This is a genomic window from Pseudomonas baetica, assembly GCF_019733355.1.
In the GTDB taxonomy this organism is placed as follows: Bacteria; Pseudomonadota; Gammaproteobacteria; order Pseudomonadales; family Pseudomonadaceae; genus Aquipseudomonas; species Aquipseudomonas baetica_A.
The window spans coordinates 1-54,492 of record NZ_JAIHLQ010000042.1; the positions used below are offsets into that span (position 1 = coordinate 1).

Annotated in this window: 47 protein-coding genes and 2 pseudogenes; 28 read left to right on the plus strand and 21 right to left on the minus strand. The window is 56.0% G+C overall.

Features of this window, described 5'->3' with window-relative positions:
• Nucleotides 1–93: 93 nt before the first annotated feature.
• From gspF to gspG, 7 genes are read right to left on the minus strand one after another with little or no spacing between them, the layout of a single operon-like run.
• On the minus strand, nt 94–1,305 hold the full coding sequence (gene gspF / locus K5E40_RS28085) for a type II secretion system inner membrane protein GspF (RefSeq protein ID WP_221733509.1): 1,212 nt from the start codon (nt 1,303–1,305) through the stop codon (nt 94–96).
• Nucleotides 1,305–2,711 carry a type II secretion system ATPase GspE gene (gene gspE, locus K5E40_RS28090; protein ID WP_221733510.1) on the minus strand — a complete coding sequence of 469 codons (1,407 nt, stop codon included), beginning with the start codon at nt 2,709–2,711 and terminating at the stop codon, nt 1,305–1,307. Before gspE ends, gspF begins: the two co-directional genes overlap by 1 nt.
• Entirely contained in the window at nt 2,708–5,059 is a 2,352-nt protein-coding gene (gene gspD, locus K5E40_RS28095; protein ID WP_221733511.1) for a type II secretion system secretin GspD, read from the minus strand. The genes gspE and gspD overlap by 4 nt, the downstream gene beginning before the upstream one ends.
• A complete protein-coding gene (gene gspM / locus K5E40_RS28100) occupies nt 5,056–5,604 on the minus strand; it encodes a type II secretion system protein GspM (RefSeq protein WP_221733512.1) in 549 nt (182 codons plus the stop codon). Before gspM ends, gspD begins: the two co-directional genes overlap by 4 nt.
• Nucleotides 5,597–6,775 carry a type II secretion system protein GspL gene (gspL, locus tag K5E40_RS28105; RefSeq protein WP_221733513.1) on the minus strand — a complete coding sequence of 393 codons (1,179 nt, stop codon included), beginning with the start codon at nt 6,773–6,775 and terminating at the stop codon, nt 5,597–5,599. Before gspL ends, gspM begins: the two co-directional genes overlap by 8 nt.
• Nucleotides 6,772–7,728, minus strand: coding sequence for a type II secretion system minor pseudopilin GspK (gene gspK / locus K5E40_RS28110; RefSeq protein ID WP_221733514.1), 957 nt, complete (start codon nt 7,726–7,728; stop codon nt 6,772–6,774). The genes gspL and gspK overlap by 4 nt, the downstream gene beginning before the upstream one ends.
• An 8-nt stretch (nt 7,729–7,736) precedes the next feature.
• Nucleotides 7,737–8,195 carry a type II secretion system major pseudopilin GspG gene (gene gspG / locus K5E40_RS28115; protein ID WP_187678581.1) on the minus strand — a complete coding sequence of 153 codons (459 nt, stop codon included), beginning with the start codon at nt 8,193–8,195 and terminating at the stop codon, nt 7,737–7,739.
• Nucleotides 8,196–8,343: 148 nt separating this feature from the next.
• Between gspG and gspI the strand changes: the two genes are divergently transcribed.
• Nucleotides 8,344–8,718: a type II secretion system minor pseudopilin GspI gene (gene gspI, locus K5E40_RS28120; protein ID WP_221733515.1), complete on the plus strand. Its 375-nt coding sequence runs from the start codon at nt 8,344–8,346 to the stop codon at nt 8,716–8,718.
• Between the two features lie 262 nt (nt 8,719–8,980).
• Here gspI and K5E40_RS28125 read toward each other — a convergent pair whose 3' ends face one another.
• Complete coding sequence (locus K5E40_RS28125) at nt 8,981–9,340, minus strand: DUF6124 family protein (protein ID WP_221733516.1); 360 nt, start codon at nt 9,338–9,340, stop codon at nt 8,981–8,983.
• 591 nt (nt 9,341–9,931) lie between these two features.
• Between K5E40_RS28125 and K5E40_RS28130 the strand changes: the two genes are divergently transcribed.
• Together K5E40_RS28130 and K5E40_RS28135 are read left to right on the plus strand one after the other, a co-directional pair.
• A complete protein-coding gene (locus K5E40_RS28130) occupies nt 9,932–10,273 on the plus strand; it encodes a hypothetical protein (RefSeq protein ID WP_260456096.1) in 342 nt (113 codons plus the stop codon).
• Between the two features lie 251 nt (nt 10,274–10,524).
• The gene (locus tag K5E40_RS28135) at nt 10,525–10,914 is read left to right on the plus strand and encodes a hypothetical protein (RefSeq protein ID WP_221733517.1); all 390 of its coding nucleotides are present in this window, start codon (nt 10,525–10,527) and stop codon (nt 10,912–10,914) included.
• Nucleotides 10,915–11,074: 160 nt separating this feature from the next.
• On the opposite strand, the pseudogene K5E40_RS28140 reads toward K5E40_RS28135, so the two are convergent.
• From K5E40_RS28140 to K5E40_RS28160, 5 genes and pseudogenes are all read right to left on the minus strand, one after another.
• Nucleotides 11,075–11,314, minus strand: a pseudogene (locus tag K5E40_RS28140) (DUF6124 family protein); the annotation flags it as partial.
• A 55-nt stretch (nt 11,315–11,369) separates the two neighbouring features.
• The gene (locus tag K5E40_RS28145; RefSeq protein WP_221733518.1) at nt 11,370–12,980 is read right to left on the minus strand and encodes an AAA family ATPase; all 1,611 of its coding nucleotides are present in this window, start codon (nt 12,978–12,980) and stop codon (nt 11,370–11,372) included.
• A 27-nt stretch (nt 12,981–13,007) separates the two neighbouring features.
• Nucleotides 13,008–13,529: a 4Fe-4S single cluster domain-containing protein gene (locus K5E40_RS28150; protein WP_221733519.1), complete on the minus strand. Its 522-nt coding sequence runs from the start codon at nt 13,527–13,529 to the stop codon at nt 13,008–13,010.
• Nucleotides 13,530–14,162, minus strand: coding sequence for a DUF2997 domain-containing protein (locus K5E40_RS28155; RefSeq protein ID WP_221733520.1), 633 nt, complete (start codon nt 14,160–14,162; stop codon nt 13,530–13,532).
• Nucleotides 14,163–14,164: 2 nt separating this feature from the next.
• Entirely contained in the window at nt 14,165–15,130 is a 966-nt protein-coding gene (locus K5E40_RS28160) for a hypothetical protein (protein WP_260456097.1), read from the minus strand.
• A 638-nt stretch (nt 15,131–15,768) separates the two neighbouring features.
• On the opposite strand from K5E40_RS28160, the gene K5E40_RS28165 reads away from it, so the two are divergent.
• Nucleotides 15,769–16,872, plus strand: coding sequence for a hypothetical protein (locus K5E40_RS28165; RefSeq protein ID WP_221733522.1), 1,104 nt, complete (start codon nt 15,769–15,771; stop codon nt 16,870–16,872).
• A gap of 3 nt (nt 16,873–16,875) precedes the next feature.
• On the plus strand, nt 16,876–17,445 hold the full coding sequence (locus K5E40_RS28170) for a LemA family protein (protein WP_221733523.1): 570 nt from the start codon (nt 16,876–16,878) through the stop codon (nt 17,443–17,445).
• A 295-nt stretch (nt 17,446–17,740) separates the two neighbouring features.
• On the opposite strand, the gene K5E40_RS28175 is transcribed toward K5E40_RS28170, so the two are convergent.
• Entirely contained in the window at nt 17,741–18,100 is a 360-nt protein-coding gene (locus K5E40_RS28175) for a DUF6124 family protein (protein WP_221733524.1), read from the minus strand.
• A 519-nt stretch (nt 18,101–18,619) separates the two neighbouring features.
• On the opposite strand from K5E40_RS28175, the gene K5E40_RS28180 reads away from it, so the two are divergent.
• From K5E40_RS28180 to K5E40_RS28190, 3 genes are all read left to right on the plus strand, one after another.
• Nucleotides 18,620–22,513, plus strand: a complete 3,894-nt coding sequence (locus K5E40_RS28180) for an AAA family ATPase (RefSeq protein WP_221733525.1) — start codon at nt 18,620–18,622, stop codon at nt 22,511–22,513.
• A gap of 155 nt (nt 22,514–22,668) precedes the next feature.
• Nucleotides 22,669–23,328: a hypothetical protein gene (locus K5E40_RS28185; RefSeq protein ID WP_221733526.1), complete on the plus strand. Its 660-nt coding sequence runs from the start codon at nt 22,669–22,671 to the stop codon at nt 23,326–23,328.
• A 1-nt stretch (nt 23,329) separates the two neighbouring features.
• Nucleotides 23,330–24,376 carry a phosphoadenosine phosphosulfate reductase family protein gene (locus K5E40_RS28190; protein ID WP_221733527.1) on the plus strand — a complete coding sequence of 349 codons (1,047 nt, stop codon included), beginning with the start codon at nt 23,330–23,332 and terminating at the stop codon, nt 24,374–24,376.
• A gap of 105 nt (nt 24,377–24,481) precedes the next feature.
• Here the strand turns inward: K5E40_RS28190 and K5E40_RS28195 are convergent, their stop codons facing one another.
• Nucleotides 24,482–24,913, minus strand: coding sequence for a type II secretion system protein N (locus K5E40_RS28195; protein ID WP_221733528.1), 432 nt, complete (start codon nt 24,911–24,913; stop codon nt 24,482–24,484).
• A 120-nt stretch (nt 24,914–25,033) separates the two neighbouring features.
• Between K5E40_RS28195 and gspH the strand changes: the two genes are divergently transcribed.
• Both gspH and K5E40_RS28205 read left to right on the plus strand, forming a co-directional pair.
• A complete protein-coding gene (gene gspH / locus K5E40_RS28200) occupies nt 25,034–25,480 on the plus strand; it encodes a type II secretion system minor pseudopilin GspH (RefSeq protein WP_221733529.1) in 447 nt (148 codons plus the stop codon).
• Complete coding sequence (locus tag K5E40_RS28205) at nt 25,477–26,085, plus strand: prepilin-type N-terminal cleavage/methylation domain-containing protein (RefSeq protein WP_221733530.1); 609 nt, start codon at nt 25,477–25,479, stop codon at nt 26,083–26,085. Before gspH ends, K5E40_RS28205 begins: the two co-directional genes overlap by 4 nt.
• 1,004 nt (nt 26,086–27,089) lie before the next feature.
• On the opposite strand, the gene K5E40_RS28210 is transcribed toward K5E40_RS28205, so the two are convergent.
• From K5E40_RS28210 to K5E40_RS28220, 3 genes are read right to left on the minus strand one after another with little or no spacing between them, the layout of a single operon-like run.
• Nucleotides 27,090–28,028: a FecR family protein gene (locus K5E40_RS28210; RefSeq protein WP_221733531.1), complete on the minus strand. Its 939-nt coding sequence runs from the start codon at nt 28,026–28,028 to the stop codon at nt 27,090–27,092.
• A gap of 51 nt (nt 28,029–28,079) precedes the next feature.
• Nucleotides 28,080–28,625, minus strand: coding sequence for an RNA polymerase sigma factor (locus K5E40_RS28215; RefSeq protein ID WP_221733532.1), 546 nt, complete (start codon nt 28,623–28,625; stop codon nt 28,080–28,082).
• Nucleotides 28,622–29,344: a secretin and TonB N-terminal domain-containing protein gene (locus K5E40_RS28220; protein ID WP_221733533.1), complete on the minus strand. Its 723-nt coding sequence runs from the start codon at nt 29,342–29,344 to the stop codon at nt 28,622–28,624. The genes K5E40_RS28215 and K5E40_RS28220 overlap by 4 nt, the downstream gene beginning before the upstream one ends.
• Before the next feature lie 150 nt (nt 29,345–29,494).
• Here K5E40_RS28220 and K5E40_RS28225 point away from each other — a divergent pair, with 150 nt between their 5' ends.
• The gene (locus K5E40_RS28225; RefSeq protein WP_221733534.1) at nt 29,495–29,809 is read left to right on the plus strand and encodes a hypothetical protein; all 315 of its coding nucleotides are present in this window, start codon (nt 29,495–29,497) and stop codon (nt 29,807–29,809) included.
• Nucleotides 29,810–29,840: 31 nt separating this feature from the next.
• Here the strand turns inward: K5E40_RS28225 and K5E40_RS28230 are convergent, their stop codons facing one another.
• Nucleotides 29,841–30,281 (minus strand): carboxymuconolactone decarboxylase family protein, encoded by a 441-nt coding sequence (locus tag K5E40_RS28230; RefSeq protein WP_221733535.1) that lies wholly within the window; start codon nt 30,279–30,281, stop codon nt 29,841–29,843.
• A gap of 244 nt (nt 30,282–30,525) precedes the next feature.
• On the opposite strand from K5E40_RS28230, the gene K5E40_RS28235 reads away from it, so the two are divergent.
• The 5 genes and pseudogenes from K5E40_RS28235 to K5E40_RS28255 all read left to right on the plus strand — a co-directional run bounded on the left by K5E40_RS28235 (nt 30,526) and on the right by K5E40_RS28255 (nt 35,274).
• On the plus strand, nt 30,526–31,959 hold the full coding sequence (locus K5E40_RS28235) for a PLP-dependent aminotransferase family protein (RefSeq protein WP_221733536.1): 1,434 nt from the start codon (nt 30,526–30,528) through the stop codon (nt 31,957–31,959).
• Between the two features lie 124 nt (nt 31,960–32,083).
• Complete coding sequence (locus K5E40_RS28240) at nt 32,084–32,377, plus strand: putative quinol monooxygenase (RefSeq protein ID WP_221733537.1); 294 nt, start codon at nt 32,084–32,086, stop codon at nt 32,375–32,377.
• 210 nt (nt 32,378–32,587) lie between these two features.
• On the plus strand, nt 32,588–32,989 hold the full coding sequence (locus K5E40_RS28245; RefSeq protein ID WP_221733538.1) for a cupin domain-containing protein: 402 nt from the start codon (nt 32,588–32,590) through the stop codon (nt 32,987–32,989).
• Between the two features lie 238 nt (nt 32,990–33,227).
• Nucleotides 33,228–33,792, plus strand: a pseudogene (locus K5E40_RS28250) (ATPase).
• Nucleotides 33,793–34,038: 246 nt separating this feature from the next.
• A complete protein-coding gene (locus tag K5E40_RS28255) occupies nt 34,039–35,274 on the plus strand; it encodes a delta-60 repeat domain-containing protein (RefSeq protein WP_221733539.1) in 1,236 nt (411 codons plus the stop codon).
• Nucleotides 35,275–35,343: 69 nt separating this feature from the next.
• Here the strand turns inward: K5E40_RS28255 and K5E40_RS28260 are convergent, their stop codons facing one another.
• Complete coding sequence (locus K5E40_RS28260) at nt 35,344–40,239, minus strand: NAD-glutamate dehydrogenase (RefSeq protein WP_221733540.1); 4,896 nt, start codon at nt 40,237–40,239, stop codon at nt 35,344–35,346.
• A gap of 753 nt (nt 40,240–40,992) precedes the next feature.
• Here K5E40_RS28260 and K5E40_RS28265 point away from each other — a divergent pair.
• From K5E40_RS28265 to K5E40_RS28320, 12 genes are all read left to right on the plus strand, one after another.
• Nucleotides 40,993–41,163, plus strand: a complete 171-nt coding sequence (locus K5E40_RS28265) for a hypothetical protein (RefSeq protein ID WP_221733541.1) — start codon at nt 40,993–40,995, stop codon at nt 41,161–41,163.
• Between the two features lie 149 nt (nt 41,164–41,312).
• Entirely contained in the window at nt 41,313–42,188 is an 876-nt protein-coding gene (locus K5E40_RS28270) for a colicin-like pore-forming protein (RefSeq protein ID WP_221733542.1), read from the plus strand.
• An 88-nt stretch (nt 42,189–42,276) separates the two neighbouring features.
• Nucleotides 42,277–42,852: a hypothetical protein gene (locus tag K5E40_RS28275; RefSeq protein WP_221733543.1), complete on the plus strand. Its 576-nt coding sequence runs from the start codon at nt 42,277–42,279 to the stop codon at nt 42,850–42,852.
• 103 nt (nt 42,853–42,955) lie between these two features.
• Nucleotides 42,956–43,312, plus strand: a complete 357-nt coding sequence (locus K5E40_RS28280) for a hypothetical protein (RefSeq protein WP_221733544.1) — start codon at nt 42,956–42,958, stop codon at nt 43,310–43,312.
• A gap of 544 nt (nt 43,313–43,856) precedes the next feature.
• Complete coding sequence (locus K5E40_RS28285; protein ID WP_260456101.1) at nt 43,857–45,050, plus strand: YcaO-like family protein; 1,194 nt, start codon at nt 43,857–43,859, stop codon at nt 45,048–45,050.
• Nucleotides 45,051–45,077: 27 nt separating this feature from the next.
• Complete coding sequence (locus K5E40_RS28290; protein WP_221733545.1) at nt 45,078–46,787, plus strand: ATP-binding cassette domain-containing protein; 1,710 nt, start codon at nt 45,078–45,080, stop codon at nt 46,785–46,787.
• A gap of 128 nt (nt 46,788–46,915) precedes the next feature.
• Nucleotides 46,916–47,875: a MoxR family ATPase gene (locus K5E40_RS28295; protein ID WP_003218556.1), complete on the plus strand. Its 960-nt coding sequence runs from the start codon at nt 46,916–46,918 to the stop codon at nt 47,873–47,875.
• Nucleotides 47,876–47,880: 5 nt separating this feature from the next.
• The gene (locus K5E40_RS28300; RefSeq protein ID WP_221733546.1) at nt 47,881–48,825 is read left to right on the plus strand and encodes a DUF58 domain-containing protein; all 945 of its coding nucleotides are present in this window, start codon (nt 47,881–47,883) and stop codon (nt 48,823–48,825) included.
• Nucleotides 48,822–49,319 carry a DUF4381 domain-containing protein gene (locus K5E40_RS28305; RefSeq protein ID WP_221733547.1) on the plus strand — a complete coding sequence of 166 codons (498 nt, stop codon included), beginning with the start codon at nt 48,822–48,824 and terminating at the stop codon, nt 49,317–49,319. Before K5E40_RS28300 ends, K5E40_RS28305 begins: the two co-directional genes overlap by 4 nt.
• Nucleotides 49,312–50,391: a VWA domain-containing protein gene (locus tag K5E40_RS28310; RefSeq protein ID WP_221733548.1), complete on the plus strand. Its 1,080-nt coding sequence runs from the start codon at nt 49,312–49,314 to the stop codon at nt 50,389–50,391. Before K5E40_RS28305 ends, K5E40_RS28310 begins: the two co-directional genes overlap by 8 nt.
• Complete coding sequence (locus tag K5E40_RS28315) at nt 50,388–52,124, plus strand: tetratricopeptide repeat protein (protein ID WP_221733549.1); 1,737 nt, start codon at nt 50,388–50,390, stop codon at nt 52,122–52,124. Before K5E40_RS28310 ends, K5E40_RS28315 begins: the two co-directional genes overlap by 4 nt.
• Nucleotides 52,121–53,758 carry a BatD family protein gene (locus tag K5E40_RS28320; RefSeq protein ID WP_221733550.1) on the plus strand — a complete coding sequence of 546 codons (1,638 nt, stop codon included), beginning with the start codon at nt 52,121–52,123 and terminating at the stop codon, nt 53,756–53,758. Before K5E40_RS28315 ends, K5E40_RS28320 begins: the two co-directional genes overlap by 4 nt.
• Before the next feature lie 112 nt (nt 53,759–53,870).
• Here K5E40_RS28320 and K5E40_RS28325 read toward each other — a convergent pair whose 3' ends face one another.
• Nucleotides 53,871–54,173: a hypothetical protein gene (locus tag K5E40_RS28325; RefSeq protein ID WP_064587862.1), complete on the minus strand. Its 303-nt coding sequence runs from the start codon at nt 54,171–54,173 to the stop codon at nt 53,871–53,873.
• Nucleotides 54,174–54,492: the final 319 nt, after the last annotated feature.

Genomic DNA, 54,492 nt, shown 5'->3' on the forward strand with positions numbered 1-54,492 from the left:
TCGCGAGCAAGCCCGCTCCCACAGTTGAAATGCGTTCCCCTGTGGGAGCGGGCTTGCTCGCGAACGGGCCCGATCAGACAACCGCAAAACCCGCTACTGCACCAACTGGTTGATCTCAATGATCGGCAACAACACCGCCATCACAATCACCAGCACCACCCCACCCATCACCACAATCATCAAGGGCTCAAGCAGCGCGGTCATGCCCATCGCCCGGCGCTCGATATCCCGGGACAGGGTCAGCGCCGCCCGCTCTAGCATCGGTGGCAGCGAACCGGTTTTCTCGCCGCTGGCGATCAGGTGAATCAGCACCGGCGGAAACACATTCTCCACCCGCAGCGCCGCCGCCAGGTTGACACCTTCGCGCACCTTGGCCGTGGCATCGCTGACGCTCAGGCTCAAGCGGTCGTTGGACAAGGTCTGCCGCGCTGCCTCCAGTGCTCGCAACAACGGCACCCCGGCGCCACCGAGAATCGCCAGCGTCGAGGCAAAACGCGCGGTGTTCAGCCCAAGGATGAAGCGCCCGATCAGCGGCAACTTCAGCACCCGATGATGCCAACTCAAGCGCGCCGCCGGATTACGCAGATACAAACGCCAACTCCAGAATCCGCCGGCCATGAATGCCGCGCACAACCAGCCCCAACTGCGAATGAAATCACTGGCATTGAGCATCGCCAGCGTCAGCCCCGGCAGATCTTGCCGCGCCTGGGAAAACGCACTGACCACCTGCGGCACCACGTAGCTGAGCAGGAAAATCACAATGCCGATCGACACCAACCCGACCACACCGGGGTAGATAAACGCCGTGAGAATCTTGCCGCGCAGGTTGTTGCGTTCTTCGATGTAATCGGCCAGTCGTTCCATCACCTGCGCCAGATCGCCGGACTCTTCCCCCGCCGCGATCAACGCGCGGTAGATCTCGGGAAAATCCCGTGGTCGCGCCGCCAGGGACTCGGCCAGACGCATGCCGCTGCGCACGTCGGCACGCACGGCGCTGAGGGTGTGGGCGATGTGCTTTTTCTCGGCCTGCTCGACCGTGGCACTCAACGCCGCTTCCAGTGGCAGACTGGCGCCGAGCAGGCTCGCCAGTTGCCGGGTGGCCCAGGCCAGGTCGTTGTCCGAGAGCTTGGCGCTGAACAATCCGCCGCCACCGTGGCTGGCGACGTTGCTTTCCTTTTGCACCGACAACGCGGTCAAGCCGCGCCCACGCAAGGCACTGAACGCGGCGGTTTGACTGTCAGCCTCCAGATGCCCGGATTCGATTTTTCCGCTGGCGTCGGCGGCTTCAAAGCGATAGCGATTCATCAGGCGTCCCGTGTCACACGCAGGATTTCTTCGGGGGCGGTGGCACCGCTGCGAATCCAGCGTTCACCGTCCTCGCGCAGGCTGAACATCCCGGCCTTGGCGGCAGCCGCGCGCAAGGCTTGCTCCCCCGCGCCTTGGTGAATCAAGGTGCGAATGTCATCGTCGATGCAGAACAATTCGTGAATGCCGGTTCGGCCGCTGTAACCCGTGTTGTTGCAGACGGCGCAACCCACCGGGCGCCAAGTCCCGGGGGTCGCCGGATCTTCCTGTTTGCATTGATTACACAACCTGCGCACCAGCCGTTGCGCCAGCACGCCGAGCATCGACGAGGCCAGCAGAAACGGCTCCACACCCATGTCGATCAAGCGATTGACCGCCGACACCGCGTCGTTGGTGTGCAGGGTCGCCAGCACCAGGTGACCGGTCAGCGAAGCCTGTACGGCGATTTGCGCAGTTTCCAGATCGCGGATCTCGCCGATCATGATGATGTCCGGGTCCTGGCGCAGAATTGCCCGCAGTGCGAGGGCAAAGGTCATGTCGATTTTGGCGTTGACCTGAATCTGGCTGATCCCCGGCAGGTCGTATTCCACCGGGTCTTCGACGGTGAGGATGTTGCTGGTGCTCGCGTCCAGCCGCGCCAGCGCCGCGTAAAGGCTGGTGGTCTTGCCACTGCCGGTGGGGCCGGTGACCAGCACGATGCCGTGGGGCTGGCGGATCAGGTGATCGAGCTTGGCCAGCACCTGCGCGTCCATGCCGAGGGTTTCCAGGTGCAAGCGCCCGGCCTGCTTGTCGAGCAGACGCATCACCACCCGTTCGCCATGGCCGGTGGGCACGGTCGAGACGCGAATATCGATCGGCCGGCCCGCCACACGCAAAGCAATCCGCCCATCCTGCGGCAGGCGTTTTTCGGCGATGTCGAGCTGGGCCATGATCTTGATCCGCGACACCAATGCACCGTGCAACGCCTTGCGGGGCGAGACCACGTCACGCAGGGTGCCGTCGACGCGGTAGCGCACCACCGAATGGGTTTCGAACGGCTCGATGTGAATATCGCTGGCCTCATCGCGAGCGGCCTGGGTGAGCAGCGCGTTGATCATGCGGATCACCGGGGCGCCGTCCTGGGTATCCAGCAGATCGGTGATTTCCGGCATGTCCTGCATCAGACGATCAAGGTCGACTTCGTTTTCAGCAGCGCCGACCACCGCCGCGGCGCTGCCCGTGTCGGCGTAGGCGGCGGCGAGCAAACCGTCGAGTTCGTCATCGCGCACCCGCGTGACTTTGGCCTCGCCGAACTGGCGTCGCACCTCGCTGATCGACCAGCCGGGCGTCGCCGGGCACACCGTCAACACCCCGTCGCGCAGCAAGATGCGTTGAGCCTTGGCCCAGGCGTATGGCAAGACGCTCATTGCAAGGGCACTGCTTTAATCGTGGCGCGCGGCCCCGACGTCGGCCTGCTCACCGGCACGCCTTGCGACGCCGTGGGTAATTGCGGCGCCTGCATGTCCGGCATCGCCCAACTGCGCTCCGGTTGCAAACCGCCCTGTGCACGGCGCATGAAGTCATAGCGGTTCAGTGTGATGCTGCGCCCCGCTTCGCTGTCGCGAATGATGTACGGGCGCAGGAACACCATCAGGTTGGTCTTGCTGATCGCCCGGCGCTCGTTGCGAAACAGCGCGCCAATTCCGGGGATGGTCGACAGCCACGGCACCGCGTCATTGCTCTGGCTGTAGCCATCCTGCAGCAAGCCGCCGAGCACCATGATCTGCCCGTCATCGAGCAGGATGCTGGTGTCGATCGCACGTTTGTTGGTGACAATGCCCGCCGCTCTCGCGCTGTTGGACGCGCGCTCGTCAATGCTGCTGACTTCCTGATAGATGTCGAGTTTGACCGTACCGCCCTCGGAAATCTGCGGGCGCACATTGAGTTTCAACCCCACTTCTTCACGCGTCACGGTCTGGAACGGGTTGTTGCTGGTGCCCCCGCCGCCGGTGACGTAGCTGCCGCTGACAAACGGGATGGTCTGGCCGACGAAAATGCTCGCCGCTTCGTTGTCCAGCGTCAGCAGGTTCGGCGTCGACAGCACGTTGGTGCCGCCCTTGCTCTTCAGCGCTCGCGCCAACACTTTCAGATCAAGAATCTTGCCGATGCCGGGAATATCGACCGTGCCGTTGACGTAGCCGAGGTTCAAACCCTGCGGCAGCGCATCAATGCTGGTCTTGCCGCTGAGATTGAAGCCGGAACCACCCAGATTCGCGCCACCAATCACGCCATCGCCGCCCAGGTTGCCGGTCTGCCACTGCACGCCGAACTCACTGGCATCGTCCTCGCCGACTTCGACAATCAGGCTTTCGATCACCACTTGCGCGCGGCGCTGATCGAGCAGATCAATGACTTCGCGCAGGTTGCGGTAGAGCGGCTCCGGCGCGGAAATCAGCAAGGTGTTAGTGGTCGCGTCAGCCTGAATCGTCACGCCACCAGCGCTGAACGCAACGTTTTGCTCGGTGCTTTGGGCGCTGCCACTGGTGGCGCTGCTGCCCTGGGCATAACTGCCGCCAGTGCTGCCGTTGCTGGAAGTGGTCGAAGTAGTGCCGCTGGTTTGCGTACCACTCTGAGCATTCGAACCACCATTATTGCCGCTGCTGCCCATGGCACTGAGCACCGAACGCGCGCTGTCACTGGTGCCGCTGTCGCTTTCGCCGGTAAGCAAACCGCGTAACGCCTGCGCCAGTTTCGCCGCTTGCGCGTTACGCAAATAAACCACATGCAGATTGCTCGGATTGCTTTGCGCGTTATCCAGTTTGTAGATCAGATTCCGCGCCAGTTCCGTGCGCTCCGGACTGCCAGCGCGAATGATGATGGTGTTCGAGCGTGGATCGCCAATCACCGCGATTTTCTGCGTCGGATCATTGCCCGGCGTGTCGAGTAAATCAGCGACCATCGGCGCGATGTCGGCAGCGATGCCGTTCTGGATCTGCACCACGTCGGTGTCGATGGCGCTTGGCGTGTCGATGCTGGCGATCAACTGCGCGACGCGGGTCAGGTTGTCGGCGTAATCGGTGATGACAACGGTGTTGTTGCCGGGATAGGCGTTGATCGGATTGTTCGGCGACACAATCGGCCGCAACACCGGAATCAGGTTCACCGCGTTCTCGTATTGCAGTCGAAACGTGCGGGTGAGCATGCCGTTGCCGGCAGGTTTGTCGGCGCTGTAGATCGGCCCGCCGAGCAGTTTGGCATCGGCCTCAGGCACGACGTGGGCGACCCCGCCGACATCGACCACGGCAAAGCCTTGCATGCGCAGAGCCGACAGCAGCATGTCGTAGGCCTGGTGCGCCGGCACCTGACCTTCCGAAACCAGCGTCAGGCTACCCTTGACCCGTGGATCGACCAGAAACTGCTGACCGGTCGAACGTGACAAGGCGCGCACCACCGCTTGAATATCCGCGTCGACAAAATTCAGCGTCACCGGTTGATTACCCAGCGGATTGCTCGGCACGGCGCTGCCCCGTGAGGCGGCGCTACCACGAGCGCGCTGGGTGATGTTGTGCAATTGCTTGGGCGCGGGCCTGACTTGCGCCTGAGCCCGCTCGCGATCAAGCACCGCATCACCGCTGCGCTGAGTGTTGGCCAACGGCCGGCCGAGTTCGCTGTCGACCAGCAGCGGCGGCTGATTCGGCGGTGTGCTGGTGTTGCTGCACGCGCTCAACGCCATCAGCAGCATCGGCAGTGCCAGTTTGGATCCTGACCCCTTCATGAAGCTTCCTTAGCGCCCAGCGCCTGATCCATGCGAACGGTGCCTGACAAAGTGCCGGCAGTAACTTCGGTCGAAGCGTTTTCCGCGCGTTGCAAACGGGCCTCGACCACTTGCAGAGAAAGTTGCGACGGCTGGCTCAGCAACCAGTCGAGCACCGCGTCGGCCGGCGCGGCGTCGAAGGTCAGTTGCCACGAAGCCGAATCCGCCGCCTGCAATTGATAGTGCCCGGCCAGACCTCTGGCCTGCAGGGTTTGCTCCAGCGACTGGCCGACGCCTTGCCCGTCCGGGCGCACATTGACCTCGCGCAGCAGCACTTCCAGCGCTTCGGTCTGCGCGCGCAACTTCGGCGTTTCGTTTTGCCAATAGCTGATTTTTTTCAGCGGTGGCTGAATCAGTGCCACCCAGAGCAGCAGACCGAACAGCGCGATGGCCATGCCCGCGACCATGCGTTTCTCGCGCAATGCCAACGGCTGCCAACGCGCCTGCAACTGACGATTGAAGCCCTGCCAGCGGGCGCGGTGAATCGCCAACGCAGCCTTATTCATCGTCTGCCTCGCTGCTGTTGTCTTCGGTTTCATTGGTGCTGGCTTCAGCGGCCGGGCGCAACGTCCAGCCCTCGTCGTCGGCCGTCACGCTGATCCCGGCCTGGGCCAGGGCGCTTTGCCAATCCTTGTCATTGCCGCTGCGACGGGCGTCGCTCAACAGGCTCAGTTGCAACGTCCCGTCGACATAGGCCAGACGTTCAACGCTGCCGGCCATGAACGGCATGCCCGTGCCCGCCTGCAACACCAGGCGACTGAAGTTCTGCGCCGGGTCATCGACCGCGCCTTTTTGCCGCGCCGCCAATTGCTGGCGGGCCTGCTGCAGCGGATTGAGGATCACCGGCAATTCGGGGAAGGCCTGCTTCACCCGCACATTCATCTGCGTCTTGAGCTGCTGCCCCTGACTGGCTTCGCGCGCGGCATACAGGTTCAAACCGATCACCCATACCGCCACGGCCAGCGCCGACAAGCCAAGCGCCCGCCCCCAACCACGATGTTCAGTGACTTGCTGTTGCAGCACACCGTGCAAGCCCCAACCCGGTACCGGCCCGGTCCAGCGCAGGGCTTCGCTCATGGGCAGTTCGGCACCGGGTGGCGGCGCTGCGCCGATCCAGTGCAGCGTGACGCCCGGCTCCCACAGCGTGTTGTCGACGCCTTCATCAAACAACGGTTGCACCCGCGCCGATTGCAGACTTTCGCGCAGCAACAGATGGCCGTCCTGCACACACGCGACAAGGCCCGGCAGCACCGGCAAGCTGTACGCCGCCGGGTACAAACCGCGCAGGTTCAGGCCGGACTGCTTGAGGAGATGCGCAAGGTGCAGCAGGCGTTGACGCGGCGCCCACGCGATTTGCACCCGCCCCGCCTCGTCACGCGGACTGTGGGCGATGTGCATCTCACGGCTGTCGCCGAGCATCAGCGCCTGCGCCGCGCATTGCACCGCCGCTGCCGTTTTGTTGGCCGGCAGCGGCGGCAGATCGATACTCGCCACGAGGCTGTCCGCCGGGTGCAGAAAACACAGCAGTGGCGGCAGTTTCGGCAGCTGAATCAACTGCGCCAATGTCAGCCAGTCTTCACGGCTGACCTGGCCCTGACGATCCAGCCATGCGCAATTCACCGTGCAGTCCAAGTCCAGTTCCGCCAATGGCGGCAGCGCAACCCTTATCTGAGTCATACGCCCACCCGCGACCAGATCACTTGCGGCAACCGGTCCTGGCTACGATGCAACAACGCCTCGAGGCTGACCCGGCGCTGCTCGCGTCGCGCTTCACCGCGCAGGCGAAACCAGTCGCTGGTGATGCCGACCTTGACGCTGCTGACTTCCAGATTCGGCATGCGCAAGCGGTTAACGAAGTCGCCCCGGTTGATGAACCAGCGTCCGGCGTCACGCTCATTGATCAACGCCTGCGCGCGCTCCAGCGACAACCCCGGCACATACGCCGCCAGTACCGGTGCAGTGGCGGTATTGCCGTTGAGCCAGGTCGTCGCGGGAATCACCGTCATGTAAGGCGCCAGTTTGCCGATCACCGCGTCATTCACACCGTCAACACTGCGCAAATCATCGATGCTGCGCAGCATCGGCAACGTCGGATTTTGTGGTTTGCGCGAGGCGTTAGGCGATGTCGCCCGACCGCTGTCGACGCCGTTGTTGTTCTCGGCCATCTGCGGATTCAACAGTCGCGGGTACGACTCGATGACCCGCTGACGGATGCGCTGATTCAAACCGGCGCTGATCCCGATCAACTCGCACAAGCGCTGAAACGCCTGCACCTGCGCCTCATCGACACGCTCATTGGCCACCAGATTGCGCAGATTGAACTTGCCCTGCTCGTCTTCCAGTCGCCCCTCGAAACCCTGAGCCACCCAGCGCTGCGCCCACGGCTGATCGAGCCGGGTCAGCGGATCGCGCTGGCGAGCATCCCAGAGAATTTGGCGGCTGATCTCCACGCCGCCCTGCACAATCCAGCGCCCCTGCACGCGCTGCTGATCGGCCTCCAGCGCACGGGTCGACACGCTCTGGCGCGTCAACATGCCCGCCGCAATCACCGCCACCACGGCCGCAATCAGCAACGCGCTGATAATCGCCATTCCTTGTTGCTTCGCCCCGTCAGGCGAACGTCTGTTCATGGCCGGCCTTACAGCTGCCAGGAACCGATATCGGCATTCACGCCGTCGCCGTCCGGCTGACCGTCGGCACCGAGCGAGAAAATGTCGATCTCGCCGTTGGCGCCCGGGTTGAGGTACTGATAAGGACGGCCCCACGGATCATTCGGCAAACGCTCCAGGTACGAACGCCAGTTGCTGTTCTTCGCATCCGCCGGCCGCTCCACCAGCACTTTCAAGCCCTGATTCATGCTCGGGTAAGTGCCGTGGTCGAGGCGATACAACTTCAAAGCCTGCATCAAACCGCCAATGTCCTGCTTCGCCGCCGTCGCCCGCGCCTGATCCGGCCGGTCGAGCACCTTGGGCACCACCATCGCCGCCAGAATCCCCAAAATCACCACCACCACCATGATCTCGATCAGGGTAAAACCCTGCTGCCCACGGGGCTTGCGCGGCGACTGCTCAGGCGGTTTGCACGGTGCGATATCCATCTCGACATTCCTTTGGCTTGATTCGATTCGACGCGCAGTGTTGCAAGAAGATATGTCAGGGATGTTGAAAATCCTCGGGAGTTTTCGTCGTCAAGCCGTCAAGGACGGGGGTTAGCGTCGAGGGCTGTGCTTTGGTTTTGGGCCATTTATGCGTGCGCGTTCCCGAGAAAGCGGATTCACCCTGATAGAAGTGCTGGTGGCGCTAGCGATTATTGCCGTGGCGATGTCAGCGGCTGTGCGCGTGGCGGGGTTGATGACGCAGAGCAACGGGGTGTTGCGGGATCGGTCGATTGCTTTACTGGCCGGGCAAAGTCGTTTGGCGGAGTTGCGGCTTGAAGGCAAGTTGCCGATGGGGATGAAAGCGCAGGAGTGTGATCAGGGGCGGTTGTTGTTGCGGTGTGAGCAAGTGATCGCAACGGTGGAGAATGGGCGGTTGCTCAAGGTTGGGATTCAAGTATTCGACCGCAACCAGGACGCGCCGCCACTGGCAAAACTCGAAACCCTACTCACCCGCCCCCTGTAGGAGCTGCCGCAGGCTGCGATCTTTTGATCTTGTTTTTCAGGATCAAAATCAAAAGATCGCAGCCTGCGGCAGCTCCTACACAGATATCTCAGGCAGCAGAAACAGCGCATGTGTCATCACCATCGCTGCCAGCCCAGCGCCCAAAGGTTTCACAGCCAGACTAAACATCCCTGACCAACCCAAAACCCTGTGGGAGCGGGCTTGCCCGCGAAGGCGCCAGAACGGACACCCAATCAATCAGCAGGTGATCCCGATACGCGCATCACCCCGGCAACTGCAAATTATCCAACGCCCGATTCACTGCCAATTCCCCGAGCATGATCAACTGCGCAATCCCCAACAATGCCCGACGCTGCGACGCCGGCAACAGACTGGCAACGTTCTGCGCGATGGTTTGGGCCGAAGCGAGTGTTTCACTGGCATCGATCAGCAGTTCTTCATTTTTGTTGTCCGCCGTTACGGCATACATCCCACGTTTTTTACGCGGAGGCGGCGTGGAACCGGGTGGACAGAGGTAATGGTCGAGGGCGCGGTCGGCGGCTTCGTGAAGTTTTCTGGAATCGAGGGATTCGTAAGGGGAAACCGAGTCGGTTTCGGGTGGGTTGGGTGTTGGTTTGATCATGGTGAAGCTCCTTGATTGTTGGAGCCGCCACATTTCGCTGCGAAACGAAGGGAGGTGGCAGCTGTACGCAGGTTCGCAGACCGGGAATCAAGGCACCCGGCATACCCGAAGGTATCCCGCGCACAGCCGCCATAAAGCACCATTGCCGAAAATGGCAACGAGATTGGTAGCGCTGTGCGCCTTGATTGATCCGGGCTGCGAAACCCGATCGCTGATTCGTCAGCGACCGAACCACAATAGAACCCGCCCCCAAGGCGCACAAGCCGGCGGATTCTGGCGTAGCTGTAGGCAATGGCGCAAGGATGTGTAGCCTGGGAGAGTGTTTGGAGATGTCTTTTTAAACGCTGGTGTTTATCGAGACCTTACTGCGGCACCTTCCCGTTTAAACAAATCTGCCCCATTACCGGCAATTTTTACCGCGCACAACGCGTGAACCCAGTCGGGGCGTAAAGGCATTGCGAGCGACTCGACAGAAGCCACTCACCAACAGTCAATCAAAGATCTGTAAGAAATATTGAGCGCAACTTTTGCCTCAGGCATTCTGTGCGACGCAAATGTACATGGACGGTAGATTTTTGGCGGAACTGTTAAATGAAACTAAAAATATTAGCCATCAGCCTTTTATGTTGCGTCAGTTTATTTTCTAGCGCAGCAGACGTTCCTATCAAAGAGGGAATGCCATTTTCGAAAGCCCGAAAAGCTTTGATCAAAAATGGCTGGAAGCCGAATCCGTCCTACTCAAGTGAGTTCGGGGTTGAAAACGTCATCCAAAGAAAAGGCTTCAATGAAATCGAGTCTTGCACGGAAGGCGTCCGTTTCTGCAGCTTCAACTACATCAAGAACGGAGATTGTTTAGGTGTAGGAACTGTCGGCGAAGAAGTCAAAGACATGAAAGTTTATTCCTGGAACTTCAAATGTCCTGAAAAGGATTGAAACCAGAAATCGACAACAAAGTGATGACAAAGGGGACTGATTTATTTTATGGAAATAAATCAGTCCCGTTTTTTTGCTAGGCGTGATCGACAAGATCAAGGCCGGTGACATTCCGGGCGCGATGCCTAAAGCAGCAACAAGGTGGACGGCGCTTCCCGAAGGTCCAGGCAAGAAGAATCACTATCCTCCGCAACCTTACGCCGAGTATCCGGACTTTTCATCGACCTACAAATCTGCGGAGGAACTGTCCAATGAAGGCTTCGCCCCTCGTACTTGCCGCACTTTATTGCATGGGCATCAGCACAGCATTTGCCGACGGCTCACAGGCGATAAGCGACAAACACGGGCCAGCAGGCATCGCCGTCGGTGAGCGTTTGGTGGCAGCCAAGTCCAAGCTAGTCAAACAAGGATGGAAGCCGACGCAGATGCACACCACCGACGGCTATGAATACAGTGGCGTGGAACGGGAGCTGGCTGCACGCAAGTTCTTCGAACTGGATACCTGCTCGTTTGATAGCTCGCGCTGCATCTTGTACTACACGAAGAAAGGAACTTGCCTGCGCGTCGATACCATCGGTGAGCAATTCAATGACATGACGGTGACGCGATGGACCCGTGAATGTCCCGAGGCGCCTCAATAACCACACGAAAACGGCGCAGGACAGTACCCGACCCGCTCCCACAGCTTTCAGCGTCGTACACAACATCTGCAATCAGCATAAAACCCTGTGGGAGCGGGCTTGCCCGCGAAGGCGCCAGAACGGACACCCAATCAATCATCAGGTGATCCCGACACCCGCATCACCCCGGCAATTGCAGATTATCCAACGCCCGATTCACCGCCAGTTCCCCCAGCATGATCAACTGCGCAATCCCCAACAACGCCCGACGCTGCGACGCCGGCAACAGACTGGCGACGTTCTGGGCGATGGTTTGCGCCGAAGCGAGTGTTTCACTGGCATCGAGCAGCAGTTCTTCATTTTTGTTGTCCGCCGTCACGGCGTACATCCCACGGCTTTTGCGTAGAGGCGGCGTGGAACCGGCCCATGGGCGTGTCGCCAGGGATTAAGCGGTTAGGCTGCCAAATCACCGAAAATTAAAAATCAATTTGCCTACCGCCGATTTGAGTTTCCTTATCATTCTGACCGGCAACCATAGCCGAAGCGCTAATTGCATTTTGATTCGCCCAATCACGAAGTTTCGTGAACTCGTCTTTACGCATTTTGCTCATGGGTACAAAACGCGAAATAGTCGTTTCAAAATCCACCATCGTCAAGTCGCTTAAATCACCAGAGCCATTCATCCGCCGTGAGAACGCTTCAATCAGCGAGTCCCCAACCCAAGCTTCGATTTCAGCACCAGAAAGCACAATGTCTTTACCAAAATTCGACTCGCCGCCTAGAGCAGACAATCGATCCAAATCGAATTTTTCTGGATCACGCTTCAATTTCTTCAGATGTATTTCAAGAATCTTCTTTCTTTCCAATGTCGACGGGAAGTCAACGAAAAATATTTCGTCGAATCGCCCCTTCCTCAACAACTCCGGCGGTAAGCTGTTGATATTGTTAGCGGTAGCAAACACAAAAACAGGTGCCGTTTTTTCTTGCATCCAAGTCAACAGCGTGCCGAATACGCGTGTAGCAGTGCCACCATCAGATGCCCCTCCGGAAGAGCCAGAAAGTCCTTTTTCAATTTCATCGATCCATAGGATGCAGGGCGAGATAGCTTCGGCAGTACGTAGTGCGGAACGAATATTGGATTCTGAAGAGCCGACCACCCCTTGGAAGATTTTTCCCATATCCAAACGCAATAAGGGCATGTTCCATGACGACGATATGCATTTCGCCGTTAACGACTTGCCACAACCGGGAACTCCCGTTAAGAGCAAACCCTTCGGGGTTCTGACACCAAACTCCTGAGCCAACTGCCCAAAACACTGGCTACGCAAATGGAGCCATTTCTTAAGAGTTGCCAGCCCTCCAACATCTTCAAGACTTACCTTTGAGTCAATGTATTCCAAGATGCCTGTTTTCCGTATAATTTGTTTTTTCTCGGAAAGCAGATCCTTTACGGTGTTTTCATTTATATTCAGACTGGATACCAATGAACGAGACAAGCTATTGTCAATTTCCAACCCCGTGAGACCCAAAGCGGCATCAATGAGTTTATCTTTTGCCTCACTAGAAAGATCAATCTTAACGCTGCCATTACCCTGCCATGAATTAACAAAGTTATTTATCTGAGCCTTAACTTCTTCTCTTGACGGGAGTGGAAAATCAATTAACGTTATTTCCTTTTGCAGATCATTGGCAACTTCAAAGCTGGGTGCCACGACAATGCAGTTACTTCGATAACCACGCGAACGGATATTGATGGCTAAATCTCGAAGTCGACGGCGGTAGACAGGGTTTGAGCTTGAGGCAAGGTAGTTATGAGCATCACAAAAAACAAAAATGTTTTTGCTGCCCTCCTCCTTCGCCTTTTCTTCGCAAAAATCCAAGGCCATTTTCAGATCAAAGGTTTTATCCCCAGCCACGACGCCATTTATCTGCACGCCTAGCGTCGAGTTCCAAACGAACAAACGATGGCTGAGCGCCTTGGCGATTTCAGAAATCTCATTGAGTGCACGCTCTTCCTCAAAAGTTTCAATGACCAAAATCGCATAACGCGCTTTTAGGTAATCTGTTATCTGCTTGGTACGGCTCATGCTTATTATCCCTGCGCTTGAACTGAGTTATACATGCATCGGAAGACCGGTTTTGGTAACGCCAGAACTTGAAACAATAAACTCGACAACTCTTCCAGTACGGAAAAAGTCAATATCGACTCTGTCGCTGGTTTTGATAATTTGCTTGTGCTGATAGGGATGTTTAGCGTTATGCCGATACCGACCGGCCAGCGTCAAGTCTACGGCTTTAACAACTCGAATCATGCCTTCATTCTGGAATATCTCTTTTGGCGTATAGCCTGTATAGAGTATCCAGTTTTTCTCGCCATTGACGGCATGTATTAATTGTTCCAAGGCTGGCGCCTGGTCGAGCGGTTCCCCCCCGGAGAGGGTAACCCCAGCGATGTCCATTGCATTTATCTTCTGAGCCAATTCATAAACAGACATCAGCGTATTCGCTTCGCCATCATGCGTCGTCTGGTTGAAACATCCCTTACAATTCAGCACACAACCCTGCACCCATAATGTCAAGCGTAATCCAGGGCCGTTAACGCGGCTTAACTCCATATGGTGTAAATTGATTTCCATTTAGAAGTTCGCACTGAGAATTTGAAGGGTTTGCTCTTCATGAACTACGGTATATTCCGGCTTCCACTCTGTTACAAGCTCCGCCATAGGGCTAGAAAGTAGAGCCTCAAGCTCTTCAGTAAGTTTTGTGCAAATATCGCCTTTCACGCCATGCACTTCCTCCGTAATTGCATCGCCCGTAAAAGTGACATGAATACCGTATTCATAGCGAGGTCCAAATTCAATCTCGAACCCTTGAAGCGTTTCTTTCACCCTTGCTGGAACCCCTGATGCTTCTATGCGCTTGATGGTTTCATCGATGGCTACGCTGATGTATGCTTTCTGAAAGCTTAAAGCCAAATCATCCATTATCGCTTCATCGTTGACCGAAATACTTTGCCGTTCGATGAGGAGTTTGTATGAGCCCGCCTCAATTTGGCAAACAAATAGATTGAACCCATCAGCGGTTTGGCCACAAATAGCCCTGTATTGCTGCGTGCCCAAATAACCTAACTTGCTCAACACTTTTTTACTGAAATCGCTGGCAAACGTGGAAACCAGACTCGTCGTCGGGCTAAGGCCCATCTTGCCGAAAGCTTTGGCAATCGCTTCTTCATTAACATAAGAAAATTCAAACTTTGTACAATGCGACATTATTAAAGCTCCAGCCTGCGACCGGGAACAACTTCTTCGGCGGCCTGGATAGCAATTAACACATCAGGGGCAACCTCGATGTTACGCACAGGCGCCATGGGTACAAGCGTCGCTTCAGGCGCAACATTTTTTAAAGCCGGGGCTGGAGTTTCGGAGTTGACAACCACTCGACGTCTTTGTACTGCCTGTGATGCACCACTATCGCTCAGAAGACTTGCATCAATCGCTTCTAACAGCCGTCTTATTATCAGGGTTGGATTTGATGTGAGCTTTTCATATAGTTCAATGCGCAACAAAGCATCGGCTCCATCATTGAATTGCAATTTAACAAAATGATTTTGGGATGCATCGCCAGCGATGCCAATGCGCGAGATCTGATTCAGGTCCCGTGACAGCTTTCTCCAAACACTCCCGTCAAACGACGCAACAATTAACTTGGTCGCTGTTGCGGCAAAAGCATTGCAACCATTTTTAACCTCACCGGCATCAAAATTCTGGTAGCTGACCAGAATTTTCTCCCCGGCAGGAAATCCCAGAGCGGTTTCCAAATATTCATTTGTCGAAAAATCGACATCCTCGTGAAATTTTAATGTTTTTGAATAAAAATAAAGACAAACAATGCCACCTATTCCATAGTACAGTGTTGTCATCGCCGTTTCCGGTGCAAGAACTGCAATAATTACCCCCGACAGAATAATGATTGCATAACCGTAATTTATACCCGCCTTTGTATTGAATTTTTTATTTCTATAAGCCTGAAATGTTTTACCGGGAATATATTTTTTTGAAGGTGCAAATAGCAGGACACCCACACCAAAAAAAATCAGAGTGATAAACCCCATTGCAGCCTGGCGAATTTGCCCATTCTGCAACCCTTCAAGAAATGCCCTCGCACCGCCAAAAATAAAAACAGGTAGGCTTGCCAGGATTAAAAGTCCCAATATCTTACCTTTGGCGATCATCATCATTTTCCACACCGGGATAGTTCTTATCATTCACAAACCTTCTAGAGTTGATTCAGTAGCGCGTAGTGACGGGATGACTGTAGAACTGCTGATGGGTCTATGCTACATGACGACCTTTGATTTATCACGCACTAGGGATGGTCTGAAGTAGCCATACGGTTCGAGCTAACTTCAACCACTGCCGATTTTGAAAGTGGCCAGTCGATCCAAAACGCTTTGGCATTGCCAATAGAGAGCGTCACGGGTAGTTGGCTCCCCTGCAGATCGTAACGGCCATGTACCCTACAATCGAGCGGTAGCTCCGGCAAGGCGCCAAGCACTCGTTTGTGAACGCCAGGATCGGACTTCAAAAAAAACCTCCAATTTATGAAATTGAACGGGGAACACTATCGGTGATAACCCTGAAAAATCCTGTCAGTCCTAAAGCGCCGTGAGGGAGCGATTCGACGTTTTTGTCGGCGAACTCAACTTGGTTAAACTGGAGCGCTTTTTTACACACCCTGTATCCAAAACGCTCATTGCATTGACAATGCTATCGTCCACTCCTTTTCAAAATTCCTGACAGATTATGAATACAGCCGAATCTTCAATACGGGTCATTAATCCCGCGCCAGGCATCCCTGAATCAATGGATACCTGACATGGCCAACCCATCGCAGAACGCGAGATTAAATGAGTTGCTGGCTGTGAGCGAAGCCAGTATTGACAGGACTGAGTCCAACACCGACTTATTGAAGGTGATCCATGAGTTCGCCTCGTACGATGGCCCGCTCGAATTCGATCGCACACGCGCATGGTGGTTTTTCGGCACTGGCCTGTTATTGCTTGCGAGTGCTGTGGCCCTTTATTGGATTGGGAACATCTCTAGCGTCGCTCTGTTCTTTTATCGATTGAAAATTGATCCCGACTCGTTCGGCATGGGCACTGGTTTTCTTGGCATCGTGATTGCCGCTTGGAGTCTGACATGGATGAAATCCAAATCTAATCGGTTGCCGTCGCTCAGTAAAAGAATTGCTCGACTGTCATCCTACTTCCACAACGGACTGACTTTGCTGAAAGAAGACTCGGCCACGACCCTCAAGAAGCTGGACACAGAATTTGGTGATTACCGCCGGGGCGACTACAGCCGCGAGTTGGTCGAGTCGATACAGGGTGTATTCCCCGGCACGTTGCGCAACCTCCCTTACCACTATCGCCAGTTGCACTACGTTAACAGGCGAACAGTGCAAACCACGGTGACCGACAAAGATGGAAAAACCAAAACGGAGACTCGAGTGGTTTACGACCACTACGACCGGTACAGCCTGGTCATCGACTTTCCATGGGTCAGCGGGATATCGGTTAGATCTGATGACCAATCGGAGAACGACTATCCGTGGCCCATGGACACGGCTTCTCCGGATTTCAATAAAGCGTTCCGTTTGACCGGTCGCAGCGAGATGCTCTGTGCGAAATTCATCAAGCCTTCGACGGTGCTCCACTTGCTGAAGCTGTTCGACATCCTCGATCGTCCGAACCTGGAGTTCTCCAATAGTGGAGAGCTCTGCCTCAGTTTCGCGAGCAGCGACCTGTTCGCGTACGGTGCTCAGTATTCGCTGGCTTCGCCCAACAATTTTTACGCAGAAATTTCTGCCGGTATCGAACTGCCGCGCCTGATGTCTGCGCTCCAATGGAGCCATGCACTCAGCGAACTGCACGATGACAACTTTGCCTCCTCTCCCCTAACAAGCCGCCAAGAGAAGTAAGCCATGGACATTGCACTCATCCTTTCCGCTGTTATCGCTGTCGCCATCATCGTAGCGGGCTTCAGCCTCTACAACGGCATCATTGGGGGGCACAACCGAGTACAACGTGCCTGGTCAGACGTGCTCGTTTACGAACGCCAGAAGACCAAGGTGCTCGATCAGCTTCAAAAAGTGCTCTCAGACTTCATGGTCTTTGAGTCCAGCCTCCTCGAAAAAATCGCCGGCCTTCGCAGCGCGGTCAATGCCCTTCCTGCTGGAGCAGACGGCAACGCCCTCACGAAAGTTGAAACCGCCTCGAGGGAGCTGATGGGTGGCTTGCGCGTTACCTTTGAGGCTTACCCTGATCTGAAAGCATCCGAAGCGGCGAACAACATGATGCGTGAAATCGCCGAACAACAAGAGAACGTCGGCGCGGCCATCACCATTTACAACCGCAACGTCGAACTGTTCAACAACTCCATCGAAATGTTCCCAGGCTCGCTCGTCAATGGCCTGTTCAACAAGAAAACGCGTGTGACGCCGTTCTCCGATACCGAAGCTTCGCAAAGTTTCTCTTACACCCCGAATATCTAAACCGCTTCATGCATCGAGCCCATCACCCGTGAGGGTGATGGTCGATCATCTCCCTGCTCAAATAGATCCGCCGCCAATTTTTCCAAGCGCGATGCCGAAAGCAGCAAAAAGGTAGACAGCCCCGGCTGGAGCGACTGTCAAATGAAGCCTTCAATCCTCGTACTTACCGCCCCCCACAGGTTTCAGCGCCGAACACGATGCCCGTGACCAACACAAAACCCTGTGGGAGCGGGCTTGCCCGCGAAGGCGCCAGAACGACCGCCAGATCAATCAACAGGCGATCCCGACAGCCGAATCACCCCGGCACTTGCAGATTATCCAACGCCCGATTCACCGCCAACTCCCCGAGCATGATCAACTGCGCAATCCCCAACAACGCCCGGCGCTGCGATGCCGGCAACAGGCTGGCGACGTTCTGGGCGATGGTTTGCGCCGAAGCGAGTGTTTCACTGGCATCGAGCAGCAGTTCTTCATTTTTGTTGTCCGCCGTCACGGCGTACATCCCACGGTTTTTACGGGGAGGCGGCGTGGAACCGGGCGGACAGAGGTAATGGTCGAGCGCGCGGTCGGCGGCTTCGTGGAGTTTTCTGGAATCGAGGGATTCGTAAGGAGAAACCGAGTCGGTTTCGGGCGGGTTGGGTGTTGGTTTGATCATGAGTGAATCTCCAAATCATAGAAAAGGAGCCATCATCTTTCGCTACCAAACGAAGGGGTGGTGGCCATACGAAGGTTGGTAGACCGGTGACTTGGAAAACCGGCGCGCCCGAAGACGCCCTGCGCATGGCCACCATAAATACACAGCCCCAAAAAGGCCTGTATCGGGTGACGCTCTGCGCCAAGTCAAAACCGGGCTACCAAACCCGATCGCTGATTCGTCAGCGACCGAACCACAATAGAACCCGCCCCCAAAGCGCACAAGCCGGCGGATTCTGGCGTAGCTGTAGGCAAAGGCGCAAGGATGTGTAGCCTGAGAGAGTGTCTGGAGATGTCTTTTTAAACGTTGGTGTTTATCGAGACCTCGTTTCGTAACGCCTCCCTAAAACAGATCCGTCCGCTCAGGCCGCTCTAGTGGTACTTCGGTGCAAGAGACGACTGAGAGCGCGTAGACAGGTCGCAAGTGGCGCATGGTTACTGCCAAGCCTATGCTCAGCGTACTTAAAAATGAGAATAGGACATGACGACAGCAAATCGCCCACTCCACCTTCATACACTGGACAGCCTTTGCGCAGACCTAGTGGCAGGTTTATCCGTTAGCGTGGGCGATGATGGAGATACCTTTCAGCTTAAATCCAGCGCGTCACGTGGTGTACTTTGGTGGTACACAAAAAATAAAATGCGATGGGCTGCCAACGTTCAAACCGCAGATGTGGAGGCTATAGTCGATGCCGCTCTTGAAGCCCCCTCTCTCCAGCACACGTCTGCCGATGCCAGCCAATCAGACTCTCTTCACAGATTTTCCCTCGTGTCGATCCGAGCGCACCAGTTCGCCGGCCTCCATCATGCTGGAACCTCCCAAGCCAAGCCAAACGACTTCACCTTTGAGGTCAAAAGTGGTGTGACTCTCTTCGAGGGATACAACGGTTGCGGCAAGACATCCCTTATTAATGCCATCATCTGGGCGTTAACTGGGGAGGTCTTACGACCACAGCGTGCCCCAGAGTCCGGCAGCAAGGATTTTGATTTTGAAGTTAATGAAAACGCTACCCATACAGCTCCACCAGTAGTACCTCTGCCCGACCCGACGCTTGAGCCGCTGACTACCCAGGCGATCCCCGTCGATACATGGGTGGAGTTGGTATTTGAGGATCAAGATAGCCAGCGCTACCAAGTTCGTCGAAGCCTGAAGCGCGCCGTGCGCAACGCCTTGAAGGAGGAAGTTTCCGGTTTGGCCGAAATGGGTCTTGATCCCATCAGCACGCGGGTTGGGACGACGATTCCCGGTATTCTGCCCTATGTGCAGGTCGGCTCTACCTCAGCACTAGGCAAGGCGGTATCAGAACTCACTGGCATGGCACCTTTGGTTCAATTGGCAAACCACGCCCAAAAAGCCAAGAAGAAAATTGATGGCGACCTTTCAAAAAACAAAAGAATCGAGCTAGAGGGATCGGACGAAGCCTACATAGTCACTCACGGCGACCTGATGGATCTGATCCATAGCAACACGTTACCTATTGAAGAAGAAGCCGTACCACTTCCTTCAGACGATACGACCCTTGAGACCAAGCTTGATGACCTTGCGGCTCAGCTCGAAACGCTCAAGTCGTCAGGACTTGAGCACGCGAAACTTGTATTAGGTAACGCATTCGATGCTCAGGATGAAAAGCAAAGAAGCGACTTGGTGAAGAGCATCGCACCGGCACTTAGCGCAGTTGGCAAACTGAGTACCCTTCCTTCAATTGCGCGACTGGGAGGATTGACCAAGCTCACGAATGATGAAGTGGCACCCATTCGGGATTTCATCTCTGCAGTGCGGAAGGAAGCAGAAGAACTTGTTGAAATTGCCGCTGAGCCAAATAAAGCCGCTCGTGTGCGTCTTTACGCGCGGGTTGCGGCCTGGATACGGGAACATCCGGGCCTACACGACGAAAACAACTGTGCGGTCTGTGGCCAAAGTCTGGACGAAGTTGTAGATGACGTCACAGGAGAGAAAATTAAAGACCATATAAGTGGGGCGGCTAAGGAGGGGGACTACGCAGGGCAAACATTCACTACCTGGGCAAATCACGTCGTAGGTGAAATAACGACACGACTCCCATCTGCTATTGCTGCCGAGGCAAGGCGCGACCTTCCAGAAAACCCGACTTCGCTGCTACGACAGGCGGTGGTAGACGAGTTATTTCTAGATCCAGCCTTCATCGGAAGCTTGGCGCCGCTTAAATGGAGCGTTACCGAGGCATGCGACCACGGCTTAGAGTCCTTTCCTGGATTTAACTTTACTGCGTCGCCAGAGCTGGGAGACGGACGCGCTGAGCTTAAAGTGCTCAATAAACTCATCTATCGCGTTGAGCGTGCTTTGGCCTATCCCGAATGGCGCAGGAGTACCACGTCCGCGAGGAACAGCTTCATGGCGAAAGTCATTGGCCAAGAAGCTACCGCCGAGCGTGAGACAGTACCAAGCTCACTCATGGGACTGCTACAAAAGCTGGAAGCCGTGGTCGCTGCGATAGCGCCTGTTGATGATGCCGCCGTGAAGCAAAAGCGGCTGGTTGTGGAACTCAAGAGACGTCGGAGTTTTGAGCAACGCTTGAAGGCCTACGGCGAAGCAAGCCAAGCGCTGAAAGAGTGCATCACAATAGGTGAGTTGGCAGAGCAGCAGGTTCTGCTGTTACAAAAGAGACTACATAGCAGCGCTACAGCCTGGAGGAAAAAGATCTATTCCAGCGCTTTTCCTTCTACCAGCTTGGAGCTAGTGGATACCCGAATGAGCGGCGGCGGTGAGTTGCAACTGCTAGTAGGTTCTAACACGCTCGCCGCACCAGCACAGCACGTATCGAACGCTTCAGCTCTACGCGCAAGCCTCTTGGGCTTCTACCTTGCTTACTGGCAGTACATGCTCAGCGAACGAGGAGGCTTGCAGTTACTTCTGCTGGATGACCCCCAAGAGCTGCTTGACGGAGATAACCGCGATAAGTTCGCTGAAGCTATATATGAAATCTACAAAGCCAACGCGCAATTAATCATCACAACACATGACACTCGCTTCGCCCTGGCAGTAGCTAGGCGCCTACAAGGCAAGCCAGTCCCTTTTAACCATCAATATATACATCCAGCTACAGCCACCCGCGGCACCATTTTTTTGACACCCAGCATCACCACCGTTCAAGCGGCATTTGAACAGTTCAAGGCTCACCCCGACGATGCAAGAACGGCCCAAGATTATCTCTCAGAATGTCGTATATTTCTGGAGGGTCGAATGGGAGATCTTTTCGATGACCGTGCGTATCCTGCTGCCGCGACGGTAAGCTTCGCGCCCACACTCAGCGACCATCTGGGCCGACTGCGCGGCTTGATCAAGAATCCTCCAAATGAGTTGTTCAAGAGCCCGGTCATCAGGGCCTTCGTAGGCGACCACGCTCTAAACGATGGCTCTCCAGTACTGGCGCTGCTAAACAAATCCCATCACAGGGACAAGGAAAGAATTCGCCCACAGGACGTGTCCGAAATCAAAGAGCATCTCGAGCGGCTACGTAAGGGTGTAGAACGTGCGCATGAAGAGTTCCGCACTTTCAACCGCCGCGAGCCATTAGCTATACCTTCCACAAAATTGCCCGTTTTATGCCCCGCCGAAGTTCCGGAATTTCAGGTTTTTATCCGAGCCTCCCTGAAAGCGTTTGTACGAGGTGCCTCGGTCGGCGACTCCCAGGAAGTCGAATTTGAAGAAATTACTTCCGACTGGTTCCAGTCCAAAGCTTTCTTCTATATCAGGTCGAACACATTAGGATTCGCAGGTCCACAGGGCAGCGTGGCAATCGTAGAGATAGAGGCATCCGCCCCAGCGGATCACCAAATTGTCATCGCACGTACAGGAAAAGATGTTTTTGCTCGCCGATTGCTGAAGCCGCAGCATTCAGAACTTGTTGCACTGGCAGCCGAATCCCCTGATCCACGAAGAAGTCCTCCAACGCAGTTACTTCACGAGAATCAAGTGCTGCTGCATTCAATTGTGGGGATGTTCTTCGGCAGCCTTGAGTTCGTGCCTAGTTCCAAAAATGAGGCAGTGCAGATACCGGCAGTTCCGCAGATCCAAAAAGTCCAGTCCGCTTACCGTATTAAAGAAGATAGCGCCGTCCCCCTTGCGCTTCCTGGTCAGATCGCATTGGGTGGTGCAGCTATTGCTTTGGACGAGTTCGATGCGCATCTCGACGAATATGTTGCATTGCACCTCGACGATGGCACCAGTCTATTTAAGCGGGTTGGAGCCAAACTACCTGCACCACTGCAACACCTTCGCCAATTTGAATCTATTGGAGGACTGGGTGTTGCGGATATCCTTGCTATCGAATGTGAGCACAATGGAATTAGGAGAGTTATGCATGCTGTATCCATTATCGGCGTCCTGTATCGATAAAACAGAGGCAATAAGTACATGGTGGCGACTATAAAAAAAGGGACTGGCTTATACCCAGACAATGAATACGCCACATTTCCCGCCAATAAATTCTTCAAAAAATTATTCAACTATAACGATTCATTTATACGAAACCCCTTAAAGGAAGAACGATAGTGGATTTATCAACATTAAAGCGCATGAGAGTCATCATTCCAGGAACAACTTTCGTATTTTTTATGATGCCTATATACATATATTTTTCCCCAAAAATCATTGAAACCGACTCAGCCCTGAAATTCCCAATAGAAAGTTACGGAGCCGTACTGACATTTGTTATTGGAACCTTGTTTAACACCTACAGCCTTAGAAAATTAATACTAAAAAAATCCCTAGATGAAATAGATAACAACATCAAAAACAAACTCCTTCAAGAAGGCCTCACAGCATCGCAGACGCCCACAAAAATAGAGGAAATTAAAAAATCCAAAAAACTCATGAACATTTTTTACTACTTCACGGATACGGAGGAGAGTTTAAAAGAGAAAGCGAAGCTAGTAAGAGAAAACGGACTTGTATTGTCATCCTCAGCTGACATAGCTTTAATCGGGTCATTCTTCTCACTACTTTATCTATTCCTTTCATACTTTTACGACATAAACGCACTCTTTTTATTCTCCGGACTAGCAATAGGAGCAATGGCAATAATTTCATGGGTATCGGTGCATTCAAAAGCTCTTGAGTCACATATAATACTAAGCAACGAACAACTAGACTACATCACACAAAATAAAAAAAATGAATTACAGACCAAAGTTATGGGATTGTTTATTTGATATGAAAAAACTAAATTCAGCTTTAATACTAACCAAGAATTTTTTTCTCTCAAACGATAAACCTTGGATTATCGGATACAGCGGAGGAAAGGATTCCTCTCTAATAATAAAAATTATATTAAAAGCCATTTCGCTTATACCTAAAGAACTAAGAAGACCAGTGCAGGTTTTTTACTGCGACACCGGTGTTGAAATTCCGGTATTAAGAAATTATATAAAAGAAAGCCTTGAAGCCATTCAAACAGAGGGTATTTCTCTGGGAATCGAAATTTCTGTAAAAGCTGTCAGACCACCTCTAAGCAATCATTTTTTTGTGAAGGTGATAGGAAGAGGATATCCCCCACCATCTAATAAATTCAGGTGGTGTACTGACCGCTTGCGAATAGATCCGATTCAAGTAGCCATCAAAGAAAGCGTGGGTAATTCGAACTGCATAGTAGTCTTGGGAACACGCTACGAAGAAAGCGAAGAAAGAACCAGGACCCTTGAGCGTCACGCAACAGACACTGAATATTTTTTCAATCAGACAGGGCACAAAAACACAATATTATTTTGCCCTATTGCCGACTTTAGCACAGACGATGTTTGGGAGGCTCTTTATGAGCTTAATGAAATAAAGTCAATTAACATCCACCAACTATCTACTATCTACAAGCTCATCTCAGGCGAATGCCCTATAATTAGAATGCCAGATTCAAACCCTTGCAGTAAAGGTCGCTTCGGTTGTTGGACATGCACGGTAATACGAAAAGACAAAGCAACAAAAAACATGATAGACAATGGATTTTATGCACTTAGACCCTTATATGATTTTAGGCAATGGTTGTTAGATGTGAGAGACCTGCCTAGCTTCAGATGCAACATACGAAGAAATGGAGGAAAAGGTTTAGGACCATTCAGACTAAGCGCTAGGAAAATTATTCTTGAAAAACTTTTAGAAGCGCAAGAAAAAAGCAACTACGATCTAATTTCCACTGAGGAATTGAGCTGTATTTACAAATTATGGGCCGACGATTTGGCTTGCGAGAAATACCGAGAAGACTTTTAGTCCTTGGAAGCCAAATTTTTCGGAATACAAGAATTGTCATTTTTACCGCCTTATTAAAAATAATCACTCACTCAATTCTCATCCGAGATAAAAGATTCTCCAACCTCAAGGTCGGATGAGACTAGGCAGAATGGGAGTCTCGGGGAGTTTGTCCAATGCTAATCGCACCCTCTCCCCACCCTGCTCAATCACCACCCCATCCCCCTCCACCGCCAACAACTTCACCCCAGGCCCCACCTTCTCCCCCTGCAAAAAACTACGCGGCGGCCCATCGTTCAGGCTCAGTATCGCCACCGCCCCCCGACTACTCGCCATCACCCCACTCACCTTGATATCCACCGGCGCCGTTTGATTGGAAAACCACTGCAACGCCGGGCTATCACTGCGTGACGCGAGCAATTGCGGGGCTGCCGGCGGGGTGTGGGATTCGGCGGAGGTCAGTAGCAGCGACGACCACGTCGCCACGCCGACCAGCGCGGCGAGCAGCGCCACGGCCTGAACCATTTGCGGTGGGGAAAAGCGTGCGGTGAACGTCATGGGCTGAATCTCCTTTTAGTCCCTGCCCACAGACTACGCGGCAATTCTCACGGTTTTATTTCACACGCCTTACATGTTGGCCGTGCAGGATGATCCTCAACGCAAAGGAGCGCGCAATCGATGAACAGGCAACAGGGCTTTACCCTGATCGAGTTGATGGTGGTGCTGGTGATCATCGGTATCGCCAGTGCGGCGATCAGCCTGAGTATCAAGCCCGATCCGTTGCAATTGCTGCGCAAGGATGCCGAGCGTGTGGCGCAGTTGCTGCAAGTGGCGCAGGCCGAAGCGCGGGCGGATGGCCGGCCGATTGTGTGGGTGAGTGATGCCAAGGGGTTTCGGTTTAGTCGGCGCAGTGACAGCGGCAAGGGTTTCGAGCATTTCAGCCAGGACCCGCAATTGCGCCCACGGCCATGGCAGAGCCCGAAGGTGGAGGTTCGCGTGGAGCCGAAACAGAAAGTCGTGCTCAACGCCGAATGGATCAACCCGCCGCTGCAATTGACCTTGTCTGATGGTTTCAATCGCCTGAGCGTGCTGCGCGATGGCGCCGGCCGGATCAGCGTGCAATGAAAGACCAACAAGGTTTTACCCTGATCGAGGTGATGGTCGCGATTCTGCTGATGGCGGTGGTGAGTTTGATTGCCTGGCGTGGGCTCGACAGCGTGACTCGGGCTGACAGCCATTTGCAGGCCAGCAGTGAGCAGAGTGACAGTTTGTTGCGGGCGTTGAATCAGTTGCAGCGGGATGTCGATATGCGTGCGGGGATTGAGTTGACTGAACCGAAGAAAGTTGGTGTGGATGATGAGCCGCCTAGCGCCCCGCCTGCGATTACTGTGCGCAGCAGTGATAGCAAGGGCTTTCGCCTGGACATCATTCGCACGGCGGCGGATCAGCCGGGGGCGTTGCAGCGGGTGCGGTGGTGGGTCAAGGGGGATACGTTGTATCGGGCGGTAGCGGCGGCGCGGAGTCGGTATCCGTTGCCGGCGCCTACTGATGGGGTTGCTGTGTTGAAGGATGTTAGTGATGCACAGATTCGGGTTTGGGAAACGGATAAGGGCTGGCGGCAGTTGAGTGGTAATCGGCGCGAGGATCCGCAAGGGCTGGAGATTCGGTTGACTCGGCAGACGCCGCAGGGGGTGGAGAAATATCGGCAGGTGATTGGGCCGTTGGACTGACACGTGCCTGCTATGCAGATATCCCCCTTACCGTCGGAGATCTCTGTAGGAGTTGCCGAAGGCTGCGATCTTTTGATCTGCTCTTGAAAATCAAAAGATCGTCCGAACGCGGCCCGAGCCTTCGGCAGCTCCTACAGTTGGATTGGGTGCAGGCAGTTAGAGAATGGGCGGTTTTCAGGCTGCCATCGCTGGCAAGCCAGCTCCCACAATTGGATTGGGTGCAGGCAGTTAGGGATTGGTTGGCTGGCAGGCCGTCTTCGCGAGCAAGCCCGCTCCCACAGGGGGATTGGGTGGGGTCGTTGGTGATTGGTTGGCTGGCAGGTTGTTATCGCCGGCAGGCTGGCTCCTACCGTTGGATTGGGTGCAGGCAGTTAGGGATTGGTTGGCTGGCAGGCCGCCTTCGCGAGCAAGCCCGCTCCCACAGGGGTATTGGGTGGGGTCAGTTGGTGATTGGTTGGCTGGCAGGGTGTTATCGCCAGCAGGCTGGCTCCTACCGTTGGATTGGGTGCAGGCAGTTAGGGATTGATTGGCTGGCAGGCCGTCTTCGCGAGCAAGCCCGCTTCCACAGTGGGATTGGGTGAGGTCAGTTACAAATTGGTCGGCTGTCAGGCCGCCATCGCTGACAGGCTTGCTCCCACAAGGAATTGAGTACACCCCGCACGCGGCGCATGCCGCCCCACTCAACACAATGAGCGTTAGCTCGAGTACCGCTTTTGATCTTAAAGCGCCCGTCGGCAGGCTGAGTGGAGGGATTGATCCGAGGTTGGGAGCGCAGCGACCGTTCGACGAAGTCGAACACATCGAGAGGAGGTGCAGCGAAGCAAACCGGAGGCGATGCGCCCGGATCAAACCCGGAGCGAAGGAACCCGAGCCACAGCGAGGGCCGAACGTCAGGGCAAAGCCTTTTTGGTTACTTTTGAGGCGTTTGTCAAAAGTGACCCGCCGTCAGGGCGGAACCCTAAGCCGCCGTTACCGCAGCAACGGATATGTACCCGCCCCCCCCACTAGCTGAGAACGACGACCCCCCCAGGCAACTCAGTGCATTTGACGCCATAGGCATCGCGAATCAACAACGCCACACCCGCCAGTTGATCAAGACTAAACCGCGCCTGCACCCGACGCTGCCCAAGCTCACGGTTGAGCAGCAAAAGCATCCCCGGCCGATAGCGATTAATCTCATCAATCATCTGACTCAACGTCGCCCCATTAAACACCAACACCTGCTGCCGCCAATTCATCACCGCCGCCGTGTCAACGTTCTGTACCGCGCCAACTTGCCGCGCGTCATAAGTCACTTGCTGCCCCGGCTCCAGACGCAAACTGCGCCCTTCAACGTCCACCTCCACAGCACCATCAAGGCAAGTCACACACACCTGCTGATCGGTATTACGCAAATTGAATCGCGCCTGACTGGCCCGCAACCACCCGCCTCCCGCCTGCATCGCCAGCGGCAACCGCGCGGTCTGCACTTCGACTTCGCCGCTGACCAGTTCAAAACCTTGTACGCCGTCATCCACAGAACGCTGATTGATGCGGGTCTGCGTGTTGAGTTCCAGGCTCACGCCATCCGCAGGCTCCACTCGCCGCTGCTGGCCGACCTCGGTGATGTAATCGGCGCCCAGCCCTTCGAACCCTCCAGGAATCGTCCCACGCACCAGCAAAAACGCCGCCGACGCGGCGATTGCGCCCCCCAGAAAGGCACGCCGGCCAAACCCTCGCGGCGCCTGCAAACCCTCCGCCGCCGGTTGCAACAGGTGCCAAAGCGCTTTGGTTTCCTCGAAGGCACGCGCATGTTCGGGACTCTGCGCGCACCACTCACGCAACGCCCGGGCGTCGGCGACGGTGGCGCGACCAGAGGTCAACAGAATCAGCCAGTCACGGGCTTCGCTTTGTAGACGCTCGGCGGCCGTCGGCTCGGCAGGTGTCAGTCGGAAGATGTTCAAAACTCGCAGATTCTCAACGGATTAATCGGGACTTTTTACCCAGCTTCTCTCTCAAGACGGTTTTCCGGCCCCGCGACCGAACCGCTGAAACACTTTTCTTTGCAGTTTTGCGGCGCAATGCCCCAGTGCGGCTTTGATTTCCTTCTCGACCATGCGCGTGGAAATGCCGAAACGCTGGGAAATTTCCAGGTGGGGAGCCTCCTCCAGGCGCGCGGCAATGAAGATCTTGCGGCGCCGCGCCGGCAGTTCGTACAACGCGCTGAGCAGTGACTGGATTTCCTTTTGCCCGCCCACCACCCGTGCCGGATCGAGCGCCTCGTCGCCGATTTGCAGCAACTCTTCGACTTCGCTTCCGGTGAGCAAACGCGCGTCGGCCTGGCGCCGGTCCGCAGCGATGTTCAGGGCCATGCGATAGAGGTAGGCGTTGGGCCGCAAGAGGTTCGGCGGCGTCTCCATCCGGTCGACCCGCAGGTAAGTTTCGTGCAGCACGTCGTTAGCCAGATCCTCTGAGCCCAAACGCCGACGCAGGCGCACCCGAAAATCCTCGTAAGAGGTCAGGAACAGTTGGACCATCGAACCTTGTCCGGTGTCTTTCATCCCCCGGAAACTCCTTCCCATTTGGTGCATTCCATGCGTTTCCCTGACGACTGCGGTAACAACAGCAACGTGACCGGCTGACGCAAGGCACTGGGCGTCGGCCGGTCGATCCTGAGACTGCGAAAACTCTCTACCAACGCGGTATCGCGCTGTACATCACCGGTGGAGGTGACCAACCGGTTGTGTTGCACCCGGCCATCGCGCCCGACCCAGACCTGCAACACCGCGCGATAACTGCCCGGTCGGGTCAACGGTGAACGGCACAGGTTGCGCTCAATCGCCGCTTGTACCGCCGTGGCGTAACTGCGGTTCACCGCGATGCTGGCTGGCGATGACTTGCCCCCGGTCGATGGCACGTCCTCGACCTGTGCCACTTGCAAGGTGAACGCATCATCACGCGCATAGCGCGCCATCAAGCCGCTGCCGCCGAGCAAACGACGCAAGGCATCAGCGGCGGTGTACTCACCCTCCACCGCCAGCGAACGTCTGCCGCGACTCAACTGGCTGTCGACCAGCACTGCAACGCCCGTGGCATGGCTGTATTGATCCAGTGCCCGGGCCAGATCCTGCGCCGGAATGTGCAGCGTCATGCGCAAGTCCGCCGGCACCGGGTCCGCTGTCGCAGTGCCCGTCAGCCAGGCAAGCAACACCCCCAGACCCAGCCGGCGAACAAGAGTCGTTGAACGCTGAAGACCGCCCCTGGAACTGCCTCGCTGCACGGCTGACGTATCCCTGAAATTCGTCATCCTGAGGGCTGTTTATGAATCTGGTGTGACGGGCGATGCAAAAAAACCATCACGGGTTTTGTATCGGCCTTGCACTAGACTCAAGCCCTAGAGCAGCCCCTTCGGGCTGGCCAGGAGGCAGGCATGAAAACACTCTGGAGGATCACCCTTGGCGGGCTGTTGCTGAGCGCATTGGTCAACGCCCATGCCGAGCAACCGCTGGGCTGCGTAGAGGTGACGGTCGGCGGCTACAAGGCACCGAATTACGATTGCCTGACCCAGCAGATGGGCAACAACCCTGAAGGCGCAGCGGCCGCCGAGAAAAACCGTGAGGCGCTGAATGTGCCGGTGAATAAGCGCCCGCCCAATCAGATGGGATTGGCGACGCCCGCCGGCACCAGTACGCGGATGGGCAATACCTTTGGCACATCGGTGAAACCGCAGCGGCCACCGAATTAGGGAAACATCAAAGGCTGCGATCTTTTGATCTTCAGTCGCGTGGGGTCTGGCGAAAGCTCACGGCCAGGCGATTCCAGCTGTTGATGGTGGTGACGGCCATGGTCAGGTCGACCATTTCCCCTTCGCTGAACTGCTCGCGCGCCTGCTGATAGACGTCATCGGGCACATGACTTTCGGCCAGCAGCGTCACCGCCTCGGCCCACCCCAGCGCCGCACGCTCGCGGGGATTGAAGAAGTTGCTGTCGCGCCACACCGCAATCGCATACAAGCGCCGATCACTCTCCCCGGCCCGCCGCGCGTCTACCGAATGCATGTCGGTGCAGAACGCGCAGCCATTGAGCTGAGAGGCGCGGATCCTGATCAGTTGCAGCAGCGGCTGCTCGATGCTCAAGCCACTGGTCAGTGCCTCCATGGCAATCATCGCTTTCATCGCCTTGGGCGAAGCGTTGTAGTAGTCCAGGCGCGGGGACATGGCAGGTCTCGGGAAGCGGAATGATGAGTTCACGGTAAGCGCAGAGCTGCCGGCGTTACAGCCCCAATTCCACGGAATATCGCTACACCACTGAAATCCCGGCCACACACAAATCTCCCTTGTGGGAGCAAGCCCACAGTAGGACGGTGGCCAATTTCGGTTTTTTGGGGTGCGCAACTATTGCCGATCACACAACAGCGGTAATCTGACGGGCACGCCAAATAGCCTCGGGAGCCTCGTCGGTATGGAACTTCACGTTGTGATCAACGGCCGCAAGGATCTGGCCGGTCAGTTGTATCAGCAACTGCGTGGTGCCATCGAATCCGGGCGTCTGGCCGCTGGCACACAATTGCCGCCCAGCCGCTTGTTGGCCGAGCAACTGGGGATCTCGCGCAAGACCATTTCCGACACCTACGCGCAGTTGACCTACGAAAACTTCCTCACCGGCGTGATCGGCAAAGGCACCTACGTCAATGCCCGCCCGGCTTCGATTCAGCGCAAGCAAAGCCACACTGAACTGGCCAGTTCCGAGGTCATCGAGAGCTGGCGCAACCTGCCAGTGTTCCTGCGCCATCCGACCCTGGAGGGCTCGCTGCGTTACGACTTTATCGGCGGCGCCACCAGCAAGGGCCAATTCCCGCAGGACGACTGGCGCCGCTGCGTTGCCCACGCGATGCGGCAGATGGGGCAATCCAAGGGGTTTTACAGCCTGCCCGAAGGCCTGCCGGCGCTGCGCAATGCGATTGCCCGGCATATCGCGTTTTCTCGCGGGGTCAACTGTCAGGACGAAGACGTTGTGGTGTGCAACGGCGCGCAACAGGCGCTGGATCTGATCACGCGCGTACTGATACGCCCGGGCAATCGGGTGGCGATGGAGGATCCGGGTTACCCGCCGGCACGCCTGCTGTTCGCCACCCATGGTGCCGAGGTGGTCGCAATTCCGGTGGATGCCGAAGGGATTCAGGTTGAACACATTCCTGAAGGCACGCGGCTGATCTATGTCACGCCGTCGCACCAGTTCCCGCTGGGCATGCCGATGAGCCAGGCGCGCCGCGAAGCCTTGCTGGCCCGCGCCCATGAACTGGGCGCAATCATCATCGAGGACGACTATGACAGCGAATTCCGCTACGAAGGCCGGCCCACTGATTCGCTGTTCAACCTCGACCAACGCGGCATCGTCGCCTATGTCGGGACCTTCTCCAAAACCCTGCTGCCCGAACTGCGACTGGGCTATGGGATCCTGCCGCCAGCGATTCTCGAAGCGGTGATCCGCGCCAAGCAGCTCACCGATCTGCATGTCTCGACCCTGCCGCAATGGGCGCTGGCCAAGTTCATCGCCGAGGGCTGTCTGCTCAAGCATATTCGCCGCTGCCACGCCGTTTACGCCCAGCGCCGCGAGCGGATTCTGGCGCGCATGGCCACCGACCTCGCGCCATGGCTGGACGTGGTGCCGGCCAGCGCAGGCTTCCACATGGCGGTGTTCTGCAAGGTGCCGATCGACTTGCCGTTGGTGATCGAACTGGCGAAAAAAGTTGAAGTGGGCCTGTACTCAATCAACGGTTTCTATTATCAGCAACCGCCAAAAAATGGCTTGTACTTCGGCTTCGGCGCCATTGAAACCCTGGACATCGATATCGCCCTCGATCGCCTACGCGACATACTCCAGCAAGTCGCCTGAGTGATTGGCCTAACGGATTAACCGCCGATTGGTTATTGGTGATCCGGGGGGTGCAGGCCTATTCTGCACAGGCGTTATCCCTCAATGAGCAGGATTCGTCCGGCCTGATTCAGGAGTGTGAGCAATGTCCAACGAAGTGATCAATACGGTACAGGTGAAAGCTGCCGCCGGCCGCTCGGACGAACTGGGCAGGCAACTGCAGAAGATCGTAGACACCCTGCGCGAAACGCCGGGCTGCGATTCCTACCTGGTCGACCGCTGCCCCGAGGACAATCACCGCTGGATGGTCAGTGCTCACTGGCAGTCGGAAGCGGCGATGCAGGCGCATTTCAACCGGCCCGAGGCGCAGGGTTTTATTGACCTGATCGACAGCCGCTTGGCCAACAGTGTGGATTTCAACAGTTTCCCTATCGTTTGACCCGACGCCTTCGCGAGCAAACCCGCCCCCACAACGGAATGCGACCCACTGTGTGAACGGGCTTGCTCGCGAAGGCGTTTGCTGCACACCGATTTTTTCTGGAATGCCACGGTATTGGTCACCCGATCTTCCTGAATATTGGCCGTTTGAATGCGCGACCCCGCGGACTACTGTGATCACCGACATCCCCACTTCAACAGGTGATCCGCCATGAAAGCCCTGCACTTCTTCGCCGCCGCCCTCGCCTTGACGATTTCCGCCTCGGCCTTGGCCCATGACCCGTCCGAGAAAGTCACTGTGCTGCAAGACCAGATGCTGAAAAACGCACCGGGTAAAAAAGCCATGATGATCGAAGTCGACTACAAGCCCGGCCAATCCTCGATTGCCCACAAACACGACGGCACCGCCATGGCCTATGTGCTGGAAGGCGAAGTGATTTCCCAGGTCAAGGGCGAACAGGCAATCACCTACAAGAAAGGTCAGTTCTGGTACGAACCCGCCGGTTCCGAACATCTGGTGTCGAAAAACGCCAGTACCACCAAACCGGCCAAGTTGCTGGTGTTCATGGTGCTGGCTCCGAACGAACAAGTGTTGGTCCCGCTGCAAAACTGATGGGTGTTTGATCAAACATAAATAAAAAGGCTCAAATCACTGATTTGGGCCTATTTATTTACCGGCACAATTAACAGCATCGTGTTAAAGCCAATAAAACCAGGGCATCTGACAACTCGAAAAACTGTCAGCTTATTTACAGCTTCCCTGGTTTATTCTGAGTTAACTGCCGCCCCCTACAACAAAGCGCCCGGCAACCCTGACTTTCCGACTAAAGTTAAGTCACGGGAGACACACCATGAAGTTTGCGTTGACCAGTACGCCGGCGATATCGGTTTTAATCTTGTCCGCCTGGCCAGTACCGAGCGCGCCGAAAACGGTCTCATCTCTTGATACCCTGTTTCCCCATCCGACCGGCCGTAGCAGCGCCATCCAAGCGAAAATTGGCCCCGGCGTCTCGCTTGAAATCGTCTAAAGCCCTGGCACCCAGACCAACCGCGAATATCTGCGCGACTATCAGGCCAACGCCGGCACCGGTTTCGACCAGAGTCTGCTGGTGCAGCCGATCCGTGACGCCTGCGCCGCGACGTCAAAACCGGATATGGCAGTGGAAGGGGTCAACGCTTCTCTACAGTGCGAAGTTCAACGATATCGGTACAGCGAACGGTTTGGAGGCTAAAGAACTGGCGCCGATCTCGGCGCACTTCAAACGGTCAGAGGCGATGGTGGCGGATATTAATCAGCAACAGGATCTGCAAGTAAGGGCACTGAAGAAATCTGACCAGTCGTTCAGTAATGTATTGAACAGATCGACAGACAATGTATCGATACTCCATAACAAACAAGCACATCAACTGTATTGATATCAGATACCCAATCGCTATAGCCGTTGCCGAACGCTGTGATTTTTTTAATTTGATCTTAAAAATCAAAAGGTACAGCCTCCTGACTTACCCCGCTCGTCTACAAAATTTTTCTCACCACTCTTTCAAGCGTCTGTCTACTGTCAGGATTTACAGTAGACGGCCCTGCCTCCACACCTCGTAATGCATATGCCGCCCCGTGAAATTGACTGTTGTCCCACGGGGCCTAGACTCAGGGAGCAGACAATGAAGACTGAAGAATACAGAGCAGGAGACCTTGATCAAACATTCGGTGACAACGGCGCCGCAATTTTTAACGGCGTAGACTATCTTTTTGCACTAGCCACAGATACGAATGACAACATCTACGCAGCGGGAAGAACTCTGGACAATAAATTCTATGTTGCCCGCCTCACACCCGATGGACGATTTGATCCAAACTTTGGTGGCACCGGATATGTCACCGGAAACTTCAGTAATGGCTATCATTCACAAGCATTGACGGTAAATGTCGATCTGCAAGGTCGGTGTCTGATCATCGGTGAGGCGGCTTTCTCAGCGGGTTTGGCTCGCTTCACCCCAGACGGCAAGTTGGACGAGACGTTTGGTGACGGGGGTAAACTTTTGGTGCCTCCTCCCCCGGGATTAAAACGCCTCTCAACCGAGCCTATCCGATCTGATAGCTCAAGCTCGCAATCGTGCTCATGCACACTCCTCAGTGACGGCAAGATTCTGTTTCTTATCCGTTTTGACAGAAATGCCTCTAATCTTCATCTAATACGACTTGAAGAAAATGGAACTCTGGATAAGACATTCAACAACACAGGTTATGTTGAGGTCTCTTATGAGGGCCGAGACCTATACCCAAGTTTGCGGAGCGCCATCCAGGGAGAACGACTTATCATCGGTGCCTCTGTGCGTAAAAACGATCTTCACTTTGGACTGCTGGCAGGATACGACTTGAACGGAACGCTCGACCGTACATTCGGCAAAGACGGATATGCGCTCCTCGAAGAGCCGGTCGATGTGGGCTCGGAAATATGGGATTTGCAACAGGGGTCAGGTCAGCAGATATGGGCAATAGGAAGAACCACCCCACCTCACCTGGGCTCTGATATCCCGCCCACACGAGGTTTCCTGACCAGACTGAGCAAGGATGGCCATGTCGACACAACATTCAACCACGGTCATCCGGTGCTAACGCCCGCGGGACTTGATGACGAGTGGATAGCAGGCGCTCTCCAAAATAACGGGAACATGGTTTTGGCAGGCACACGCTTTGTTGCAGGCGCCGGCATGCTGGGACGCTACAAATCGGATGGAAGTCTCGATACTGATTTTGGCGAAGGCGGCATCAGGTTTCTCCCAAGCGGCGGAACGGCCAGGCTTGTGACACTGCAAAAAGACGGTCGCATTATTGCCGGCGGAGCCGTATCGCCGAATGGTTCCAGAATCGCCGCAGTATTGCGCTATCACAAATAGCCGACAGCGGCAGACATAAAAAAAGCCCCGGCATCTCACGATACCGGGGCTTTCTCATTCAACGTCTGCTTAAGCCAGTTCAAGCTCGGCATTGGTCGTGGCCGGCATAACAACCGCTTGCCCGCTCAACGCCAGGTCAAGCAGTTCACGGTTGGCCACTGCATACATGGCGTAGTCAGTGCCGCTCGCAGCACGGATTTCCACCAGCATGGCGCGCCAGCGCGAGATCATGCTTTCGTGCTGTTCCATCCACAGCGCCAGGCGTGCTTCCACGTCCTGAGTGCCGTCGCCCTGTTGCAGGACGGAGATGGTGATCGCACGTTGCTGCCAGTCGACGTCATCGCGGAACGCTTCACGGGCCAGGGCCTGCCAGTTGTTTTCAACCGGCAGCGCGCTGATCTGTTGCAGGTACCAGGTGATGTCCAGCGCACTGCCCACGGCGAAGTAGGCCTTGGCCACTTCTGCCGGGTTCTGGCCAGTCACGTCGGAGGCTTCGATGATCGGCAGCAGGGTGTACAGGTGCGAGGTGCCCGCCACCATACGCGCCAGCAACTCCGGCACACCGGCTTCGACGTAAGCCTGATAACGCGCCTGCCAGTTTTCGTGGATCTCGCCGCTCAGCAGTTCATCGAGCTTGAGACCCAGCTCTTTCAAGTGAGGACCGAAATGCGCGACGTCACGGGCAGCGTTCTGCTCGTTGCGGCGGGCACGCAGGAACCAGCGCGTAGCGCGACGGCCCAGACGCATCAGCTCGTCCATCAACTCCAATTGCACATCAGCGGAAACCTGGTAGTCCAGGGCTTCGATCTGACGGAACCAGTGCGGGAGATGGAAGATGTCACGCACAATCACATAAGCGCCCGCCACGTTCGCCGGGCTCATCCCGGTCGACTCTTTGAGTCGCTGAACGAAGGTGATGCCCATGTGGTTGACCAGATCGTTGGCGATCTGGGTGCTGACGATTTCACGCTTGAGACGGTGACGACGCATGGCTTCGGAGAACTTGCTGACCAACGTCGGCGGGAAAGCCGTTTCCATGTCGCGGGTCAGGTAATCGTCGTCCGGCACCTGAGAGCCCAGCAACTGCTCCTTGAGGTCGATCTTGCTGTACGAGATCAGCACCGACAGCTCGGGGCGGGTCAGGCCATGGCCTGCTGCCACTCGCTCGTTGATCTGTTCTTCGGTCGGCAGGAACTCGATGGCACGGTCCAGCTTGCCACGGCCTTCCAGATCACCCATCAGACGCTTGTACTCAGCGATGCGTGCGTAGGCGCGACGCGCCGCCAGGGACAGGGCCTGAGTCTGCTTGTAGTTGTTGCCCAGCACCAGACCACCGACTTCTTCGGTCATGCTCGCCAGCAACAGGTTGCGTTGTTTGTCGGTCATGTCGCCGGCCTGAACCACTTCGTTCAGCAGGATCTTGATGTTCACTTCGTGGTCGGAGCAGTCCACACCACCGGCGTTGTCGATGAAGTCGGTGTTGGAACCGCCGCCATTGAGGCCGAATTCCACACGACCCAGTTGGGTCATGCCGAGGTTACCGCCCTCGCCCACCACTTTGCAGCGCAGTTCGTTGCCGTTCACGCGCAGCGCATCGTTGGCCTTGTCGCCGACATCGGCGTGGCTTTCGGTGCTGGCCTTGACGTAAGTGCCGATACCGCCGTTCCACAACAGGTCTACCGGCGCCTTGAGCAAGGCATTGAGCAGTTCGGTCGGGGTCAGCTTGTTAGCCTTGATGTCGAAGCGTTCTTGCATCTGCGGGGAAATCGCGATGCTCTTCGCACTGCGCGAGAAGATACCGCCACCTTCGGACATGATGCTGGTGTCGTAGTCGGTCCAGGCCGAACGCGGCAGATCGAACAAACGCTGACGCTCGACGAAGCTGGTCGCCGGGTTCGGGTTCGGATCGATGAAGATGTGCAGGTGGTTGAACGCGGCAACCAGTTGCAGCTTGTCTGACATCAGCAAGCCGTTACCGAACACGTCACCGGCCATATCGCCGACGCCCACCACAGTGATGCTGTCTTCCTGAACATTGATGCCGCGTTCGCGGAAGTGACGTTGTACGCCCACCCACGCGCCTTTGGCGGTGATGCCCATTTTCTTGTGGTCGTAACCGGCAGAACCACCGGACGCGAACGCGTCACCCAGCCAGAAGCCGTAGTCGATGGCGATACCGTTGGCGATGTCGGAGAAGGTAGCAGTGCCCTTGTCCGCCGCGACCACTAGGTACGGGTCATCGTCGTCATGACGCACGACGTTGGCCGGCGGCACCAGTGCGCCGTCTTTCAGGTTGTCGGTGATGTCCAGCAGACCGGAAATGAAGATGCGGTAGCAGGCGATGCCCTCGGCCGCGATCTCGTCACGGCTGCCGCCCAGTGGCAAGCGACGCGGCAGGAAGCCGCCCTTCGCACCCACCGGCACGATGACCGAGTTCTTCACTTGCTGGGCTTTTACCAGGCCGAGGACTTCGGTACGGAAGTCTTCTTCACGGTCGGACCAGCGCAGGCCACCGCGAGCAACGTTACCGAAGCGCAGGTGAACGCCTTCAACGCGTGGCGAGTAAACGAAGATTTCAAACTTCGGTACTGGCTTCGGCAGTTCTGGAATCGCATGCGGGTTGAACTTGAAGCTGAAGTACGACTTGTTCTGGCCGTTGGCATCAGTCTGATAGAAGTTGGTGCGCAGCGTGGCTTTGATCAGGTCCAGGTAACGACGCAGAATGCGGTCTTCGTTGAGTACCTGAACATCGTCCAGTGCAGTCAGAATCGCTTGTTCCAGGCGCTGTTGCTTGTCTTCCAGATCGTCGCTGCCGAGCTTGCGGGCCAGGTAGAAACGGGTCTTGAACAACCGGGTCAGCTCGCGAGCGATGTCGGTGTGGTTGTTCAGGGTGCTGGCGATGTAACCCAGATCGAAGCCCAGACGAATCTGCTTCAGGTAACGGGCATAGGCACGCAGCAGCGCTACGTCGCGCCATGGCAGGCCGGCGGTCAGCACCAGACGGTTGAATGCATCGTTCTCGGCGTCGCCACGAACGATGTGGACGAAAGCGTCCTGCAGGGTGTCGTTGAGTTGCTGGATGTCGAGGTCCAGGCCTTCAGCGGCGGTGAACGCGAAGTCGTGAATCCAGAACTCGCGGCCCTTGGTGTGGCGCAGGCGATACGGGAATTCACCCAGCACACGCAGGCCCAGGTTTTCCAGGATCGGCAGGACGTCGGACAGCGCCAGCGGCGTATCAGCGTGATACAGCTTGCAATGCAGCTCGCGCTGGCCAGAAACCTGGCCCAGCGGCTGATAGAAGCTCATCACCAGAGGATTTTTTTCGTTCAGGCTCAGCAGGTGCTGCATGTCGACCACGGCCGAATGCGCCGCGAAACGCTCGCGATAACCGGCCGGGAAGCCTTTCGGGAAGTCGGCCAGCACGTTGGTGCCGTGGGCTTCGCCGAAGCTTTCGACGGTCAGTGCGGCGTAGTCGTCCTGCCAGCTGCGGCAAGCCTGAACCACTTCTTTTTCCAGCAGTACGGTGTCGATGTCGAGACGGTTCTTCGGATCGACACGCAGGATCAACTGCACACGAGCCAGCACGGACTCGGAGAAGAATGTCCAGAATTCGCAATCGGAAGCCTTCAGGCGCTCCATCAGCACTTGCTGGATCTTCTGGCGAACTTCGGTGGAATAGATGTCGCGCGGCACGTAGGCCAGGCAGTAGCAGAAACGACCGTACGGGTCTTTGCGCAGGAACACGCGAATCTTGTTGCGCTCCTGAATCTGCACGATCGACATCACGGTGGTGAACAGTTCATCGACCGGGGTCTGGAACAGGTCATCACGCGGCAGCACTTCGAGCACCTGGGCCAGTTCTTTGCCCAAGTGAGCCTTGGACTGGAAGCCTGAGCGGTGTTCGATTTCTTCGACCTTGCGGCGGATGAACGGGATGACCCGCACGCTCTCGCCATACACCGAGGAGGTGTACAGGCCCATGAAACGGTGTTCCTTGATGACTTTGCCGTCGGCGTCGATTTCACGGATCGACACGTAGTCCGGGTAGGCCGGACGGTGTACACGGCTTGGGTGCGCAGCCTTGGCGAACGACAGCAGGGTCGGTTCACGCAGGTAGCTCACGGCGTATTCTTCGATGCGCAGGTCATCGTAGGTCAGGCCGGTGCGCAGCAGTTTGGTCAGGCCGAGGAAGGCGTTCTGGTCGTACTCGATGTGGCCGCCATCGGCCTGATCGGTCACCACGAACTCTTCGTAGCCGAGGAAGGTGAAGTGGTTGCCCACCAGCCATTCCAGGAAACTTTTGATTTCGTTCTTTTCGTCGGCATCGACGGCGAATGCGCTGTTGTCGAGCTTGGTGAGGATTTCCTGCACCTTGGCTTTCATCGGCTCGAAATCGGCGACCGCGACGCGGACTTCACCGAGCACCTGCTCCAGCTCTTTGCTCAGCACATTCAGTTCGGCCGCGTTGGCGCAACGGTCGATTTCCAGGTACATCAGCGACTCTTGCAGAATGTCGTCGCCCTGGGTGCCTTTTGGCAGGATTTCCAGCAACTCGCCCTTGCTGCCACGACGCACGCTCAGCACGGTGGTTTGCAGGGTATGGATGCTGTAGCCGCGGCGGTTCAGTTCAGTGCGGACCGAGTCGACCAGGAATGGCAGGTCGTGGTGCAGCACTTCGACCGCTGTGTGGGTCGACTGCCAGCCGTGACGTTCGTAATCAGGGTTGTAGACGCGTACTTGCGGTTGCGCGTGATCGAAGCGCTCAAGCAGGCGCCACGCGGAAAGAGTACAGCCAGCGAGGTCGGAGAGGCGACGCTGGGTCAGCTCGTCCAGAGAAATGATGCCGAAAAATTGTTCAGCGAACAGCGCCACTTGTGGCAGTGCCTGTTCACTGATGTGCTGCGCCAGTGCCGCTTGCAGTTGGTGCTGAAAATCGGCTTTGCTGGCTGCGGTGAAGAACGCCATCTGTGGTACTCCGCTTAAGCTTGTTATTGATGGAAAGCGTCGCGTGCAACACCCCTTTCGGGGTTTGTATCGCCCTGCTCCTGATTCTCGGGCAGAGGAAACAGGGTGACAGGTGGGTGAAGCTGGACGAGACACTCAGGTCACATTCACCTTCCATGAATGGGCATCTGCAAAAGCGACTGTCAGGGCTGCCGACAATGCCTTTACGGGTGCTCATCCGTTGCGCAGCTTAATGGGTGCGACAATGTGTCTGCTTGCGGTGCTGCGACATATTCGGTCAATGGCACGCAAACAAAGGCATTCGCACCGTTCAACACTAGCATTTGTGCCACAGAACGTCGGTCTGAATGCCCGTATTTACGGGACATTCGTGCCAGGTGCAGACCATTTGCCGCTACATATCCAGAAACGAAAACGCCGCACTATCGACCTTGAGCGTGGCATCGGGTTCAGCACAGGTGCCTGACGCAGATCCATTTGAACCTGAAGTTACTACCTGAGCGAAGAACGTTCCCGCTCAGTCTCTTCAATGCACTGAGCATTTCCATATCCACCTGTGCACCCCACTACAAGTCAAACTAAAACAACAAGATAACCACCCTTCATCTTTTCTTACAATCTGTAAAGAAATAACCCACAAACATCTCGGAACATATTCGCGGGTCCCGACTTGGCCGAAGCGCAACTCAATGCTAACAATACAAACACCTACCGCCCGACGGATCGGGCCTTAAATGCACAAGGAACTTGCACATGTCTCAACTGAAACTCCCAGGAATGATTATCTATGGCGACGACTCATGGGAAATCATCAACTTGAATCCCGACAAGATTCGCGGTGATATCCGCAAAAATTACCCCTTGGGGAATCCAATGCATGGATTCACCCTCGCGCTTCAGAATGACTACCATGCACGCCAGTAAAATCTTGAAGCCAACCTGCAATTTGAATTAAGCCAGGTCGATAGCAGACATCCACCCATTGCGAACATGACGCCCGACGCATGGCTGTCTCGCACCCGAAACATAGTCAATGAATTGTTATTCCAGAAAACACTGAGCTCCAACAACAATTGCAAACCGTAAAAATCGCAAAACAACATGCCAAGTTGGAGGCCACTTACAATGCGATGATCCTCAACGATCAAATTGCAAACCTTCAGGTCAAACAAACCAACTTGTACGCGCAAATGAATCGTCGCCAAGCGGAGGCTCTGGCCATGCAACAGGCTGCCGAAGCCGCACGCCAAGCGCAGGAGGCTCGTAAACAGGCGCACGAGCAAGCACGTCTGGCCGCCATTGCCGAGGCCCACCGCATCGCTGAAGAGAAGGCGAGAATCGCCGCAGAAGAGCAAACCAGGCAGATCGATGATTACAAACGTGCCGTAGCTTATGTCGCAGACGCGAACAAATACATCCTTGATACCTATGGCAAGAACCTGCATCAGGTCGTCATGGATCTGCAAAAGGACATTTCGGGGAAGAAGATCAGAAGCTATACGGAGGCGATGCAGACTTTCGAGAAAGTGCGGACCAATCCCAATGCGCGGCTCAGTCCGCAGGATACTCGCGCGATTGTGGACGCGCTCAATGCGCTGGATAAAGCGACCTATATGGACAGCGTCAATAAGCTCGCCAAGGGGTTTGGCGTGACCGGAAAAATCGTTCAGGCGCACTCCGTTGTCACCAAGGCAGTTATTGGTTTTCAGGATGGCAACTGGAAGCCCTTGATGTTGGAGTTTGAAAGTATCGCTGCCGGAATCGGGGCAGGTGCGATTCTGGCTATCGGTGCTGCGTTTTTCTTTCCGACGCTTGCAGTGAGCACACCCGGTATCGTGGCGGTCGGCTTGCTGATAGCCGCAGTAGCAGCCTACTTGAATGCTGGCAACGTAGAAAAAATAAATATATTCATCCTCGAAAAACTAGATAGGGCACTGCCAGAAACATAAGAAACCCGCTCTAGCAGGATTGAGGCCATTGGCTCGGCCCAAGCCTGCTACAGAACCCATATAAGCACGACACATTGGAGAATGCCTTGTGATTAAAAAGACACCGGAAATAACGGTACCACTATTGGCAGTCGGGATTTTCTGCATTCCGATTTTTCTTATAAACCTCCTACTCCCCGCAGCGCCACAAAACAGTTGGGACTTCGCACTCAACGAATTCGTGGACGAAAAACTATTTGGCCTGATTGGATTCTGGTCCTCTGCATTCCCTTTCAGTTCAAAAGTAACCGCAAACTATATCGCAATCACAGGACCAATATTTGCCAGCACGATCTTCTGCAAGGTATATAAAACAATGAATATTGACCCGACACAGTACCAAACACACCTTTTCGCAAGAATTATCGTCGGTATATTCTTCACCACTTTCATTACTCTATTTTGCACGCTCGCATTTTATTTAACCAACACTGACTTGGGGCAGAGCACTGGAAGGTTTGGCAATTTATTCGGCCGCAACGTACTTTTCTATTCCATATACTCTTCAGGAATGCTGATTCTTTTTTTCCTGATTCCCTTTTCCTTCCATCGCCTTTTTTTTTACTTCCCACGTCTCATGATTAAAAAATCGCAGGAAAAGAAAAGACAGAGCCACTCAAAATGAACGTCCTGTACTTTCCTTGAAACGCAAGCCTGCAAAAAAAAATCCAAACTGGCAAAATCGCGGTTTCGAACCTCTTGCGCCCGTTCAACCAGGAATAACCCCAATGCAAATGACTACCGCCCTACTGATCGTCAACCCGTGCGACGACGAAGAAGACAACATGGCCATGCTCTGCTGCCACAGCGACAAGGGCGACATGTTCCTGATGAGCCGCTATCCGGACGAGGACGAGCTGGAGATCACCCTGGATGGCGAGCCTTCGACGCTGGACGGCGTTAAAGTCACACTGACATCGACCCTGCTGAAGATCGAAATCGCCGCGACAGATGCCGATGTGTTGAATGGGGATGATGTGCTGGAAATCACCTTTAACCCGGATATGGTGGATCTGGCGGAGGTCGAGCAAACCCTGAAGAACATCCTTGACGGCACTGGCACCTATATCAGTGAGCTCAGTTGATCAGGCCAACTGCCCCCCTCGAAAAATGAAAGGAGATGGCGCCCAAGTAAATTGCCCCGCGCCATCGTCAATCCTGTAACGAACATCTCGCACCAACCTTCGCTAAAAACCTTAAACACTCAGAAACCATCAACCTCACCAAGTGCGTCGGCGCACTACCCTTCACGTTTACTCCCGCAAAGTTCCATCCTACTTTCCAACAAGAACTGCCCTACGCAACCATCGGAAGTCCTACACCGACATCTGATTGTTTGGCCGCGCGCTCACTGCTATTAATAATCCCACTTGCGGACAATCCCGCAAGTTCGGCGCTGACAGAACAGCATCGAAAATCAAATATTAAATGGAGTTAATGGCATGGGTAAAAAACGCTCTGAAATAAACACTCTTAATGACTTGCCGCAGATTACAGATCATTCAGAAGATCTCCTTGCAATCGAGTTAAACTTTTTTGCTTCGTTAACCCGCTGATTGGAGCTACCAACCGGCTCAAAATAAATGCCGAAAGCTTGTCTTTCGGCATTTAAATTCGATGAGGCAAGCTATGTTCGAACGTGAAATAACACCCAGTAGAGCTCTGAATGAAATAACCTGTTCCATCCAGGCGCTAGGACTTAGAGCAATTGTTCGCTATGTCGGCGCAGACGATCTGGTTGCAATCGCTGAACTTTACGACAAAGACGAAACAATGATTGAGTCTGGAGCAGGCAAAGGACCTGACGCCCTTATCGGAGCGCTGGCCGAGAGCCTTGAACACTATGGCACCTTCCACTGCCAACAGTCGCAGCGATCACGCCTTGGCTGCGATGCGATTGCAGTTCAGCGCGATGCTCAATGCGACGGCATACTTACAAGTTTGCCAAGCACCAACGAATCTCTGGAGTGCTTTAGGCTTACAGCCTTTGATGGCACGCGCGAACTATTTGTGCCATGTGTTCTCCTGCATCCATCTGCCGACAATAACAACATAGGTTCTCAGGAAACCCGATTTTTAAGCCGCTACGCTTCAAACTCCGGGATTGCTTTCGGCTGTACCAAGGCCGAAGCGCTGCTGCACGGCACCCTTGAAGTAATAGAAAGACACTTGTTATCACAGTTTTTTCTCGCCGTTTGCGCAATACGGCCCGCAATGGATCTTTACACACCTTCAAAAGCTTTACTTGCTGAAGCATTGCTGCATCGCCCATATGCTTTAGAGGCTGCAAGCAAGTTGCAAATCATCATTTTCAGAGATGACTCCGGTGTCTATTTTTCGGTTGCCTTCCCCAAGACAGGGCCAGGTGACCTGCATATCTCCCCCATCGGCTCGGGTTGCTCATTGGATATCTGCATCGCTGTACAAAGAGCTGTTACGGAACAATTCCAGTCAAGCACGCTATATGGCACCAGTGAAGAAACTGCTGACCGCAAGGCTTTTGACGTGCTTTCAACGTCTGACGCTTTAAAAAATTTAATAGATTTCTCCCCATTGAAAAACTTGAAGCTTCGAACACTTGAACCCACATCAAAAGGCCTGACAAGTACGGTTGCAGAGCAAATAGCATTACTGCAACGAAACCTGAAAACCATCAACAAAGCCATTTTTCATAGAACTGTCGCACAGTACACCAACACAAACATTGTCACTCAGACATACATACCTGGTCTCGACAGGTTCAACATAATCAGGAACGGCCAACTGGTAGCACCACAGCACATCCTGCTAAATAACGCCAAGACTCCAGGCCTTGGTAATTAATTAAAACGACCCACAGGCAACTTCTCCGTGCGGACATTAATTAGAACCGCTTGCAAAAAGCATCGACTGCTATTAATCACAACAATCACCACCATTATTTCCCTAAAGCTTCTGGCCCTTGCGCCGCCTTTGCTACTGGGTGCCATTGTCGATTCGCTGAGTAACGCAGACCACACCACGCTCAACACACTGCTTATCTTTACGGCGGCCTTTACCTTGGCCGGATGTGCTCAGTCGATTATTGCGCCCCTGCAGACACTGCTTCTTTCAAAACTCGTCCAACGGATTGTAATGAACGCGTCGATTACATGGTTGGCGCAATTGATGGGAAAGGAGTTCTCTCGATTTAGCACCTGGCGTATCGGTCACTTCATCAAATCGGTAGAGCGCGGAATCACCGCCCACGAACAACTGCTGACATTCTTCGTCACCGTGGGATTTCCACTGTGCCTGGAGTTTCTGATCGTTGCCGCCGCATTTTGGTACATGGGCGGCACCTGGATTTTTCTAGCGATGGCGAGCCTGGGTGTCCTTTACCTGTTTGCCACCCATCGAATCATCAGGTGGCGCAGAAAACATATTGATGCCGTGAATGAGCAGGAAGATGAACTGAGCGCGATCCTGTTCAACACACTGAAGGCAGGAAAATCGATAAAACTGGAGCGCGCTGAGCACACTGCACTGCAACCATTGAACAAGGCCTTTAACCAATATGCCGAAACGGCAGTGACCGTCGCTGGATCCGGCGGTTTGTTAAGCGGGGCAAAAGTCTTGTTTATCAGCCTTTCCACAGGAGGGTTGCTAAGTTGGGGAGTTGTCGATCAGTTGTCGGGGTCAGCGAGCATCAGCGTCGGGCAATTAGTCGCGATTTTTTCCATCGCAGGGACCTTCCTGCTCAACATCTCAGCCCTGACCGAAGGCTATCGAGTGCTGGATCAGTTTTTAGCGGATCAACGCCGCCTCCAGCAGTTGCTCAAATCAGCCGATTTTGATCACGAAGGCCGTGAAAGCGAACTGACCGAACACGAAGAATCAACGCTACGCCTGGAACCCTGCGTGATCACCGACAATGGTGCCGTCCGGCTATCACTCGCAAACCCGATCGATTTTAAACAGGGGCAATCCGTTGCAATCACCGGCCACAGTGGCGCTGGCAAGTCCACCCTGCTGGAAGCACTGGCTGGACTGAACACTTCAGTGAGGAGTCAACTGAACATTGATGACATACCCGTTGATCGTTTGAACGCTCAAAGCCATCTGCAAATACTGCGTTACTGCCCTCAATCCCCGCAATTCCTTGAGGGAAGCTTCGACAGGTCAGTCCTGTTCGGCGTTAATCCTGCGCTGCATTTGCGCAGAGCGATCCAATGCTTACAGCTTGAAGAGATCGTCAGTCAACGCGACATCAGCGAAAATGCTGCCAATATTTCCGGCGGTGAAGCCAAGCGCCTCTCGCTGCTGCGGCTGATTAATCGGCCGGGTAAATTTAATCTGTTTGACGAGCCGAGCGCTTCAATCGAGCCGAGGCTCGCCTCACCGGTTTGGGATTTGCTGTTCGAGACGTTTGCCGGGCAAGGTTTGATTTGTGTTACGCACGATGTCAGCCATCTACACCGATTCGACCGTGTCATCGTTATGCATAACGGCGAAATCATTGAAGATGGCCCTTGGCATGATCTGGTCGACAGGGCAGCGATCAAACGGCTGCTAAGTGACCTTCAAACAGTTAAACGATAAAAGGGCGTCAAAAGGTCTTTTCTGCAAAATGCCGTTAGTCGCCACCCCCCGCGATGGATTAAAGTAACGCCCCCAGCCCCGGTGTTATCCAGACGCCCGTGGCCACCCCTTTCCAGGAACAGTCATCGATGGAACATCGTGAAGCGCTGCTGGCGCTGCGAACCTTTCTTTCAACGCAGATTCTCGGCCAGGAAAAACTCATCGAGCGTTTGCTCATCGCCCTGCTCGCCGACGGCCACATGCTGGTCGAGGGCGCTCCGGGGCTGGCCAAGACCAAAGCGATCAAAGAACTCGCCGAGGGCATCGAAGCCCAGTTCCATCGTATCCAGTTCACACCCGACCTGTTACCCGCCGACATCACTGGTACCGAGATCTATCGCCCGGAAACCGGCAGTTTCGTGTTCCAGCAAGGGCCGATCTTCCACAACCTGGTGCTGGCGGACGAAATCAACCGTGCCCCGGCCAAGGTGCAATCGGCGCTGCTCGAAGCCATGGCCGAGCGCCAGGTCAGTGTCGGGCGCAGCACCTATGAGCTGTCGCCGCTGTTTCTGGTAATGGCCACGCAGAACCCGATCGAGCAGGAAGGCACCTATCCGCTGCCGGAAGCGCAGCTCGACCGTTTCCTGATGCATGTAAAAATCGGCTTCCCCGACGCCGCCGTCGAACGCCGCATCCTCCAGCAAGCCCGTGGCGAAGCGCTGAACGGCGAGACCAAGCCCGAACGCCGGGTCAGCCAGCAGGCGATCTTCGCCGCGCGCAAGGAAATCCTCGGTTTGTACATGGCCGATGCCGTGGAGGAATATCTGGTGCAACTGGTCATGGCCACGCGCACGCCGGCCAAGTTCGATCCGGAGATGGCCGAGTGGATCGCTTACGGCGCCAGCCCGCGTGGCTCGATTGCCCTCGACCGCTGCGCCCGCGCCCATGCCTGGCTCGCCGGGCGCGACTTCGTCAGCCCCGAAGACATTCAGGCGGTGCTGTTCGACGTGCTGCGCCACCGCATCATTTTGTCGTTTGAAGCCGAAGCCGCTGGCATCGATCAGGATCGTGTGGTGCAGCGGATTCTCGACGTCGTAGCCGTCGCTTGACCCCCATGAACGCCCCTCTGCCATCCGAACCGGGCATCCGCGTCAGCCTCGCCGAGCTGATCGAGATGCGTCATCGCGTGCGCGAAGTGCAGCTGTTTTCCACGCCGAGTCAGCGCAGCCCGCTGATCGGTCTGCATCACTCGAAATTCCGTGGTCGCGGCGTCGACTTCGATCAGGTGCGGGTCTATCAGGCCGGCGACGACGTACGCACCATCGACTGGCGCGTGACGGCGCGAACGCAAGAACCGCACACCAAACTGTTTCATGAAGAGCGCGAGCGACCGATTTTCATCATGGTCGAGCAGAGCACGCGGCTGTTTTTCGGCTCAGGCCTGATGTTCAAGTCGGTGCTGGCGGCGCAAGCGGCGGCGTTGATTGGCTGGGCGGCGCTCGGCCATAACGACCGGGTCGGCGGACTGGTGTTCGGCGACAACGAGCATTACGAGATCAAGCCTCGGCGCAGCAAGCAAAGTTTGCTGCAATTGCTCAATCGCTTGGTCAAGGTCAATCAATCGCTGCACAGCGAACGTGAACCGGATCGCGATGCCTTTGGCGTGGCCCTGCGGCGCGCCCGTGAGGTGCTGCGCCCGGGCAGTCTGGTGATCGTGATCTGCGATGAGCGCGCCTTGTCCGACAGCGCCGAACAACAACTGAGCCTGCTTTCGCGCCACTGCGATCTGTTGATGTTGCCACTGTCCGATCCGCTCGATCACGCCCTGCCCGCCGCGGGATTGCTGAGATTCGCCGAGCGTGGTGCACAGCTTGAACTTGATACGTTGAACTTTGAACTGCGTCAGACCTATCGCGCCCAGGCCGAAGCACGGATCGCCCGCTGGGAACTGCTCGCCCAAAAGCTGCGCGTGCTGCTGATGCCGTTGAGCACGCAAAGCGAGTTAGTCGAGCAAATGCGTGAATTCCTCAACCCGCAGCGTCCGGGGAAAGGTCGATGAACGACCTTGATCAGCTACAACCGCTGATTTCGCCGCCACCGATCGCCTTCTGGCCACCGGCGCCGGGCTGGTGGCTGCTGCTTCTGTTATTGCCGCTGCTCGGTTTTGCTGTGTGGCGGCTGCGGCGTTTCATCCCGATCAAGAAACGCCCGATCGTGCGTGCTGAACAACCGCTCGACCCGGTGCGCATCGCCGCCCTCGCCGAACTGGCACAGATGCCCAAACCCTATGACGGTGCGCCGGCCGGGGCGTGGCTGCAACAACTCAACGGCCTGCTCAAACGACTGTGCCGCAACCATTACCCCTACAGCCAGAGTCATACGCTCAATGGCCGCAAGTGGCTGGCATTCCTCGACAACCGCTGCCCGGCAGCGGGCCTGACGCGCTGGATGGTGTTGGTCGAAGGTGCTTACAAACCGGAGTGCAAACTCGACGACAAAGCCATCGCCGGCCTGACCCAAGCGGTCGACACCTGGATTCGCAAGCATGTTTGAATTCGCCTGGCCGTGGATTTTTGTCTTGTTGCCACTGCCGTGGTTGATGCGCCTGGTGCTGCCGGTGGCCGACAGCGGCGAGCCGGCGCTTAAAGTCAGTTTCCTGTCTGATCTGGAAGGTCTTGCCCGCCGCCGCGCCCGGGCTAACCTGCCGGCGTGGCGCCAGCAGGCACCGTTCATGCTGCTGTGGTTGTTGCTGTTGATCGCCGCTGCACGCCCGCAATGGCTTGGTGAACCGTTGCCGATTGCCGCCAGCGGTCGTGATCTGTTGGTGGCGGTGGACGTGTCCGGTTCGATGGATTTCCCGGACATGCAATGGCAGGACGAAGAAGTCAGCCGTCTGAATCTGGTACAGCACCTGCTCGGCGATTTCCTCGAAAGCCGCGACGGCGACCGCGTAGGCTTGATCCTGTTCGGCAGTCAGGCTTACCTGCAAGCACCGCTGACCTTCGACCGCCACACCGTACGCGTGTGGCTTGATGAAGCGCGGATCGGCATCGCCGGCAAGAACACCGCCATCGGCGACGCCATCGGTCTGGCCCTCAAACGCCTGCGCATGCGCCCGGCGCAGAGCCGCGTGCTGATTCTGGTCACCGACGGCGCCAACAATGGCGGCGAAATCGATCCACTGACCGCAGCGAAACTCGCCGCCAGCGAGGGCGTGAAGATTTACCCGATCGGCATCGGCGCCAATCCTGAAGACAGCGGTTCGACCGGTTTGCTCGGGGTCAATCCGAGCCTGGACCTCGACGAGCCGGCACTCAAGGCTATCGCTGAAGTGACCGGTGGCCAGTATTTCCGCGCCCACGATGGCAAAGAGCTGCAAGCGATCAAAGAAACTCTCGATCAACTCGAACCGGTGACCCAGCAACCGACCCAGGCGCGCCCGGCGCAAGCCTTGTATCAATGGCCGCTGGCGCTGGCCTTGTGGCTGAGCCTGTTACTGGTCGCCCGCGAACTGTGGCCGGACAACCCGCTGCAACGCCTGTTCACCAAGGAACTGTATCTGCAAAGTCCACTGCCTGACTGGCGCGAACGCCTCAAGCGCCTGCGTCTGCGGAGGCGCCGATGATCGCCCTCTGGCCACACTGGTTCCGCCCTTGGTGGCTGTTGTTGTTGCCGCTGCTCGGCTGGCTGATCTGGCAACTCTGGCACCGACAAAAGCGTGCCGGGCGCTGGCAGATGATTCTGCCGCCCGCATTCCACGGCACCCTGCTCAGCGGCGGTAACGGTCGCAACAGCAAACTGCCGTGGATCGTCCTAGGCGGGGCATGGTTGCTGGGCCTTCTGGCGCTGCTCGGGCCGAGTTGGGAGCGCGTCGAACAGACCAGCCAGAAACCCGCCGATCCGTTGGTGGTGGTGCTTGAACTGACGCCGGAAATGCTCGCCACCGATTCACCGCCGACGCGACTGGAACAAGCGCGGCGCAAGCTGTTCGATCTGCTCCAGGCACGCAGCGACGCGCAGACCGCCATCGTCGTCTACGCCGGCAGCGCCCACACGCTGGTGCCGCTGTCGGATGACCTGGCAACCAGCCGAAACCTGGTCGACGCGCTTAAACCGTCATTGATGCCACAAAGCGGTCATCGTGCTGACCTTGCCGTGGGCAAAGCGTTGGCATTGCTCAAGCAGGGCGCACTCGGTCAGGGCCGGATTCTGCTGATCGGCTCATCGCTGAGCGAAGAGGAACGCCAAGGCATTCGCCGCGCGCTGAACGGGCATTCGGCGCAGTTGTTGATGCTCGGCATTGGCACCGCTGAAGGCGCACCGATTGCTCAGGAGGACGGCAGTTTCCTCAAGGACGAGCAAGGCGCGATTCGCGTACCGCAACTCGACAGTCCGGGGCTTGGTGCTTTCCTCAACAGCGTTGGCGGCGAGTATCACCCTGCCCGACTGGACGAAACCGACCTGCGTGCCCTCGGCCTGCTGGATGGCCCGCGCAGCTTACGCGACGACGGTCAGACCGTGCGCCTGGATACGTGGGCCGATCAGGGTTACTGGCTGCTGTTGCCATTGTTGCTACTGGCCGCGAGTGCCGGACGACGCGGCTGGCTGTTTTGCCTGCCGCTGCTGTTCTGCCTGCCACAGCCGAGCTACGCTTTTGACTTCAAAGACCTGTGGCTGCGCCCTGATCAACAGGGTCTGCACTTGCTCAATCAAAAGCGCCCGGCCGAAGCAGCGCAACATTTTGACGATCGCCAGTGGCAAGGGGTGGCGCTGTACGAGGCCGGCGACTACAGTGGCGCCGCCCAGCGTTTCGCCGAAGGCGGTGATGCTCGCGACCACTACAATCGTGGCAACGCTTTGGCCAAAAGCGGTGAGCTGGAAGCGGCTATTGACGCCTATGAGCAGGCGCTGGAGTTGCAACCCGATTTGCGCCCGGCGCAGATCAACAAGGCGTTGGTGGAAAATCTGCTCAAGCAGAAAAACACGCCGCCGCCCGTCGAACCGGACAGTAAACCCACCGAGCAAAACTCGCCGGGCGAAGAACAGTCGACCGCCACCGCACCACCGGCGGCGGTGAAAAGTGAATCCCAGAGCGAGGCCCAGCCTGCCGAGTCGGCCAACGAGCCGCCGCCGACCACCCCACCGCAGCCGGGCCCCAATGAAGTGCCGGGCGACGAGCCGGAAGAGCAACGAGACACGACGCCGACACTGCAGCCAAGCGAGGACAACCTCGCAGGCGAGCAACGTCAGGCACTGGAACAATGGCTGGGCAAGATCCCGGATGACCCGGGCGAATTGCTGCGACGCAAATTCTGGTACGAACAGCAACAACATCAGGATCAGGAAAATACTCGATGACCCGCTTCACCGCTCTCTTGCTGCCCCTGCTGATCTGCACGGCCACTGCCCACGCGGCCGAGCTGACGGCCAGCGTGGATCGCAGTCGCCTGAACTCCGGCGAGACGGTCGAACTCACCCTAGAAACCAGCGATGTCACCCAATTCGGCAAACCCGACCTGACTCCGCTGGAGCCCCTGTTCGAAGTGCGCGGTACGCGGCAGGTCAACCAGTTGAACACCCTCAATGGCGACAACCGCGCCACCACACGCTGGATCATTACCCTGCTGCCGAAAGAGAACGGCAGCGTGGTGATTCCAGCGTTGCAGATGGGCGATGTGCAGAGCCAACCGATCAGCGTGCAAGTGGTCGAAAGCGACACCCGCGAAGACAAGAAAAGCCTCGACCCGGTGTTTATCGAAGCCAGCCTCGATCAGTCCAGCGTCTATGTGCAGGCCCAGGCCATCCTGACCCTGCGCATCTACCATTCAGTGTCGCTGTACGACGACAGCAGCCTGACCCCGCTGAAAATCGCCGACGCGCGCATCGAGCAACTCGGCGACACCCGCACCTACGAAAAAGACATCAACGGCGTGCGCCACGGCGTGATCGAGATGCGCTACGCGATCTATCCGCAACACAGCGGTTTGCTGAGCATCGCCCCGCAAACCTTCAGCGCCACGCTGGTCGACACCCAACCCACGCAGGACTCGAGCGCACAAGGGCCGAAACCGGGCAAGCTGCTGCGGGTCAGCTCCGCCGAAATCCCGCTCACGGTCAAACCGAAACCGCTGACCTATCCCGCCGACGCGCCCTGGCTGCCCGCACGCAGCCTGAGCCTGAGCGAAAGCTGGAATCCGGAGCCGGAACACACCCAGGTCGGCGACTCCCTGACGCGCAGCCTGACCCTCAAAGTCGAAGGCCTCGCCAGCTCGCAATTGCCCGCACTGCCCGCCACCGAAGTCAACGGCCTGCGCCGCTACCCCGATCAACCGGTGCTAAGCAACCAGAGTACCGACCGGGGCATTGTCGGCAACCGCGAGGAGCGCGAAGCCCTGGTGCCGAGCCGTAGCGGCGCTATCGAATTGCCGACCGTGGACGTGGTCTGGTGGAACACCTTCGAAGATCATCTGGAACACAGCAGCCTGCCGGCGCGCAACCTGCAAGTGGCCAACAACCCGAGCCTGCAAGTCGACACCCCGACCGGCAGCCTGCAACCGGGCACCGTCGATAACGATGTGTTGTGGTGGTGGAAACTCAGCACCCTGATTCTGGCCTGCACCACCCTCCTCGGCTTCGGCCTGTGGTGGCGTGCGCGCTGGCAACCGGCAATCCACCGCGCCGCACAAACCGGCCCGAGCCCACGCACGTTGCTGGATGACATCAAACGGGCGAGCCAGGCGAATGACCCGCAAGCAACGCGGCAGGCACTGGATGCGTGGGCGCGGCAGCAGCCGGAAACGCTAGCCGATATGGCGGCGCGGTTTGTGCCGCTTTCCGACGCCCTCGACGGCCTCAACGGCGCGCTCTACAGCGAGACCGGGCAGCATTGGCAGGGTGAAGATCTGTGGCGGGCGATCCGCACGATTCCGGCGGCGGAACGGGTGCAGGACCCGGTCGGTGACAGTGGGTTGCCGCCGCTTTATCCGAAGTAAAAAGCAAAAGATCGCAGCCTGCGGCAGCTCCTACAGAGATATGTGTAGGAGCTGCCGCAGGCTGCGATCTCTTGATTTTGCTTTAGGTAAAAAAGGCTGAAGACATTCGGAATCAATAGTTGAATTTCGTTTTCACTTGTTCGCCTTCGCGGTAGGAGAGAACGAAAGATTTCCAGGGCTCACCGCGGCTGACGGCGTTTGCCTGTAACTGGTCCACCAGACGAAGAATTTTCGCCACGTTTATGTCGGTTTCAACATTCCAGTCCTCAACCCCGTCTTTCTCGACGGCCAACTCCGTTTCTATATAACCCTCTCCCAGCTCCACACCATATCGGAACGCGTCATAGCCATGGACGATGCCTGCTTCGACCACCTGGAAAATTTCCTCGACGATTTTGATATCTTCAGTAATCACTCTTCAACCCTCGGGACTGGGAAAATGCGGAATCTCCTCAGAGCCATCCACATTACTGCTCTAACCAAAACTTGTTACATTACTTGCCAATTACAGCGTGTTCACATTTGATCAACCGTTCTAAAACAGCCTGTTGGGGAATCTAATATCGAGCTAAAAACAACATAGCACCCATAAAAAACCACCAATGCTCACTGCTAGTAAAACGGGGACAGACTCTGAGGGATCCCCACAAATCTACTCCAGGCTCTGCGCCTGATGATGCACCTCATCGCGCAGAGCTTTCTCCAATTTTTCCCAGTCTCCGCTGCCTCCGAAC

Bases quoted from the DNA above. Each gene is read 5' to 3' on its own strand.
- gspF (WP_221733509.1), bottom strand. From the start codon at position 1,305: ATGAATCGCTATCGCTTTGAAGCCGCCGACGCCAGCGGAAAAATCGAA.
- gspE (WP_221733510.1), bottom strand. From the start codon at position 2,711: ATGAGCGTCTTGCCATACGCCTGGGCCAAGGCTCAACGCATCTTGCTG.
- gspD (WP_221733511.1), bottom strand. From the start codon at position 5,059: ATGAAGGGGTCAGGATCCAAACTGGCACTGCCGATGCTGCTGATGGCG.
- gspM (WP_221733512.1), bottom strand. From the start codon at position 5,604: ATGAATAAGGCTGCGTTGGCGATTCACCGCGCCCGCTGGCAGGGCTTC.
- gspL (WP_221733513.1), bottom strand. From the start codon at position 6,775: ATGACTCAGATAAGGGTTGCGCTGCCGCCATTGGCGGAACTGGACTTG.
- gspK (WP_221733514.1), bottom strand. From the start codon at position 7,728: ATGAACAGACGTTCGCCTGACGGGGCGAAGCAACAAGGAATGGCGATT.
- gspG (WP_187678581.1), bottom strand. From the start codon at position 8,195: ATGGATATCGCACCGTGCAAACCGCCTGAGCAGTCGCCGCGCAAGCCC.
- gspI (WP_221733515.1), top strand. From the start codon at position 8,344: ATGCGTGCGCGTTCCCGAGAAAGCGGATTCACCCTGATAGAAGTGCTG.
- K5E40_RS28125 (WP_221733516.1), bottom strand. From the start codon at position 9,340: ATGATCAAACCAACACCCAACCCACCCGAAACCGACTCGGTTTCCCCT.
- K5E40_RS28130 (WP_260456096.1), top strand. From the start codon at position 9,932: ATGAAACTAAAAATATTAGCCATCAGCCTTTTATGTTGCGTCAGTTTA.
- K5E40_RS28135 (WP_221733517.1), top strand. From the start codon at position 10,525: ATGAAGGCTTCGCCCCTCGTACTTGCCGCACTTTATTGCATGGGCATC.
- K5E40_RS28145 (WP_221733518.1), bottom strand. From the start codon at position 12,980: ATGAGCCGTACCAAGCAGATAACAGATTACCTAAAAGCGCGTTATGCG.
- K5E40_RS28150 (WP_221733519.1), bottom strand. From the start codon at position 13,529: ATGGAAATCAATTTACACCATATGGAGTTAAGCCGCGTTAACGGCCCT.
- K5E40_RS28155 (WP_221733520.1), bottom strand. From the start codon at position 14,162: ATGTCGCATTGTACAAAGTTTGAATTTTCTTATGTTAATGAAGAAGCG.
- K5E40_RS28160 (WP_260456097.1), bottom strand. From the start codon at position 15,130: ATGATGATGATCGCCAAAGGTAAGATATTGGGACTTTTAATCCTGGCA.
- K5E40_RS28165 (WP_221733522.1), top strand. From the start codon at position 15,769: ATGGCCAACCCATCGCAGAACGCGAGATTAAATGAGTTGCTGGCTGTG.
- K5E40_RS28170 (WP_221733523.1), top strand. From the start codon at position 16,876: ATGGACATTGCACTCATCCTTTCCGCTGTTATCGCTGTCGCCATCATC.
- K5E40_RS28175 (WP_221733524.1), bottom strand. From the start codon at position 18,100: ATGATCAAACCAACACCCAACCCGCCCGAAACCGACTCGGTTTCTCCT.
- K5E40_RS28180 (WP_221733525.1), top strand. From the start codon at position 18,620: ATGACGACAGCAAATCGCCCACTCCACCTTCATACACTGGACAGCCTT.
- K5E40_RS28190 (WP_221733527.1), top strand. From the start codon at position 23,330: ATGAAAAAACTAAATTCAGCTTTAATACTAACCAAGAATTTTTTTCTC.
- K5E40_RS28195 (WP_221733528.1), bottom strand. From the start codon at position 24,913: ATGACGTTCACCGCACGCTTTTCCCCACCGCAAATGGTTCAGGCCGTG.
- gspH (WP_221733529.1), top strand. From the start codon at position 25,034: ATGAACAGGCAACAGGGCTTTACCCTGATCGAGTTGATGGTGGTGCTG.
- K5E40_RS28205 (WP_221733530.1), top strand. From the start codon at position 25,477: ATGAAAGACCAACAAGGTTTTACCCTGATCGAGGTGATGGTCGCGATT.
- K5E40_RS28215 (WP_221733532.1), bottom strand. From the start codon at position 28,625: ATGAAAGACACCGGACAAGGTTCGATGGTCCAACTGTTCCTGACCTCT.
- K5E40_RS28225 (WP_221733534.1), top strand. From the start codon at position 29,495: ATGAAAACACTCTGGAGGATCACCCTTGGCGGGCTGTTGCTGAGCGCA.
- K5E40_RS28230 (WP_221733535.1), bottom strand. From the start codon at position 30,281: ATGTCCCCGCGCCTGGACTACTACAACGCTTCGCCCAAGGCGATGAAA.
- K5E40_RS28235 (WP_221733536.1), top strand. From the start codon at position 30,526: ATGGAACTTCACGTTGTGATCAACGGCCGCAAGGATCTGGCCGGTCAG.
- K5E40_RS28240 (WP_221733537.1), top strand. From the start codon at position 32,084: ATGTCCAACGAAGTGATCAATACGGTACAGGTGAAAGCTGCCGCCGGC.
- K5E40_RS28245 (WP_221733538.1), top strand. From the start codon at position 32,588: ATGAAAGCCCTGCACTTCTTCGCCGCCGCCCTCGCCTTGACGATTTCC.
- K5E40_RS28255 (WP_221733539.1), top strand. From the start codon at position 34,039: ATGAAGACTGAAGAATACAGAGCAGGAGACCTTGATCAAACATTCGGT.
- K5E40_RS28260 (WP_221733540.1), bottom strand. From the start codon at position 40,239: ATGGCGTTCTTCACCGCAGCCAGCAAAGCCGATTTTCAGCACCAACTG.
- K5E40_RS28265 (WP_221733541.1), top strand. From the start codon at position 40,993: ATGTCTCAACTGAAACTCCCAGGAATGATTATCTATGGCGACGACTCA.
- K5E40_RS28280 (WP_221733544.1), top strand. From the start codon at position 42,956: ATGCAAATGACTACCGCCCTACTGATCGTCAACCCGTGCGACGACGAA.
- K5E40_RS28285 (WP_260456101.1), top strand. From the start codon at position 43,857: ATGTTCGAACGTGAAATAACACCCAGTAGAGCTCTGAATGAAATAACC.
- K5E40_RS28295 (WP_003218556.1), top strand. From the start codon at position 46,916: ATGGAACATCGTGAAGCGCTGCTGGCGCTGCGAACCTTTCTTTCAACG.
- K5E40_RS28300 (WP_221733546.1), top strand. From the start codon at position 47,881: ATGAACGCCCCTCTGCCATCCGAACCGGGCATCCGCGTCAGCCTCGCC.
- K5E40_RS28305 (WP_221733547.1), top strand. From the start codon at position 48,822: ATGAACGACCTTGATCAGCTACAACCGCTGATTTCGCCGCCACCGATC.
- K5E40_RS28310 (WP_221733548.1), top strand. From the start codon at position 49,312: ATGTTTGAATTCGCCTGGCCGTGGATTTTTGTCTTGTTGCCACTGCCG.
- K5E40_RS28315 (WP_221733549.1), top strand. From the start codon at position 50,388: ATGATCGCCCTCTGGCCACACTGGTTCCGCCCTTGGTGGCTGTTGTTG.
- K5E40_RS28320 (WP_221733550.1), top strand. From the start codon at position 52,121: ATGACCCGCTTCACCGCTCTCTTGCTGCCCCTGCTGATCTGCACGGCC.